We start from the raw sequence: 55448 nt of genomic DNA on the forward strand, positions 1-55448 counted from the left end.
TGCATTCGCGAGCAAGCCCGCTCCCACATTGGTTTTGTGGTGCACATAAAAAATATCCACAGGAGCGTGGAACATGCGTTGGGCGACGTATTTCGCCGTGTTGGCGTCTGTCTTGAGTGTCGGCCTGGCCCTTGGTGTCAGCATGCCGCTGGTGTCATTGCGCCTGGAGGGTTGGGGCTACGGCTCGTTTGCCATCGGTGTGATGGCGGCAATGCCGGCCATCGGCGTCTTGCTGGGGGCGAAGATCTCCAGTCATCTGGCCGCGCGTTTCGGTACGGCGAACCTGATGCGCCTGTGCCTGTGGGCCGGGGCGCTGTCCATCGGCCTGCTGGCGCTGCTGCCGAGCTACCCGATCTGGCTGGTATTGCGGCTGATGATCGGCGTGGTTCTGACCATCGTGTTCATCCTCGGCGAGAGCTGGATCAATCAACTGGTGGTCGAGCACTGGCGCGGGCGACTGGTGGCACTGTATGGCAGCAGTTATGCGTTGAGCCAACTGTCTGGTCCATTACTGCTGGGTGCGCTTGGCACCGATCACGATTACGGTTTCTGGGTGGGTGTCGGTCTGCTGATCGCTTCGCCGTTTCTGCTGTTGGGCCGCAGTGGCGCGCCGAGCAGTGAGGCCAGCAGCGTGACCTTCGGCGATCTGTGGGGCTTCGCTCGCGAGCTGCCGGCCATCGCCTGGGCGGTGTCGCTGTTCGCCGCGTTCGAAGCGATGATCCTGACCCTGTTGCCGGTGTATTGCCTGCAACAGGGGTTCACCGCGGAGATTGCGCTGGCGATGGTCAGCACCGTGGTGGTGGGCGATGCGCTGCTGCAATTGCCCATCGGTGCGCTGGCCGATTATCTGTCACGGCGAACCCTGTTTACCGGTTGCGCCGTGGTATTGATGTTGTCGAGTCTGGCGATTCCGATGCTGCTCGACACCTTGCTGATCTGGCCGCTGTGGGTGCTGTTCGGCGCCAGTGCCGGTGGCCTGTTCACCCTGTCGCTGATTTTGATTGGCGAGCGCTACCGCGACGATGCGCTGGTGCGCGCCAACGCCCATGTCGCGCAGCTGTGGGGCGTCGGTTGTCTGATCGGGCCGTTGATGACGGGGGCGGGCAGTCAGTGGATCAGCGGGCATGCGTTGCCGTGGCTGATGGCGGCCGGGGCGTTCGGTCTGGTGGTTCTGCTGTCCCGGCAAGGGGCGTTCGGCAAGGTGCCGGAGCCCGCTTGATAAGCCGGCCGGAGCGGGCTGCTACAGCATCCGCTCCAGTCCCACGGTGGTGCTGAACCACGCATTGAACCGTCGCCACCAGTTGCCGGGCTCCTTGGTCAGCGTGTGCATCTGGCCGTTGTCTTCGGTAACCCACACCACTTTTCCGTCCTGCAGTTTCGCTTCGTAGCTCAACGCCGGTGCCATGCCCTGCAAGGCCAGCTCCCGAACATGGGCAGCCAGTTCCGGGCTGTCGACCAGCACCCCGACTTCGGTGTTCCACAGCACCGAGCGCGGGTCGAAATTGAACGAGCCGATGAACGATTTCTTCCCGTCGAAGATCATCGCCTTGCTGTGCAGGCTCGAATCCGAGCCGCGATAGGACTTGCTGTAAAACAGGTGCGGGCCGCTGCCGTAATTATCCCCAGGCTGGCGCCGCAGTTCGTAGAGCTTCACGCCATGCTCCAGCAGCGCCTTGCGATACGGCGCATAACCGCCGTGCACCGCCGGCACGTCGGTGGCTTCCAGCGAGTTGGTCAGCAGGCTTACCGACACGCCCGCATCGGCGCGGCCGGTCAGGTAGACCAGCCCCGGCTGTCCCGGCACGAAGTAGGCAGAAATCATCATCAGTTCTTTGTTGACGCCGGTGAGCTCCGGCGCCAGTTGGGTCGTCAGCAGCAGTTGCGGATCGGGTTCGCCCTTGGCCAGCACCTTGCTCGGCGCATCCCACAGTGCCTGGTTCCAGGCCCAGATCAGCTCCTTGCGCCAGATGTCCATGCGCGGGTTGGTGCGGTAGGTCATCAACTGCTGATACAGCGCGTGATTCTGTTTGCGGGTTTCCTCCAGGGATTCTTCCAGGCGCGTGCGGGTGTTCTGCAGGTCTTTGGCCGTGGGTTTGCTGGAGAGGAACTCGTCGATCGGCTTGCTCAGGGCGCTGTTCCAGTACTGGTCGAAACTGTGTCCGAGCTGCTCGGCGACCGGCCCGACACTGAGCATGTCGATATCGGTGAAGTTCAGGTTGGGCTCGGCATCGAAGTACTCATCGCCCAGATTGCGTCCGCCGACGATGGCCGCGCTGTTGTCCGCCAGCCACAACTTGTTGTGCATCCGCCGGTGTTGCAGCGACAGATTGAACAGCCGCCCGGCCGCCCGGGTCACGCCGGTGCTGCGCCCCAGGTGCAGCGGATTGAACAGGCGGATCTGGATCTGCGGATGTGCCGCCAGGGTGGCGATGATCAGATCGAGGCCATCACTGGTGGTGTCGTCCAGCAGGATCCGCACCCGCACGCCACGATCGGCCGCCTTCAGCACTTCTTCCACCAGCATTCGCGTGCTGATGCCGTCATGGACGATGTAGTACTGCAAGTCGAGGCTGCGTTGAGCGTTGCGAATCAGCTCGGCGCGGGCGGTGAAAGCTTCGGTGCTGTTGGACAGCAGGCGAAAGCCGGACTGGCCTTTGTAGGGCGCCGCCTGGGCCTGGATCGAACGGCCGAACGCGGAGTCGGACGCCGGCAGTGCCTGGCTCGGGTCACGCGGAACATCAAGCGAAGCGCACCCGGTGAGCAGCAGGGCGGACAGCAGTGCAGGCGGCAGGAAGTGTCTGGAGCTCAAGTCGGGTCGTTCCGGGTGTGGGCGAGGTCAGGAGTATGGCACGGCGCACGCCGCCCGTTATCGGCTTAACCGTCAGGCCTTCCGATCTCTGACAGAGCGGCTGCCTGGTTCATGGCTGTGGGCTTTCAGGCGCACTGAAACTCGGGCCCTGTAGACATGGCGGTTCAAAGCATCCGGCCACGGCAGCGTAGGACCCCGCCACCAGGCTCAAAGTGCCTATTAAACCAGTCGTGATTTCGCTGTTTAAGCGTTCCCGTTTCCTACAGATTTATCTCTCATAAGCCGCAATCATCAGCCCGCTTACTTACATACCAGGTTTGTAGGGATTGAACTGTCAATCAAATGGAAGATTACGGCTTATGAAAAAGACATACCGTCTTGCAGTACTGGCGGCGGCGCTGCTGCCAACAATGGCAATGGCAGAAAGCGTTGACCTGAATGTCATCGGCACCATTATTCCGACCTCCTGCATTCCGGCCTTTGCCGGTGGCGGCACGGTGGATCTGCGCAAGATTTCGGCGGCGACGTTGAATACGACCACACAGACCCTGTTGGGCGGTCGCGATGTGTCCCTGCACATCAATTGCGACGCACCGGCCCCCGTGGAAGTGTCGGTGCGTGACAACCGCGCCGGCACCAAGTTGCCCGGCATCAGTGATGGCGCCGGTCAGAGTGATCCGGCACTGTTTTTCGGGTTGGGTGAAATCAACGGTACGCCTATTGGTGGTTTCGCCTTGCGCCATGGCATTCCGGAGACCGACGGCAATGCCCAGACGCTGCTGACCCGGACGCTGGCGGCCCCGGCATGGCGTGTGCCGACCAGCACACTGGTCAGCAATGCGCCGCAGTTGTACTCCTGGGGCGCCAGCGCTGCAACCGGTCCGGTTGCGGCTCGTCATCACGGTTTCCCGATGCAGCTGCTGCCGATCATCGGCCCAAGCAACGCCCTGCCGATTGCCAACGAAATCCCGCTGGACGGCTCCGTGACGTTCGACATGTTCTACCTCTGATGACAGCGTCCCGGTGTCTCTCAGGCACCGGGACCGGCTGGCATACGCGAGCGCGGTCCGGCATTTGTCGGGCCGCATCCAGGATTTCACGGATTATCCCGATGCTCATTTCTTTCGAGTCTGCTCTGAAGACTGCCGCGCTGTGCCTGTTCGCATGGCTTTCAGTGCCGCTGGCCCACGCCGCGGGAATGGTTCCGCAGACGCCGATACTGTTGGTGGAGGAGGGTATGGGTGAAGCGGTCATGAATGTGCGCAATACCGATACGCGCCCCGCATTGCTGCACACCACCGTCGAGAATATCGAGGACAGCGACGATGTACTGCTGGTCTTTACCCCGCCCATCGCCCGTGTCGAACCGGACGGCATTCAGCAAGTGCGATTCATTCTGCAAAGTCAGCAACCGTTGAAGACTGAACGCCTGAAGCGGGTGATCTTCGAGGGGATCCAGCCGACCAGTGACGCCGCCGGAGCGCGGGTCACCCTCGGTGTCCGTCAGAACCTGCCGGTGATTCTGCGCCCCGCCGGATTGCCGGTGGAGCGCGAGCCCTGGAAACGGCTGACCTGGTCAATAGATGCCGCTGGTGTGCAGGTCGTCAATCCGAGCCCCTATGTGGTTCGGCTGGCGAAAACCATTTTGCCTCTGCCGGGCACCCGCTCGGTTAACCTGCCGAAGACCTACATCTTGCCCGGCGAGCGACTGCACGCCGATTTCCCCTTGCACGCCTCGGCTCAGACGATGGCAGTGAGGATTTTTCCGGCCACCACCTACGGCTTTGCGGTCGACCATTACGATGCACCGGTTACCCGCTGATGAAGGTCTGCGTACGTTGGGGCGTGTTGCTGCTGGCGGTCAACGGCACCGTGCTGGCGGCCGACTCACTGGAGTTCGACGCTCAAGTGTTGAGGGATCGCGGCATCGACCCAGCGCTGGCGGTGTACTTTCGTGAGGCGCCGCGCTTCGCCCAAGGCGAGCATTCCGTGGCGCTTGAGGTCAACGGACAGGCCAGAGGCCGTGTGCGGGTGTCGTTCAACGAGCGCGGAGAACTGTGCCTGCAACCCCAATGGCTGAGTGCTGCCGGAGTACACCCGCCACCCTCGATGGCCAGGTTGCGACCGGAGCAGTGCACGACGTTGGTGGAGGGATTTCCCGAAGCGGTCGCGCATCTGGATCCGGGACGCGAACGGATTGATCTGCTGGTACCGACCGACCGTCTGATGCTGCCGGAACGTGCGCCCAACAACTTCGCTCATGGCGGAATGGCCGGCGTTTTCAACTACGACGCGTTGATGGTCGGCAGTCAGCATGAAGGCCAACACGACAGGTTTCAAAGCCTGGGCTCAGAGGTCGGCGTGAACGCCGGGGATTGGGTATTGCGCAGTCGGCAGTCTTACACGTCGACCTCCGGCAACTCGCGGTTCGAGCACCTGTATGCCTACGGTGCGCGAACCCTGGAAGACGCCGAAGTCAGTCTGCAGGTCGGGCAATTGAATCTCGCGTCGACCTTGTTTGCCGGTGAACCATTCAACGGTGTGCAGATCCTGCCGGAAGCGGCATTCGCCCAGTTGCGAACGGCGCAGGACGGTGCGCGGGGGCAGGTGGAGGGTGTCGCGTATTCGCCGGCCCGCATCGAAGTCCGGCAGAACGGCGTGATGATCTACACCACCATGGTGCCGAGTGGACCGTTCACGCTGCGAGCGCTGCCATTGCTGAGCAACCAGATTGATCTGGACGTGACCGTCCACGAACAGGATGGCCAGGCGCGCCGCTTGCGCGTGCCGGCGGCCAGTCTCCACGAAGCGCAATGGGCCGGGCCGAGCGGGTTCAACTTCGCGCTGGGCACGGTGCGACGGCTGGGCTCGGACGACCGACAAACGCCTTCTTTCACGGCGTTCAGCAAGGATTGGGATTGGGGGCAGGCCACCCGACTGACCGCCGGTGTGCTCGCGGCAACCGACTACCTGTCGACAGGCTGGGGCCTGCAACGACAATGGGCCGGCGGCTACGCACTGGGCGTGAAGCAGGTGCTGTCCGATGACCGCTCCAGTGGCGCGGGAGGCAGCCAGACGCAGCTGACGCTGAGTGCGCCGCTGTCCGGGCAGATGTCGACGAGTCTGGTTGCGGTGCGCCAGAGTCGGAATTTTCGCACGCTGTCAGACACCGGCTGGAATCAGGCGCTTCACCGGGCTGAGTCTCCCGGTCGCGATCACCTGGTGTTTTCTCTCACCGGTTCGGTGGATCAATGGGGCGCGTTTGGAGCGACCTGGTCGCGATATTCGACTCAGGGTGAGCCGTCGCAGTCGCGTCTAGGCCTGTCCTGGTCGCGTACGTTGCCTGAGCGCATCAGCCTGTCGTTGAACCTGGAACGTGCCATCGGCGACACGGCATCTGATCGCCTGGGCAACTCCGCTTACCTGACGCTGGGAATGGCGCTGGGTGGCCAGCAAAGGCTGCGCGGCTATTTGCGCCATGATGATCGATCCGGCCTGCGTCGGGGCGTGGCCGTCAGCGATGTGCTGGGGGAAAACCTGGCCTACAGCGCCAACGCTGAATACCGCGATGAAGCGGCAGCGAGCTATGGCGTGCGCTTCAATGCGCTGCCGCGCTACACCAGCCTGGACGTTGGTGTCGGCCAGCGATCCGGGGCGACCGATTACGACGTGGGGCTGCGCGGTGGTGTGGCATTGCATCGCGATGGCGCAACGTTGTCGCCCTATCCCCTGCGCGACACTTTCGGCGTACTCAAGGCCGGTGATCGATCGGGCGTGAAACTGAACACGCCTCAAGGGCCGGTCTGGACCGATGGCTCGGGCCACGCAGTCGCGGCGAGCCTGCCGGCCTGGTCGACGGCACGGTTGGAAGTCGACCCGCTCAGCCTGTCGCGCAACGTTGAAGTGCTCGACGGAGTGAGGGAAGTGCAGCCCGCCCGTGGTTCGGTGCAGCATCTGGACTTCTCGCTCGTCACTGTCCGGCGATTGTTGCTGAATGCGATGACCGTCGACCGGCAATGGCTGGCCAAGGGACTGAGCGTTCACGATGAACAGGGGCGCTACCTGACGACGGTCCAGGACGCCGGAACGATTTTTCTGCCCGACGCCAAAGCGGGTCAGCGCCTGCATGTGCAGCTCCCTGACAACACACGGTGCGTATTGCGTTTCCCGCTTCCCGAATCCCCTGAAGACAGCGCGCTCATCGAGCGGGTCGATGCCATCTGCGCTCCGGCCGAGCTGTCCTGAACGAGTGCATCTGATGAAATTTCTGCCGGTTTGGATCGTGTTGCTGTGTCTGTTATTTCAACAGGCGTTCAGCGCCGAGACGTGTCAGTCGAGTCTGTCGCCCGCGAGCGTGAACCTGGGTAGCGCGACGCGCGCCGACCTGCTGCAACGCACGGCGCTCGACGGCCGGGGCCCGGGCTTTGGTTTGCGCAGCGTGCACTTGCGGGTGCACTGTCCCGACGTGCGCTTGATGCGCTGGGCATTTGTCGCGCCCCCCGCCGATCCGCAACGTTTCCGTTGGGCGGCGGGCACGTTGCAACTGCGTATCGTGGCTGCTCGTGTCGACGGTGCGGCGGTGCACTGGCGCCTGGACAGCGGCCAACCGGTCGAAGGTGATTTTCTGCGACCGGGCATCCACGTTGTTCCATGGCGGGCGGACGCCGGTATCCAGGGCAGTCTGCTGGAAGTGGAGCTGGAGCTGGATGCGCGGGTCGATGACGCCTTAAGCCGCCCCGTCGATCCGGTGCGGTTTGAAGGTCAGGGCGCCTTTATGGTGGATTAATCGGCCTCGGCCAACAGCTTGATCGCCGCCGCGCCGACCTTGCGCACGGCATCTTCGATCAGTGCTGTGGGTTTGGCCGCGTAGTTCATGCGCAGGCAATTGCGGTATTTGCCCGAGGCGGAAAAGATGCTGCCGACGGCAATCTGTACGCCCTGATCGTGCAGCGCACGATTCAGTTTTAGCGTATCGAAACCTTCCGGCAGTTCGACCCAGAGCATGAAGCTGCCCTGCGGGCGGCTGGCGCGGGTGCCGGCCGGGAAGTAGCGCGTCACCCAATCGATCATCACGTCGCGATTGCGCTGATATTGCGTGCGCATCCGCCGCAAATGCGGCTCGAAGTGCCCGGCCTTGAGAAATTCGGCGATGGCGATCTGCGGTTGCGGTGCCGTGGAGCCAGTGCTGATGTATTTCATGTGCAGCACCCGCTCGAGATAGCGGCCGGGCGCGACCCAGCCAATGCGCAGGCCCGGCGCCAGGGTCTTGGAGAACGAACTGCACAGCAGCACACGGCCGTCTTCGTCGAAGGATTTGATCGTGCGCGGACGTGGGTAGGTGTAGGCCAGTTCGCCATACACATCGTCCTCGATGATCGCCACGTCGAAGCGCTGGGCCAGGTTGAGCAGGGCGCGCTTGCGTGACTCCGGCATGATGTAGCCAAGCGGGTTGTTGCAGTTGGGGGTGAGCTGGATGACCTTGATCGGCCATTGCTCCAGCGCCAGTTCCAGCGCTTCAAGGCTGATCCCGGTGAGCGGATCGGTGGGGATTTCCAGGGCTTTCATGCCCAGCCCTTTGAGGGTCTGCATGGCGCCGTGAAAGCTCGGCGAGTCCACCGCGACGATGTCGCCGGGTTCACAGATCGCGTGAATGCTGGTGGACAGCGCTTCGTGGCAACCGGTGGTGACCACCAGATCGCTGGCACTCAACTGGCAGCCGGAATCAAGCATCAGCCGGGCAATCTGTTCACGCAATTCGAGGGTGCCGTGGATATTGTCGTAATACAGACCGGGCATGTCCTGACGGCGGCTGATACGGGCCAGCCCACGCAGCAGCGGTTTCATCGTGGGTGACGAGATGTCCGGCATGCCGCGACCGAGCTGCACCACGTCCTTGCGCGGCACGGAGCGAATCAGTTCCAGCACCTGATCCCACTGGGAAATTTCCACCGGCCGCTGCGCCGGACGCCCCACCGCCGGCAGTTCCGGCAACTCGCGACCGACCGGCACGAAGTACCCGGACTTGGGTTTCGGCGTGGCCAGGCCGCTGTCTTCCAGCATCCGATAGGCCTGCTGCACCGTGCTCAGGCTGACTCCGTGTTCGACGCTCAGGGCACGCACTGACGGCAGTCGGTCGCCGGGGCGGTAGAAGCCTTGTTCGATGCGGGTGCCGAGCAGTTCGGCGAGATTCACATAGAGCGTCATGACACTGCCTCGATGCAGATGATTCGTTAAACCAGTACAGATGCGGCGTAAATCGACAATTCAGTCGCAGAGACAGCAAATCTGTATGGAAATAATACAGATGTGTTGAATCTGTAATGCTTTTGCTCGCCCGCGCATCATGGAATCTCTGGCTACCCAAGTAAACAGGAGCAGCGAAAATGAACGGCTTGAGCGATGTGCGGCTGACATTACACAGTCAGGAACTGGAGGCAGGGCAACAGGACAATGCGCGCAACGAGAGCATGTGCAGCGCACCGTCCGGCCTGAGTCGCTGGAACCTGTTCTGGCATCGTCTGCATACGCGCAAGGCGTTGCTGCGACTGACGCCGGAACAGCTCAAGGACATCGGGCTAACCCGCGAGCAGGCGCTGGAGGAGGGGGTGAAGCCGTTCTGGCGGATTTAGAGGGATCGTTCCCACGCTCTGCGTGGGAACGCCGCCCCGGACGCTCTGCGTCCGCTGTGACGCAGAGCGTCACTGGATGCATTCCCACGCAGAGCGTGGGAACGATCTCAGACCAACTCTTTAAGGCGATGCCACAACATCCCCAACGCCAACAGCGGCGAGCGCAGATGCTTGCCGCCGGGGAAGGTGATGTGTGGCACTTTGGCGAACAGGTCGAAACCGCCGCTGTGCTGGCCGCTGATGGCTTCTGCCAACAGCTTGCCTGCCAGGTGCGTGGCATTCACGCCGTGGCCGGAATAGGCCTGGGCGTAATACACATTCGGCTGATCGGCGAGCCGGCCAATCTGTGGCAGACGGTTGGCACCGATGCCGATCATCCCGCCCCACTGATAATCGATCTTCGCTGACGCGAGCTGCGGGAACACTTCAAGCATCTTCGGCCGCATGTACGCGCCGATGTCCTTCGGATCGCGCCCCGAGTAATGGCAGGCGCCGCCGAACAGCAGGCGACGGTCGGCCGAGAGCCGGTAGTAATCGAGCGCCACCCGCTGATCGCAGACCGCCATGTTCTGTGGCAGCAGGGCGTGGGCCTGTTCTTCGCTCAGCGGTTCGGTGGCGATGATGTAGCTGCCGGCCGGCAGTACCTTGCCGCTGAGTTGCGGATTCAGATTGTTGAGATAGGCATTGCAGCCCAGCACCAGGGTCTTCGCCCGCACCGAACCTTGCGCTGTATGCACCCGGACTTCCGGGCCGTAGTCGATGCGAGTGACCGCCGATTGCTCGAACAGCTTCACACCCAGTTGCTGCGCCGCTGCGGCTTCGCCGAGTGCCAGGTTCAGCGGGTGCAAATGACCAGATCCCATATCGATCAAGCCGCCGACGTAGCGGTTAGAGCCAACCACTGTGTGCATTTCGTTCGCTTGCAGCAGGCGGGTTTCGTAGCGGTAACCGAGGCTGCGCAGCTCTTCGGCGTCTTCGGCAAAACCTTCAAGGTCGGAAGGTTTGTTGGCGAGGTCGCAGTAACCCCAGGTCAGGTCGCAGGGGATCTGAAATTTCTCGACGCGCTGGCGGACGATTTCCACGGCTTCCAGGCCCATGAGTTTCATCTGACGCACGCCGTCGGCGCCGATCACGTTGGCGAACTGATCGAGGCCGTGACCGACCCCGCGAATCAGTTGCCCGCCGTTGCGGCCGCTGGCGCCCCAGCCGATCCGGTGCGCTTCCAGCAACACCACGCTCAAACCCCGTTCAACCAATTCCAGCGCGGTGTTCAGCCCGGAGAAACCTCCACCGACCACGCACACGTCGGCGATCAGTTCACCTTTCAGCACCGGATGGTTGGGCTGCGGCAAGCTGCTGGCGGCGTAATAAGAGGCAACGTGGGGTTGGCTCGCGGAGGCGTGGGCGCGGGCATTCATGGGCGTCATCCTGAGCGGGTGTCGAGAAAATTTGACGGAGCATAAGCCGCAGGCCCGAGGACGGGCAACATTGGTCGGCCCGTGGTGTCTGGATCACGGCTTTTGCGGCACAATTGCCGCCTATTCCGCTCCGGTTACCGCTGCAATGAGCTGCAACAGTCAGAAAATCCGCACCCTGCGTCAGCAGATTCCCACGTTCGAATGCGTGCCGGGCTGCCATGACTGCTGCGGGCCGGTGACCACCTCACCCGAAGAAATGTCCCGCCTGCCGCGCAAGACCCGCGCCGAGCAGGACGCGGCCATGGAAGAACTCAACTGTGTGCATCTGGGGCCAAATGGCTGCACGGTGTATGACGAGCGGCCGCTGATCTGCCGGTTGTTCGGCACCACCCAGACCTTGCCGTGCCCCAACGGCCGGCGCCCGGTGGAGCTGATTCATCCACGGGTCGAGAAGCAGGTGTTCGAGTACATGGCCGAAAACCGGCAGGTGCTGGTCTGAGCTCAGTCCGGAATCGGCAGGCTCAGGCTCTCTTTCACTTCTTCCATCACGATGTAGCTCTTGGATTCGCGCACGTGCGGCAGCTTGAGCAGGATGTCGCCCAGCAGCTTGCGGTACGAGGCCATCTCGGAAATCCGCGCCTTCACCAGATAGTCGAAATCCCCTGAAACCAGATGGCATTCCAGCACGTGGGGCAATTTCAGCACCGCGCGTCGGAACTCTTCGAAAGTATCGCCGGATTTGTAGTCGAGGCTGATCTCGACGAACACCAGCAGACTACCCTTCAAATGTTGGGGATTGAGGCGGGCGTTGTAGCCCATGATGATCCCCTCGCGCTCCAGGCGCCGCACCCGCTCTGTGCATGGCGTGGTGGAGAGCCCGACCTTTTCGCCCAGTTCGGTGAATGAAATTCGTCCGTCCGCCTGCAGGATCCGCAAGATGTTGCGGTCGATCTTGTCCAGCTCACGTTTGGTCTGAGTGTTGGTACGCATAGGGGATGCGCCTCCGTGAAAAGGGTTTTTGCCGAGAATTGTCGCCAAATATAGGCGCTTATACAGTGAAAAGCACTGGCAAATCTTTTTTACACTGCGCGCATCATTGCTCTGACAACACACATGCGCGGCACGCCGCGATGAGGATACAAAAATGCGCGTTATGGTCTTGGGTAGCGGCGTCATCGGTACCGCCAGTGCTTACTATCTGGCCCGTGCCGGGTTTGAAGTGGTGGTGGTCGACCGGCAGCCCGCCGCAGCCATGGAGACCAGTTTCGCCAACGCCGGCCAGGTCTCGCCGGGCTACGCCTCGCCGTGGGCTGCGCCGGGCGTACCCCTCAAAGCCATCAAGTGGCTGCTGCAACGCCACGCGCCGCTGGCAATCAAGGCCACCGCCGACATCGACCAATACCTGTGGATGGCGCAGATGCTGCGCAACTGCACTGCCAACCGTTACGCGGTGAACAAGGAGCGCATGGTGCGTCTGTCCGAGTACAGCCGCGACTGCCTCGACGAATTGCGCGCCGAGACCGGCATCGCCTACGAGGGCCGCAGCCTTGGCACCACGCAGTTGTTCCGCACCCAGGCACAACTGGATAACGCCGCCAAGGACATCGCCGTACTGAAAGAATCCGGCGTGCCGTTCGAAGTGCTCGACCGCGCCGGCATTGCCCGCGTCGAACCGGCGCTGGCCGGTGTCACCGACATCCTCGCCGGTGCCCTGCGCCTGCCGAACGACCAGACCGGCGACTGCCAGATCTTCACCACCCGCCTCGCCGAAATGGCCACCAAACTGGGTGTGGAATTCCGTTTCGGCCATGACATCCAGCGCCTCGACTTCGCCGGTGACCGCATCAACGGCGTGTGGATCGACGGCAAGCTGGAAACCGCTGACCGCTACGTGCTGGCCCTCGGCAGCTACTCCCCGCAGCTGCTCAAGCCGCTGGGCATCAAGGCCCCGGTGTATCCGTTGAAGGGCTACTCGCTGACCGTGCCGATCACCAACCCGGCGATGGCTCCGACTTCGACCATTCTCGACGAGACCTACAAGGTTGCGATCACCCGTTTCGACAACCGCATCCGCGTTGGCGGCATGGCGGAGATCGCCGGTTTTGACCTGTCGCTGAACCCGCGTCGGCGCGAAACCCTGGAGATGATCGTCAACGACCTTTATCCTCAGGGCGGCAATCTGGCCGAAGCGAGTTTCTGGACCGGCCTGCGTCCAACGACCCCGGATGGCACGCCGATCGTCGGCGCCACCCCGTTCAAGAACCTGTTCCTGAACACCGGTCACGGCACCCTCGGCTGGACCATGGCGTGCGGCTCCGGTCGCTTGCTGGCTGACCTGATGGCGAAGAAAAAGCCGCAGATCAGCGCCGAAGGCCTCGATATTTCCCGTTATGGCAACACCACCCAGGAGTCCGCAAAGCATGGCAATCCAGCGCCAGCTCACCAATGAGCGCATGAGTCAGATCGTCAGCCACAACGGTACGGTGTACCTGTCCGGGCAGGTCGGCGATGACTTCAACGCCGGTGTCGAACAGCAGACCCGCGACGTCCTCGCCAACATCGAGCGTTTGCTTGATCTGGCCGGTACCGACAAACAGCACCTGCTGTCGGCGACGATCTACCTGAACGACATCGAGGCGCACTTTGCCGGCATGAATTCGGTGTGGGATCAGTGGCTGCCCAAAGGCGCCGCCCCCGCCCGCGCCACCGTCGAAGCGAAGATGGCCAAGCCGAGCATTCTGGTCGAGATCTCCATCGTCGCCGCGTTGCCGTAACCCGTTGTAAAGATCCCTCTCCCGGTGCTGTTGGCGGTTCACGCCGTCAGCCAGCGCCGGTTTTTATTCCCATGACCGCCAAGAAGTCTGCTGCCATGCGTCCTGCCCGTGCCCTGATCGACCTTCAAGCCCTGCGTCACAACTACCGTATCGCCCGTGAAGTCACCAGTGCCAAGGCGCTGGCGGTGATCAAGGCCGATGCCTATGGCCATGGCGCAGTGCGTTGCGCCCAGGCGCTGGAGGCTGAAGCGGACGGCTTCGCGGTGGCATGCATCGAAGAAGCCCTGGAGCTGCGTGCCGCCGGGATTCGCGCGCCAGTGCTGCTGCTTGAAGGTTTTTTCGAGGCCGATGAGCTGGCGCTGATCGTCGAGCACGACTTCTGGTGCGTGGTGCATTCGCTGTGGCAGCTCGAAGCGATCGAGCAGGCGACGTTGAGCAAACCGATCACCGTGTGGCTGAAGCTCGATTCGGGCATGCACCGGGTGGGCCTGCATCCCAAGGATTACCCGGCGGCTTACCAGCGTTTGCTGGCCAGCGGCAAAGTGGCGAAAGTCGTGCTGATGAGTCACTTCGCCCGGGCCGATGAGTTGCACGAGCAGAGCAGCGCCGATCAGGTTGCCGTATTCGAAGCTGCGCGTCAGGGCCTGGCGGCCGAAGTCAGCCTGCGCAACTCGCCGGCGGTGCTGGGCTGGCCGCAGATTCAAAGCGACTGGGTGCGTCCAGGCATCATGCTCTACGGCGCCACCCCGTTCGAAGAAGCCAACGCTGTGGCCGAGCGCCTGCAACCGGTGATGACCCTGGAGTCGAAAGTCATCAGCGTGCGCGAACTGCCGGCCGGCGAACCGGTGGGTTACGGTGCGAAATTCATCACCGACAAACCGATGCGCATCGGCGTGGTTGCCATGGGTTATGCCGACGGTTACCCGCGTCAGGCACCGACCGGCACCCCGGTGCTGGTGGCCGGCCAGCGCAGCCGCATTCTTGGCCGGGTGTCGATGGACATGCTGTGCATCGACCTGACTGACGTGCCGCAAGCCGGCCTCGGTTCGACCGTCGAGTTGTGGGGCAAGAATATCCTCGCCAGCGACGTGGCGAAGTGGGCGGACACCATTCCGTACCAGATCTTCTGCAACCTGCGGCGGGTGCCAAGGCTCTATTCCGAGGGTTGAAGCGCAAGCGGGGCCCAAGTGTTGTAAATACTGAACGCTGTCGCCATGATAACGCTCAATATTTCTACAACATCAGGAGGCTCCAGCCTTGGACGTCGGTGAACGACTGCAATCGATCCGCAAGCTCAAAGGGCTTTCCCAGCGTGAACTCGCCAAGCGCGCGGGCGTCACCAACAGCACCATTTCGATGATCGAAAAGAACAGCGTCAGTCCTTCGATCAGTTCGCTGAGGAAGGTTCTGGGCGGGATTCCCATGTCCATGGTCGAGTTCTTTTCCGAAGAGATCCTGCAGGAAAAACCGACCCAGATCGTCTACAAGGCCAACGAGCTGATCGACATTTCCGACGGCGCCGTGACCATGAAACTGGTCGGCCGCGCGCACCCGAGCCGGGCCATCGCGTTTCTCAATGAAATCTACCCGCCGGGCGCGGATACCGGCGAGGAAATGCTCACCCACGAAGGCGAGGAAACCGGGATTCTGGTGGAAGGGCGCCTGGAGCTGGTGGTGGGCCTTGAAACTTTTATCCTCGAAGCCGGCGACAGCTACTACTTTGAAAGTACCAAGCCGCATCGTTTCCGTAATCCGTTCGATGCACCGGCGCGACTAATCAGCGCAGCCACGCCGGCGAATTTTTAAACAAAGAGGCGCCAGGCCATACCGGCGAAGGCACCCGAAACGTTTTTCCACAGCGCGATATAACCCCTTCGACTTTGGGGTTGTTTCAGTGAAGCGGGCTAACCGCTATACTTGCGCCCGCCTGCGAACCGTGGCCGCAGGCGTGAATAGCCACCATTGAGGGTGAACGCGTGAACCTAATTATGAAAATGCTGGCTGCACCAGCAACCGTACTGGCCCTCTGGGCTGTCAGCGCGCAAGCTGCGACGAATGACGACATTGCCAAACGCCTTGAGCCGGTCGGCCAGGTGTGTGTTCAAGGGCAAGAGTGCAAGGGGATGGAAGTCGCTGCTTCGGCAGGCGGCGGTGGCGGCGCCAAGACGCCGGACGAAGTGATTGCCAAACATTGCAACGCTTGCCACGGCTCCGGCCTGTTGGGCGCGCCGAAAATCGGTGACACCGCGGCCTGGAAAGAGCGCGCCGATCACCAGGGCGGCCTCGACGGCATCCTGGCCAAGGCCATCACCGGCATCAACTCCATGCCGCCGAAAGGCACCTGCGCCGACTGCTCCGATGACGAGCTGAAGGGCGCCATCCAGAAGATGTCCGGCCTGAAATAAGCCGCGCTTCTGACGAAAAAAACCGTCTCCGGACGGTTTTTTTGTGCCCGCGGTTCAGGTCTGAGGCTGTTCATTGCAGCAAACAACCGGCAATCTCGGTCGTACCTCTATTCACGGAACGGGCAGGAGGCTTCAGATGGTGCAGTTGTGTTCGATCGAACAGGCTGTGGACGACGTGCTGGCGCGGTTACCGGCGCACATCCACATGGGTCTGCCGCTGGGACTGGGCAAACCCAATCCCTTCGTCAACGCGCTGTACCGGCGGGTCGCCGGATTGCCCGAACGGCAACTGACGATCTACACCGCCCTGTGCCTCGGCCGCCCGACGCTGGGCGACGGTTTGCAGAAGCGCTTCATCGAGCCCTTCGTCGAGCGGGTGTTCGGTAATTACCCGGAGCTGGAATTCCTTGCCGACCTGCACCGCGACAGCCTGCCGTCCAACATCCGCATCGAGCAATTCTTCATGCAGCCGGGCAGCCTGCTCAACAGCGCGCCGGCCCAGCAGGATTACGTCAGCAGCAACTACAGCCACGCCGCCCGCGACATCAACGCCGCCGGCCTGAATCTGGTGGCGCAGTTGCTTGCCAGCAGCAGCGAACACCCGGATCGTCTGAGCCTCAGTTGCAACCCTGACATCACCCTCGACCTGTTCCCGATGATCGCCAAACGCCGGGCGGCGGGGGAGACCATTCTGCTGGTCGGCCAGGTGCACACCGAGTTGCCGTACATGCCGGGCGACGCCGAAGTCGAGATCGATACCTTCGACCTGCTGATCGACGAGAAGGACAGCAGCACACTGTTTTCCACGCCGAACATGCCTGTCGGGTTTCAGGATCACTTCATCGGATTGCACGCCAGTACGTTGGTACGCGATGGCGGCACCTTGCAGATCGGCATCGGTTCGATGGGCGACGCGCTGACCGCCGCATTGCTGGCGCGGCAGGCCGACAACGCCGGTTACCAGGCCTTGCTGGCCGATGTGAACCTCAGCCAGTGGGCGCAGTTGATCGAACGCGAGGGCGGCATCGAGCCCTTCGCCAAAGGCCTGTACGGTTGCAGCGAAATGTTCGTCAACGGTCTGCTGGTGCTGGCCGAGGCCGGGATCATCCGGCGCAAGGTTTACCCGGATGTACAGACTCAGGAGCAGGCCAACGCCGGAATCCTCGACGAGGCGTCGCAAACCGACGGCATTTCAGTGCATGGCGGCTTCTTTCTCGGGCCGCGCAGTTTCTATGAGCGCTTGCGTGAGTTGCCGCTGAGCAAACGCCTCGAATTCAACATGACCCGCATCAGCTATATCAACGAGCTGTACGGCCAGGAAGAGCTCAAACGCCTGCAGCGTCTGGATGCGCGGTTCATCAACACTGTGTTCACCATGACCCTGCTGGGCGCCGGGGTGGCGGATCAACTGGAAGACGGGCGGGTGCTCAGCGGCGTCGGCGGGCAATACAACTTCGTTGCCCAGGGCCATGCGCTGCACGGTGCGCGGTCGATCCTGCTGCTGCGCAGCTGGCGCGAGTCCGGTGGCGATGTCAGTTCGAACATTGTCTGGGAGTACGGCCACTGCACGATTCCACGTCACCTGCGCGATATCGTGGTCACCGAGTACGGCATGGCCGATCTGCGCGGCAAGTCGGATGCGGTGGTGATCGAGGCGTTGCTCAATATCAGCGACTCGCGCTTCCAGCAGGGCCTGATCGAACAGGCGCAGAAGGTCGGCAAGCTGCCGAAGGATTTCCGTCTCGATCCACGCTTTACCGACAACACCCCGCAACGCTTGCAGGCGATTGCCGCACGGCATCCGAACCTGTTTCCGGAGTATCCGCTGGGCTGCGACTTCACTGAGGTCGAGAAGGATCTGTTGCGGGCGCTGAACTGGCTCAAGAGCAAGTTCAAGCTGACGGAGATTCTGGAGTTGGGCAAGGCAGCGCTGGATGCGCCTGAGGCTTCGCTGTATCCCGAGCATCTGGCGCGCATGCAGCTCACTGATCCGGAAGGTCTGAAGGAAGACCTGTTTCAGCGGTTGCTCCTCACCGGCCTGAAGGCCACCGGGCAATAACAAACAACAAAAAAACCTGTGGGAGCGGGCTTGCCCGCGATGGCGGTGTATCACTCAACTAGGATGTTGAAGGATATGGCCCCATCGCTGGCAAGCCAGCTCCCACAGGTATTGCAGTGTGTTTGCGCCTATCAGCGATTACTCGATGAACGTAACCACGCCATCCTTCAGCGACTTCACGCGAGCCAGCGACTCGACGCGGTAACCCTGCGAATCCAGTTCCGCACGGCCGCCCTGGAACGACTTCTCGATCACGATGCCCAGGCCCGCGACGGTGGCGCCGGCCTGTTTGATGATCGAGATCAGCGCCTGGGACGCCTTACCGTTGGCCAGGAAGTCGTCGATGATCAGCACGCGGTCGCTGCTGGTCAGGTGGCGCGGAGAGATGGCCACGGTGCTTTCGGTCTTCTTGGTGAACGAGTAGACGGTCGCCGACAGCAGGTTTTCAGTCAGGGTCAGGGACTGTTGCTTGCGGGCGAAGATCACCGGCACGCCGAGGTTCAGGCCGGTCATGATCGCCGGGGCAATGCCCGACGCTTCGATGGTGACGATCTTGGTGATGCCCGAATCCTTGAACAGCGTGGCGAATTCGTCGCCGATCAGCTTCATCAGGGCCGGGTCGATCTGGTGGTTCAGGAAGGCGTCGACCTTCAGGACCTGGTCGGAAAGCACAATGCCTTGTTCGCGGATTTTCTGGTGCAGGGCTTCCATGAAGCTGTCCTCTGTTGGCGCCTTGTGCGCCCTAAGGTTTTAAAAAAGTGGTCAATTCTAGCGCTTTAACATCGCGCGTATATCAGCCAGTGCGCTGTTGCCCCGCACGGCTTTGACTTCGGTCGGTGTGTCGTCGTTGCCTTCCCAGGCCAGGTCGTCCGGCGGCAGCTCATCGAGGAAGCGGCTTGGCGCGCAGTCGATGATCTCGCCGTACTGTTTGCGCTTGGCGGCGAAGGTGAATGCCAGGGTCTGGCGCGCGCGGGTAATGCCCACGTAGGCCAGGCGGCGTTCTTCTTCGATGGTGTCGGCTTCGATGCTGGAGCGGTGCGGGAGGATTTCCTCTTCCATGCCCATGATGAACACGTAAGGGAATTCCAGGCCCTTGGACGCATGCAGGGTCATCATCTGCACGCCTTCGGCGCCTTCTTCCTCTTCCTGCTGACGTTCCAGCATGTCACGCAGAACCAGTTTGCCGATGGCGTCCTCGACGGTCATTTCGCCGTCTTCGTCTTTTTCCAGGGTGTTCTTCAAGGCTTCGATCAGGAACCAGACGTTGCTCATCCGGTAGTCCGCAGCCTTGTCGCTGGAACTGTTGGTGCGCAGCCAGTTCTCGTAGTCGATGTCCATGACCATGCTGCGCAGGGCGGAGATCGGGTCTTCGCCGGCGCACTGCTCACGCACCTTGTCCATGAAGCGCTTGAAGCGCGACAGGCGATCGGTGAAACGGCTGTCCAGATGTTCGCCCAGGCCGAGTTCGTCGGTGGCGGCGTACATCGAGATCTTGCGTTCGGTGGCGTAGTTGCCGAGTTTTTCCAGGGTCGTCGAGCCGATTTCCCGGCGCGGCACGTTGATCACCCGCAGGAAGGCGTTATCGTCGTCCGGGTTCACGATCAGGCGGAAGTAGGCCATCAGGTCTTTCACTTCCTGACGGCCGAAGAAGCTGTTGCCGCCGCTCAGACGGTACGGCACCTGATGGTGCTGCAGTTTCAGCTCGATCAGCTTGGCCTGGTAGTTGCCGCGATAGAGGATCGCGAAATCGCTGTACGGGCGGTCGGTGCGCAAGTGCAGGCTGAGGATTTCCATGGCCACGCGCTCGGCTTCGGCGTCCTCGTTGCGGCAGCGGATCACGCGGATTTCGTCGCCGTGGCCCATCTCACTCCACAGCTGTTTTTCGAATTCGTGCGGGTTGTTCGAGATCAGCACGTTGGCGCAGCGCAGGATGCGGCTGGTGGAGCGGTAATTCTGCTCGAGCATCACCACTTTCAGGGACGGATAGTCGTCCTTGAGCAGCATCAGGTTTTCCGGCCGTGCGCCGCGCCAGGCGTAGATCGACTGGTCGTCGTCGCCCACCACGGTGAACTGGTTGCGCTTGCCAATGAGCATTTTCACCAGCAGGTACTGGCTGGCGTTGGTGTCCTGGTATTCGTCGACCAGCAGGTAACGCACCTTGTTCTGCCACTTTTCGAGGATGTCGGCGTGCTCTTCGAAGAGTTTCACCGGCAGCAGGATCAGGTCGTCGAAGTCCACCGCGTTGAACGCCTTGAGCGTGCGCTGGTAGTGGGTGTAGACGATGGCGGCGGTCTGTTCCTTGGGGTTGCGGGCGTTTTCCAGGGCCTGGGCCGGCAGAATCAGGTCGTTTTTCCAGGCGCCGATCATGTTCTTGATCTCGTCGACGCCGTCGTCGCCTGCGTATTCCTTCTGCATGATGTCGGTCATCAGCGACTTGACGTCGGTTTCGTCGAAGATCGAGAAACCGGGTTTGTAGCCCAGTCGTTCATGTTCCTTGCGGATGATGTTCAGGCCAAGGTTGTGGAAGGTGCAGACCGTCAGCCCGCGTCCTTCACCTGGACGCAGCAGGGTGCCGACCCGCTCTTTCATTTCGCGCGCGGCCTTGTTGGTGAAGGTCATGGCGACGATGTACTGGGCACGGATGCCGCAGTTCTGGATCAAGTGCGCGATCTTGCGCGTGATCACACTGGTCTTGCCGGAGCCAGCACCGGCGAGCACCAATAGAGGGCCGCCGACGTAGTTCACGGCTTCTTGCTGCCGGGGATTGAGTCGGGACATACGAAAATTCGGGAGTCGTTGACGAAATGGGCCGGCATTTTAACAGGCTCAGCGATTTGTGCTGCTCTCTCCGACTTGTGACGCAGCACGCGATTCAAATTTGCCGGTTTTGTTACTTTCACGCAGGATGCGCGGTGATTTTGCGGCTAATGTTCTCATTCGTGACACAAAATAACGTTTTGCTTTCCGTTGTCGTTTGGTCATTGGTTGCCGCAACGGCATAATGCCCGCCGCCCACATCATTGCAGAGTCTAGGGAGTCAGCTTGACTACGCCTGTCGAACCCTTGCGTTTGCTGCTACTGGCCGAAGAGCCAGCGTGGACAGCGTTATTGCGCGAGTGTCTGGCTCCGTTGGGGAGTGCGGCGGTGCTGATCAGCGCGCCGAGCTGGGAGTCGGTCAGCAGTCTGTTCGAAGACAACCGCCACGCGGTGTTGTTGACCGTTCCCGCGTTGCAGCCGGCCCCCGGCCGTTGCAGCCTGCCGACGGTATTGCTGCTGGAACACGAGCCGGCGACTGCGCCCGACGGCGTCAGTGACTGGCTGGTACTTGATGCCCTCGATACCGACATGCTCCGGCGTTGCCTGCGGCATGTGCGCGAACGCGGCGTGCTGGAAAACACTTTGCAACGCCTGGCCGAACAGGACCCGCTGACCGGCATCGCCAACCGTCAAGGCTTCCAGACCCTGCTCACGGCCCGTCTGGCGGAAAACGACGGTCGCGGCCTGGCCCTCGGGCACCTCGATCTCGACAACTTCCGCCACGCCAACGACGCCCTCGGCCATCAGGCCGGTGATCGCCTGATCCTGCAAGTGGTGGCGCGGCTGAAAAGTCAGCTGGAAGTCGGCGATCAACTGGCGCGCCTGGGCAGTGACGAATTCGCCCTGCTGATCGATACCCGCCGCGCCCCGCAACGGGCCGAATGGATGGCCGAGCGCATCACCGAAGCGCTGGCTGAACCTTACTGGGTCGATGGCGAAAGCCTGTTGATTGGCTCCAGCCTCGGCATCGCCCATGCCCGGGCCCAGGGCGGCGCCGATCCGTTGATGTGGCACGCGCACATCGCCATGCAGCAAGCCAAGAGCACTCAAGGCTGCACCTTTCATATCTTCAACGAGCGAATCAACCGCAACGCGCGGAGCATGGCCGACCTCGAAAGCGAGCTGCGCCGGGCCTTGCGCCGTGACGAGCTGGAGCTGCATTACCAGCCGCGCCTGAACCTGCAGGACGGTCAGATCGTCGGTCTCGAAGCGCTGGTGCGCTGGCGCCACAGTGAGCGCGGCCTGCTGCCACCGAGCGAATTCGTGCCGCTGGCCGAGCAGAGCGGGCTGATCGTGCCGCTGGGTTACTGGGTGATTTCCCGGGCCCTGCGCGATATGCAGGCGTTGCGCGAACGCGGATTGCCGGCGCTGCATATGGCGATCAACCTGTCGTTCCGCCAGTTTCAGGACAGCCAGTTGCTGCCGACGCTCAGCCGTCTGATCGCCGAGCGCGGGGTCGAGGCGCAGTGGCTGGAATTCGAACTCACCGAAACCGCCGTGATGCGCCGCAGCGATCTGGTCAAGCAGACCATGGACGCTCTCGGTCGCCTCGGCGTGCGTTTCTCGCTGGATGATTTCGGCACCGGGTTCTCGTCGTTCGTGCACCTCAACAGCCTGCCGATCACCTTGCTGAAGATCGACAAGAGTTTCGTCGGTGGCATGGAGCAGCGCGAAGAGAACCGCAAACTGGTGCACGCGATGATCAATCTCGCGCACAACCTGCACCTGGAAGTGGTGGCCGAAGGGGTGGAAACCCGCGAGCAGCTGGATCTGCTTCGCGGGTTCGGCTGCGATCAGGTGCAGGGTTACCTGATCAGCAAGCCGTTGCCGTTGGCGGAGCTGGTTGATTACTTGTTGGCTGATGCCAGTCAGCCTCCGCTGGGCATTGTGGTTTAGCCTCAAATTACTGTGGGAGCGAGCTTGCTCGCGATGGCGGAGTATCAGTCGGATTATTAGTCACTGACACACCCTCATCGCGAGCAAGCTCGCTCCCACAGTGAAACTCATTCTGGCTGAGGGATCTTGAAGCCTTGAGATTGTGGTTCCAGCCGAATCATCCGCTTCATCTTCCATTCGAACGCCAGCGTCAGGCTCACCGCCGCGCACGCCAGCCCCAGCGCCAGACCCCACCAGACGCCGGTCGGCCCCCAGTGCAGATGGAACGCCATCAGCCACGCGGCCGGCGCGCCGATCAGCCAGTAGCAACCGAGCCCGACCAGAAACGTGGTTTTGGCATCCTTGAGCCCGCGAATACAGCCCATGGCAATCGTCTGGGTGCCGTCGAACAGCTCGAACCACGCCGCCACAGCCAGCAGGCTGACGGCCAGACGAATCACCTCGGCAAACGCCGGGTCGTTATGGTCGAGGAACAAACCGACCAGCTGATTCGGCAGTAACCAGAACACCATCGCAAACCCGAGCATCACCACTGCACCGAAGACGATGCCGACTCGCCCGGACATCCGCGCATCACTCAATTGCCCGGCGCCGTAATGCTGGCCGACGCGCATGGTGATCGCATAAGACATCCCCGCCGGAACCATGAACGCCACCGAGACGATTTGCAGAGCAATCTGGTGCGCCGCCAGTTGGGTGCTGCCCATGGTGCCCATGCACAGCGCCGCGAAAGCGAACAGCCCGACTTCCACTGCGTAGGTGCCGCCGATCGGCAGGCCCAGGCGCCAGAGCTCTTTCAGGTACTGCCGGTTCGGCCGCGACAGGCCTTCGCGCAACGGGTAGGCGTCATAGGCCGGATGCCGGCGAATATGCCAGGCCAGTGCCAGTGCCATGCAGCTGGCGACAATCGCCGTGACCAGGCCGATACCGGTCAGCCCGAGTTTTGGCAGGCCGAACATGCCGGTGATCAGCGCGTAGTTGAGCAGGAAGTTGGCCACCGTGCCGGCGAGGCTGATAACCATCACGGGTGTTGCCCGGCCGATGGCGCTGGTGAAACCGCGCAAGGCCATGAAGCTCAGGTAGCCGGGCAGGGCGAATGGCAGGGCGATCAGAAACTGCCCGGCGGCGTTGACGTTGGTCTCGGTCTGGCCGAACAGCAACAGCACCGGTTTCAGATTCCACAACAGCAACCCGGCACCGAGCGCCATCAGCCACGCCAGCCACAGCCCGGCCTGAGTCAGGCGGGCGGCGCCGATGATGTCGCCGGCGCCCTGACGAATCGCCACCAGGGTGCCGACCGCCGCGATCACGCCGATGCAGAAAATAGACACGAATGAATAAGTGGCCGCGCCCAGGCCACCGCCGGCCAGCGCTTCGGGACTGAGGCGCGCCATCATCAGGGTATCGGTCAGCACCATCAGCATGTGCGCCAACTGCGAGGCGATCAACGGCCCCGCCAGCCGCAGGATGGCCCAGAGTTCGGTACGCACAGGACGCTGCATGTTTTCACATCCTTTTAAAAGAGGGGGCAAGAGACCGTCGATTCTCAGGGTTTGGCGCAGGTTGCACAAAGGGATAAAAAGGATGGGTGGCATGATTAAAACTCATCCTGCCGCGATTCTGCTAAGTTGACGCAATCCCGCCATTGGAGCGCTGTGCATGTCCCGTCGTCTTCCACCCTTGTATGCCCTGCGCGCATTCGAAGCGGCGGCGCGCCACAGTTCGTTCACCCGGGCGGCTGAAGAATTGTCGATTACCCAGAGTGCGGTGAGCCGGCACATCCGTACGCTCGAAAAGCACTTCGCCTGCCGCTTGTTCCATCGCAGCGGGCGCAACCTGCAACTGACCGAGTCGGCACGCCTGCTGCTGCCGGGCATCCGCGAAGGCTTCGCCGCGCTGGAGCGAGCCTGCAATACCTTGCGTGCGGAAGATGACATCCTGCGCATGAAGGCCCCGTCGACCCTGACCATGCGCTGGTTGCTGGCGCGGCTCAGTCGATTCCGCCATTTGCAGCCCGGCAATGAGGTGCAACTGACCAGTGCGTGGATGGATGTGGATTCGGTGGACTTCAACAACGAGCCCTTCGATTGCGCAGTATTACTGAGCGACGGGCATTTTCCGCTGGACTGGGAAGCCAGTCTGCTGTTTCCCGAAGAGCTGATTCCGGTCGGCGCGCCGAACCTGCTCAACGATCAGCCCTGGGATGTGGCGCGACTGGCCAGCGCCGAGTTGTTGCACCCGACGCCGGATCGCCGGGACTGGCGTAGCTGGCTGGAGCACATGGGGCTGTCAGATCAGGTGTCGCTCAAGGGCGGGCAGGTTTTCGATACCCTGGAACTGGGCATGATCGCGGCGGCCCGGGGCTATGGGGTGTCCATGGGCGATCTGCTGATGGTGGCCGAGGATGTCGCGCAAGGGCGCCTGAGTCTGCCGTGGCCGACGGCGGTCGCCAGCGGACTGAATTATTACCTGGTGTGGCCAAAGACCCGTCCGGGAGGTGAACGTTTGCGCCGCCTCAGCGACTTCCTGCAAAACGAAGTGCGCGGCATGGCGCTGCCGGCGGTCACGCGCTTGAGCTGAATCGTTCGAGCCTGCACAATGCCGGCCTTTCGCCATAACCCTGTTTTTCGCTCAAGTATTCGGTTTTACCGCCGAATACGTGCATGTGGAACCGTCGTGCCGGTCTCCACGATTCACCCCCCATTAGAAAATTATCCGAGCTGCGATCAAGGAGGATCGGAAGTTCGGCCAGGAGCTGTCCATGTCTCAACCTCGCGCTCGGATCGCCTCGCAGCTGGGCCTCGCGCTCGCCGTGATACTGGCGATAGTCATCAGCGGCAGTACCGTCTTTGCTTTGCGTTCGCTGGATACCGCCAACCTCGCCACCCGTGAAGAACACCTGGCCAGCGAGGCACGCCTGCTCGCCGACCAATTGAGCACCTTCCACGGCACGCTGCGTGAAAGCACCCAGCGCCTGAGCGGGCTGTTCGAGAAGCGCTTCAGTGCAGGTCTGAGCATTCATCCGAGCGAGCCGGTGACCGTGGCCGGCACCCAGACGCCGGGCCTGCACCTGGGCAGCGAAGTGTTGAACAACAACTTCAAGGAAGTCGACGAGTTCAAACAGATGACGGCGGGTGTCGCCACGCTGTTCGTGCGCAGCGGCGAAGACTTCATCCGCGTCAGCACCTCGCTGACCAAACAGGATGGCACCCGCGCCATCGGCACCGTGCTCGATCACGCTCACCCGGCCTATGCGAAATTGATGGCAGGGCAGGGCTACGTCGGTCGCGCTCTGCTGTTCGATCGCTCCTACATGACCCAATACACCCCGGTGCGAGACAGCAGCGGCAAGGTGATTGCGGTGTTGTTCGTCGGCTTCGATTACACCGACGCGCAAAACGCCCAGTTTGAAAACCTCAAGCGCTTCCGCATCGGCCAGACCGGTTCGCTGGCGCTGCTGGACGAGAAGAATCAATGGCTGGTCGCGCCGGCGGGCGTGCAGGCGCTCGATCAAGCGATTCCTGTGGTCAACGATTTGGCGAAGGCGCCGGGTAAAGGCCGGTTCTGGAGCGACAAGTCCGAAGACTTCTACAGCATCGCCGTGCCGTTCGAGGGTGGACCGTGGTCGGTGGTGGCAAGCATGCCGAAGACCGAGATCCGCGCGGTGACCTGGAGCGTCGGCACCCAACTGGCCATCGGCAGCCTGCTGGCGATGTTGCTGGCGGTCGGCTCCGTGGTCTGGTTGCTGCGCAGCAAGCTGGCGCCGCTGGGCGATCTGGTGCGTCAGGCCGAAGCCCTGGGCGCCGGTGATCTGAGCGTGCGCCTGAGCGTGTCGAGCAACGACGAGATCGGTCAGCTGGCTCGCGCGTTCAACCAGATGAGTCAGGCACTGTCGACCATGGTCGAGCACATCCGCCGCGCTTCGGAAGAGGTCAACCGCCGGGCTCAAGCGCTGTCCGGTCTGTCCGGTGGCGCGTACGAAGGCATGGAGCAGCAGTCCGGCGAGATCACCAGCATGGCCGGCGCGGTAGAGGAGTTCTCCGCCACCTCGCTGAACATTGCCGACAACATGGGTAACACCCAGCGTCTGGCCCAGGAAAACGCCCAGCAGACTCAGATCGGTCGTACGTCGATGGAAGAGGCGTCTTCCTCGCTGGAGCAGATTGCCGGCGCACTGAACACCACCGCGACCGTGATCAATACGCTCGGTCAGCGCTCCCAGGAAATCGGCGGCATCGTCAGCGTTATCACCTCGATTGCCGAACAGACCAACCTGCTGGCACTCAACGCGGCCATCGAAGCGGCCCGTGCCGGTGAGCAAGGTCGCGGCTTTGCCGTGGTGGCCGACGAGGTGCGCAGCCTGGCCTCGCGTACCCGTCAGGCGACGGATGAAATTTCCAGCATGATTCACAGCATTCAGCAGGAAACCGGTAACGCCATCAGCAACATGGAGCAGGGCAACCTGCTGATGCAGGAAGGCCTGTCGCGTAACGCTAACGTCGCCTCGGCACTTGCGCGCATTGACGAGCAAAGTCGCTCGGCGGGTGAGCAGTTTGCCGCGATCACCACCGCGACTCAGGAGCAGAGCAGCACCGCGACTTTGCTCAGCAGCAACTTGCAGAGCATCGCGATGGCCAACAGCGAGCAGCGCGAAGTGGTGTCGAACCTGGCCATCACCGCCAAGGAGCTGGAAGGCTTGGCAGCCGACCTGCGCCAGGAAGTCGACCGCTTCCGTTGAGGCGTCTCTGAAATAGCGATCGCGAGCAGGCTCGCTCCCACAGGATCTATGTTGGACTTGTGGGAGCGAGCCTGCTTGCGTTTGGGACCACCACAATCTCGGCACTTACTGAGTCGCCGGCCGATACTGCAACGCTTCGGCCAGATGTTCGCGACTGATATCCGCACGCTTCTCCAGATCCGCCAGTGTCCGCGCGACCTTGAGCAGCCGATGCGCCGAGCGCAGCGACAAGGTCAGTCTTTCGCACGCCGTCTCCAGCCAGGTTTCATCGGCTGTGGATAACTTGCAGTGCTTCTTCAGCCCCGGCAAATCGAGAAACGCATTGGCACAGCCCTGGCGTCTTTGCTGACGCTCGCGGGCCTCGGCGACCAATGTGGCTGCGCTGGCGCTGTCCTCTCCCGGTTTCACCGCCGGGTTCAACGCTGTCGCTTCCCTCGCCACCGTCAGGTGCAAATCGATCCGATCAAGCAACGGCCCCGATAACTTGTTGCGATAGCGCTGCACCATGTCCGGCGTGCACGAGCACTTGCCGCTGGGCTCGCCAAGATATCCACAAGGGCAGGGATTCATCGCTGCCACCAGCTGGAATCGGGCGGGAAACCGCACCCGTTCCTTGGCCCGTGCGATGACGATGCAGCCGGATTCCAGCGGTTCGCGCAGGACCTCCAGCACCTTGCGGTCAAACTCGGGCAGTTCATCAAGAAACAATACGCCGTGGTGGGCGAGGGTGATTTCGCCGGGTTGCGGTTTTGAGCTGCCTCCGACCAGTGCCGGCCCGGAGGCCGAGTGATGCGGTTGGCGGAACGGGCGCTGCGGCCAGTGAGTCAGCGGCGCCCCGCTGGCGACGGATTGAATCGCCGCCACTTCCAGCGCTTCACTCTCGGCCAGCGGTGGCAGCAAGCCCGGCAAACGACTGGCCAGCAACGTCTTGCCCGTCCCCGGTGGCCCGCTGAACAGCAGATTGTGCGCACCGGCGGCGGCAATCAGCAGTGCCCGCTTGGCGGCCAGTTGGCCTTGTACCTCATTCAAGTCGGGATAGGGTTTGGCGGCATGGATCAGCCCATCAGAGACGTAAGGCTCGACCGGTGTATGCCCGTTGAAATGCGCCACGGCCTCCAGCAGATGATCCACCGCAATCACCCTCAGTCCCGACGCCAGACAAGCCTCCTCGGCATTCGCCCGCGGCACCACCAGCGTCCGCCCGGCCTTGCGCGCCGCCAGCGCCGCCGGCAACACCCCGCGCACCGCCCGCACGGCGCCGGATAACGCCAGCTCACCCAGACACTCCACGTCATCGAGCGTCAACGTCGGCACCTGCACACTCGCCGACAGTATCCCCAGCGCAATCGCCAGATCGAACCGCCCGCCATCCTTGGGCAGATCCGCCGGTGCCAGATTCAAGGTGATCCGCCGCGCCGGAAACTGCAGCCCGGAATTGATGATCGCACTGCGCACCCGGTCCTTGCTCTCCTTCACCGCCGCTTCGGGCAGGCCGACCATGGTCAGCGAGGGCAAGCCATTGGCGAGGTGAACTTCAACGGTGACAGCGGGGGCATCCACGCCAATCTGGGCGCGGCTATGGACGATGGCGAGGGACATGGTCGTTCCTTGAGTTGAATCGGGGGCCGCTTCCTGCGGTTTTTTAAGGGTAGTCGGGGAGGAGAGTGTTGGAGGGACGGCTGCCTGGGCAAACCTTCACTGGATGTTGCTGGAGTCGAAATGATTAATCGTCAGGCGTAAAAAAAACCGCCAACCAGGCGGTCTTTTAATTCGGGATTCAGGTTCCGCCACCGGCGAGCCAGCCATCTGGCTCCAATTCTTTGCCATAGGTCGCGGCGACCTTCAAAAAATTCCGCTGACTGGCAGAAATCGTATCGGCCAAACTGGGCCCTTCTACACGAAGCCTGGATGCAAGTAACGGCTGTTTTTTCCGCTTCTTCTGTTTCATAGACACCTCTCGTGTCTGGAGGAATGAATCGATCTTATTGGTCGTCCAGTGGAAAGACAAGGCGGTCGGTTGTGTCGAAATGAAAGCCAAGTTTTTGGTAGTAAGGGATGGCGCCAGAGTCAGGTTCCTGGACCTCGAATTCAGTACATCCCAGTCTCCGTGCGTAGAATTCAGTTGTCAGTAGCGCCATGGGTGCGATCCAGCCTCGCAAGGTGTGGGTTCTGCCAGTTCGTCCCTGCAAAAGGATGATTTTTATGCAGATCGTGCTTTTGCGCGGAGTTGCGTAACACAAGCCGCACAGTTCTCCTTCGTACCAAAAAGCCAGGTCCAGACCCTTTGCGTCTTTGGTTTTCCACTTCAGCACGTCATCCCATGGATAGCTCACGGGCCCGCTCCACTGGTGGTATGCATTGATTGCTACAGGAGTAATTGGCTCAATTCCGAGTGATGTTGCATCCACCCCGGCCGCTAATGCTTCCGGATCCATAGATACGGTTCGGTGTGCAAGTTTGCGGGCTTCAGATTTGAGTGTCTGATTACGGAGCTCGGTACCTTTTCCTTTTCTTCGCATTGTCTGTGTTCTGTTTGGATCAGGCCGCAGAAGGTAGCGAAGGCAGGGATACTCACGTAATCAGGCATGGGGGACAGTCCTTGTAGGACGGTACTTACGTAAGTGAAGGACGTTGGTTTGGACGGATTCAGGATTTTCTGCCCGCCAACAAGCCGCTTGGCTCAAGCTCAGGTCCGCACGTAAGGGCGACTTCAATAAACCTCCGTTGATTGGCTGACATATTTCCAGCCAGTCGGAGTGCTTCAAGGTGTAGTTCAACAATCAGAAGTAGCTTTGTCTTCCTCTCTTTATCCTTCACAGAGACCTCCATCCTGATGGGTGCATTTTCGTTTGCCAATGTAATGACAGGTGTAAGGACTGCATAACCAGGCGTAGACGCCGATTTTTGTAGGGGCATGCCCTAATAGTTGTAGGACGCCAGCGAAAGCGACTCGACGGTCTTGTATCGCAAAGTCGGATGCTCCAGTTTGGCCGCTCAGTGCAGCCTCTGGAGGCGAAAAATGGACCGCAATGGTATGCGCCCGATTTATCCGGGTGAGGTGCTGAATAAGGAATTCATGGAGCCGTTGGGCATGACAGTCATGGACTTGGTCATGCCCACAAACTGGCCTGAAACCGAGATCGAGAAGCTTGTGAAATGCCAGCTCAGGATCTGCGCCGATCTGGCAATCAGGCTGGCCATTCACCTCAAGACCACGCCTGAGTTCTGGATGAATCTTCAGTCGACTTACGATTTGCGCAGGGCTCAGCTCCGGCATGCGGGCCTATAGCGATTGCAGCATCCGCGAAGCCCTCTTCCACCAAGTGCCCGGTTCTGGGCGCTTTAGCTTTTCCCGTTCTACCACCATCAATGGCACATCCTGCAACCGAATCCACGGCTGGTTATTCCAGTGCAGCAAACTCAACGACATCTCGGGCCAATTCAGCAGGCTTAGCTGTGGGCGTTCGTTTGTGGTGGGGTGCTGGGCGTCGCGCAGGGTGGGGATAACCTGATGGGTGAGCCATTCGCGTAGCGCTCGGTATTCGGGGCAGTAGTGATAGACGAGGAGGGCGTAGATGCCGGATTCGCTGATCAGGAGGGTGTTTTCGATCTGGTTGTGGATCAGGGTTTTGCGGGTTTGGTATTGGTCGGGGTCGAGTTTTCGCAGCATGCGTTCGTTGAGGTAAATGTGCAGCAGGCGGCCCAGGTCGCGGGCAGAGAACCAGGGTTGGTTCTGGATGAGCAGGGCGTGGAGGGGGAGTTTGTGGCGGATGAAAACCTGAGGAGTGAGATACGTATCTTCGTTATTCATTGAACAGCTCCTTTTGCTTTAGGGCTGCCCTCAATTGTCGCCAAACAATTGGGTGGCAGTCGTACGCGGGTTGGCGAACCGGAGCAAAAGGAACCCGGCAGACCCGAAGGTCTCCCACGCACAACCGCCATGACTCGATGTGGCGGTAAACATAGCCGCCATCATGGTTTTCGTGCGCCTTAAGCTTTCGGGTCGCCAAACCCAGTGCTGAACATTCAGCATTGGGTGAGCTTAGGAATCAGGGCTTCACGGCGCAATCGGACGGCGGGGTTGCAATCTGTAGGATTCTGCCGGAAGTCGATAGCGAATCCTGAATCGCGGGAAGGTCGTTCCGACCTTCATTCGCGGGCAAGCCCGCTCCCACAAGGGACCGCATTCACAAAGACACGAGGTGTTACTCAGCCGGCGGCGTCAGCTTCGCTTCCATCTCCGCCACCTTCGCCTCAAGGCTCTCGAGCCGGGCGCGAGTGCGCGCCAGCACTACCATCTGACTGTCAAACTCTTCGCGGCTCACCAGGTCCAGTTTGCTGAAGGCGCTTTGCAGCAGCATCTTGAACTGGCTTTCGATTTCGGCTTTTGGCAAGGGCGTGTCGCCGCTGAACAGGCGGGAGGCGGTGCCGCTCAGGGCGTCGAGGAAGTCTTTGGGCGCGAGCATGGGATATGTCCTGGAAACTATGGCCGGCAGTGTATCACGCAGTGTCTATAGTCATTGGTGCAGGCACGGATGCACGCTTTTCGCGCAACTGGATGCACGGCCACGCACCGTTGTTGTGCGTATCCCGAGTGCCATTTGGGTGATGGCATCTGCGGCAGCGGCCAAGGGATTGAAATCAGTGGTTTTTGGCGAGATGGCAAGCTTTCTGCTTAGTCACCTTCGACCCATGCACTGATGCAGTCGCTGTGACGAATGCAGTGCGGCAGACGGAGCGGGGAGTTTCGTCTGGAGCGGTTAGCTGGCGTCGACAACGAAGCGTTACAAAGCCAGGCACTGCGCTTAGACTTGAGTCGGGTTTGTTTTCCTGGGGCAAGTCCACCAATTCGGGAGAGAGTTTCATGAAGCTAGTCACTGCCATCATCAAGCCGTTCAAGTTGGACGACGTGCGCGAGTCGCTGTCCGAGATCGGCGTGCAGGGCATTACCGTTACTGAAGTCAAAGGCTTCGGTCGGCAGAAGGGTCACACCGAGCTGTATCGCGGCGCGGAGTATGTGGTCGATTTTCTGCCCAAGGTGAAAATCGACGTTGCCATCGACGACAAGGATCTGGATCGGGTTATCGAGGCGATAACCAAGGCTGCCAACACCGGCAAGATCGGTGACGGCAAGATCTTCGTGGTCAATCTGGAACAGGCGATCCGCATCCGTACCGGCGAAACCGATACCGACGCGATCTAAACGCCGCCACAAACCCAACGCCCCAGGAGAAAACAATATGACTCTGCGTAAATTCGCAGGGCTAGGAGCCCTGTTGTCTATCGTAATGCCCGGCCTGGCCATGGCGGCAGACGAAGTGGCAGCTCCAGTCCTGAACTCCGGCGACACCGCCTGGATGCTCACCTCCACAGCCCTCGTGCTATTCATGACCATTCCCGGCCTCGCGCTGTTCTACGGCGGCATGGTTCGGTCGAAAAACATTCTTTCCGTGATGATGCAGTGCTTCGCCATTACCGGTCTGATCAGCGTCCTGTGGGTCATTTATGGCTACAGCATCGCGTTCGACACCACCGGCATGGAGCAGGGCGTCGTCAACTTCAACTCGTTCGTGGGTGGTTTCGGCAAGGCGTTCCTCGCCGGTGTCACGCCAGCGAGCCTGACCGGCCCGGCGGCGCTGTTCCCCGAGGCGGTCTTCATCACCTTCCAGATGACCTTCGCGATCATCACCCCGGCGCTGATCGTCGGTGCGTTCGCCGAGCGGATGAAGTTCTCCGCGATGCTGATCTTCATGGGCATCTGGTTCACCCTGGTTTATGCACCGATCGCGCACATGGTCTGGTCCGGCAACGGCGGCCTGATGTGGGACTGGGGCGTACTCGACTTCGCCGGCGGCACCGTGGTGCACATCAACGCCGGTGTGGCCGGTCTGATTGCCTGCCTGGTACTGGGCAAGCGCAAAGGCTTCCCGACCACTCCGATGGCGCCACACAATCTGGGTTACACCCTGATGGGCGCGGCGATGCTGTGGGTTGGCTGGTTCGGCTTCAACGCCGGTTCCGCTGCGGCCGCCAACGGCACCGCGGGCATGGCGATGCTGGTGACCCAGATCGCGACCGCCGCTGCTGCACTGGGCTGGATGTTCGCCGAGTGGATCACCCACGGCAAACCAAGCGCACTGGGTATCGCATCCGGCGTCGTTGCAGGTCTGGTGGCGATCACTCCGGCCGCGGGCACCGTGGGCCCGATGGGCGCCCTGGTCATCGGTCTGGCGGCAGGCGTGGTGTGCTTCTTCTGCGCCACCACCCTGAAACGCAAACTCGGTTATGACGACTCCCTGGATGCCTTCGGCGTGCACGGTATCGGCGGTATCCTTGGCGCGATCCTGACCGGTGTGTTCGCTGCACCGTCGCTGGGTGGCTTCGGCACCGTCACCGACATCGCCGCACAAGTCTGGATTCAGTGCAAAGGCGTCGGCTTCACCGTGATCTACACCGCGATCGTCACCTTCATCATCCTCAAGGTACTGGATGCCGTGATGGGTCTGCGCGTGACCGAGGAAGAAGAATCGGTCGGCCTGGATCTGGCACAACACAACGAGCGCGGCTACAACCTGTAAGCACGCGCCGCAAAAAACTTGCCCGGTTCGCCGGGCATTTTTTTGTCTGGAATTTGTCTCCCCTGATACAGCTGAAAGGATTTTTCGTACTGCTTTGGTCGTGTTTACGACGAGTGTTTTTCTGCGGCCAAAGGCTTACATCATTGAAGGAATATTAGGGCCTTTGTTTTTTTCCAGAGCGCGCTAGAATGCGCCCCGAACGTGCGGAGAACTGTATGTGGCAACAGACTCTGATAACCCTGCGGGCACGGCCCCGGGGCTTTCATCTGGTGACCGACGAGTTGCTCGCCGGCCTGCCTGAACTCAAGGCATGCCGGGTCGGTCTGTTGCATTTGTGGCTGCAGCATACCTCGGCGTCGTTGACCATCAACGAGAACGCCGATCCGGCGGTACGTCGCGACTTCGAACGATTTTTCAATCGTCTGATCCCACAAGGAGCAGACGGCTATGAGCATAACGACGAAGGCCTGGACGACCTCCCGGCGCACTTCAAGGCCAGCGTGCTGGGCTGTCAGATCAGTTTGCCGGTAACGGCGGGCCGACTGGCACTGGGTACCTGGCAAGGCGTTTATCTGGGCGAGCACCGTGATCATGGCGGTGCCCGTAAAGTCCTCGCCACCTTGCACGGTGAAGGGGCATAAACCGTTGGTCACCAATGGTTACCGATTTTTTTCCGGCGACTTTCGACAGTCGCCAAAGCTGGTCTATAACTAATCTGCTTTTCGCAAGTCATGAGGTAGAACATGAGCGACGATGATCTGGAAAACGACGACCTCGAAGTAGGCGACGAAGACGAGGCCGAAGACGGTCTGGAAGCAGCAGCGGAAGACGTTGCTGAAGACGATGGCGGTGACGATACGCCGGCCCCGGCTGCCAAAGGCAAGGCCAAGGCTGCGGTGTCGGTCGACGAGTTGCCGAGCATCGAAGCCAAGAACAAGGAACGCGATGCCCTGGCCAAGGCCATGGAAGAGTTCCTTGCACGCGGCGGCAAGGTGCAGGAAGTGGAGGCCAACGTGGTCGCCGATCCGCCCAAGAAACCGGACAACAAGTACGGCAGCCGCCCTATCTGAGGCGTGTCGCTCGCTTGCTGAAAAAGCCCGCCGTCGCTGCGGGCTTTTTCATGGGCGAAAGAAAGTTAGCCGCGGCTGTTCCAGCGTGCGAGCACCGCGGGCAGATCGTTCAGGCTACGAATCTCGGCATCCGGCAGGCGCTCCGCTTCCCAGACCTTGCCGGCCGGGTTGAACCAGATCGCACGCAATCCCGCTTGCTGCGCCCCGGCGATGTCGTCCCCCGGGTGGTCACCGATATGCACCGCCGCCTCGGCGCTCACGCCACCGCGCTGCAACGCTTCATGGAACAGTCGGACATCCGGCTTGGCGATGCCGATGTCTTCGGCGCACAGCGCAAACTTGAAGTAATCCGCCAGCCCCAACCGACGCACATCGGCGTTGCCGTTGGTGACCACACCGAGTGCGTAGTGTTTGGCGAGGGTTTCCAGGATCGGCTCGACTTCCGGAAACACTTCGATCTGATGCCGCGCATGCAGAAACACTTCAAAACTCTTGTCTGCCAGATCCGAAGCTTCGCCATGGGCGTACCCGGCTTCCTCCAGCGCATGGAACAGCACTCGTCGGCGCAGTGCGCTGATGCGGTGCTTCAATCCCGGCTCGCTGGCCAGCACCCGCTCGCGGATCGACCACAGATGCTCCACCGGCACCGCGCCCAGATTCGGCGCATGTTCGCTCAGCCATTCGCGCAAAACCGCTTCGGCGCTGACGATCACCGGGGCGGTGTCCCACAGGGTGTCGTCGAGGTCGAAAGTGATCAACTGGATGCTCATGAATCATCGCCTTTCATGCGTTTGGCCCGTGGATGGGCGCTGTCGTAGACCGCCGCCAGGTGCTGGAAGTCCAGGTGGGTATAGATCTGGGTGGTCTTGATGTCCGAGTGGCCGAGCAATTCCTGCACCGCACGCAGGTCCTGGGAGGACTCGAGCAAATGGCTGGCGAAGGAGTGCCGCAGCATGTGCGGGTGCAGGTTCTGCCCCAGTTCGCGCTCGCCGGCGAGTTTGACCCGAACCTGAATCGCGCGCGGGCCGAGGCGTCGGCCTTGCTGGCTGACGAATACCGCGTCGTCTGCCGGGTTGGTTAGCGCCCGCAGTGGTAGCCAGTGCTCCAGTGCTTCACGGGCCTTTTTGCCGACCGGCAACAGGCGTGTCTTGCTGCCTTTGCCGAGCACTTGAACCATGCCGTCCGCCAGATCGAGCTGATCGAGATTGAGCCCGGTCAGCTCTGACAGCCGCAGGCCGGAGGAATAGAACAATTCCAGAATCGCCTGATCGCGCCGGGCCAGAAAGTCGTCCTCGACTGCGCCTTCGAGCAGTTGCAGCGCTCGGTCGGTATCGAGGGTTTTCGGCAAGCGGCGCTCGCCTTTGGGCGGTGCCAGGCCGGTGGCCGGATCGTGATCGCAGAGACCTTCACGATTCAGATAGTGATAGAGCCCGCGCACCGCTGAAAGCAGGCGCGCCAGACTGCGTGAGGACTGGCCCTGGGCATGCAGGCGGGCGATCAGGCTGCGCAGGCGCTGGATGTCCAGCGCCTGCCAGCTACCGATGTTCTGTTTGTTGCACCAGCCGAGGACTTTATCGAGATCGCGGCGGTAGGCCGACAGCGTATGCGGCGACACCTGCCGCTCACTGCGCAGGTGTTCGCAGTAAGCGTCCAGTTGTCGTTCCATGGTCAGCGTACCGAGCGCAGGGAGCTATTGACCCGTGGCAGCACGCGACCCATGACTTCGGCGATGTAGCTGAGGAACAGCGTGCCGACCGAACTCTTGTAGTGCTGCGGATCACGGCTGGCGATGGCCAGGATTCCGTGGATGCCCTGATGGCTGACGGCGACCACGGCGGTGGAGCCGATCTGCTTGCGTTGCTCTTCACCGAACAGGAAGTCCAGTTCATGTTCGCGCAGGCTGCCGCTGACGCTCTTGCCTTCAGTGAGCAATCCGCCGATGGCGGTCTGCGCGTCGGCGTGGGTCACCCAGCGGCCAACCGGGGCCGGGTTGTCGCCGAGCAGGATCAGGCTGACGAAGGGCACCTGGAAATCCTGGCGCAGGCTGTCTTCGACGCTGATCACCACGTCTTCCAGGGTGGCAGCGTCCATCAGTGCAAGTATCAAGCGACGGGTCTTGTCGAACAGGCGATCGTTGTCCCGGGCGACGTCCATCAAGTGCGAGAGGCGATGACGCATCTCGATGTTGCGGTCGCGCAGGATGGCCATCTGGCGCTCGACCAGCGAGACGGTATCGCCGCGCTGATGGGGGATGCGCAGGGACGGCAGCAGTTCTTCATGCTCGACGAAGAAGTCCGGATGAGCCTCCAGGTACGCGGCAACTGCTGCCGCCTCCAGGCTCTCGGACGCTGATTCACCGGACTGTCGGGCGGGTACCTGAGGCTTATCGGTCATGGCTTCTGCTCACTCAAAGACGCACTTGTCCTTCGTATACGCGCACTGCCGGGCCGGTCATCAACACCGGTTGGCCGGGGCCTGCCCACTCTATGGACAGACGCCCGCCCGGCAGGTCGATCAACAGTGGCGAATCCATCCACCCCTGACTGATCGCCGCTACAGCAGCAGCGCAGGCACCGGTGCCGCAGGCCTGGGTTTCCCCGGCGCCGCGTTCCCACACGCGCAGTTGCGCGCGATGGCGGTCGATGACCTGGAGAAAACCGACGTTGACCCGCGCCGGAAAGCGCGGATGGTGTTCGATTTTCGGCCCCAGTTCATGCACCGGTGCAGTGTTGATATCGCTGACCCGCAGCACCGCATGGGGGTTGCCCATGGACACCGCCGCCAGATCGATCGGCGTACCGTCGACATCGACCTGATAACTCAGGGCCTGCTCCGGCGCCTGGAACGGGATGTCCGCCGGCACCAGGCGCGGGGCGCCCATGTTAACGCCGATCTGGCCGTCGTTACGCACGTCCAGTTCGATGATGCCGCCCTTGGTCTCGACGCGGATCTGCCGTTTGGCGGTCAGGCGTTTGTCGAGCACGAAGCGGGCGAAGCAGCGCGCACCGTTGCCGCACTGCTCCACTTCGGAACCGTCGGAGTTGAAGATCCGGTAACGGAAATCCACATCCGGGTTGCTCGGCGCTTCGACGATCAGCAACTGGTCGAAACCGATGCCGGTGTGCCGGTCGCCCCACATTTTCGCGTGCTTGGGCTGAATATGCGCGTGCTGACTGACCAGGTCGAGAACCATGAAGTCGTTGCCCAGGCCATGCATCTTGGTAAAACGCAGCAGCATGGGGTCACTCCGGCAGCAGGCTTTCGCCGGCAAACAGCTCGGCCACGGTTTCGCGGCGACGCACTTCAAAGGCCTGATCGCCATCCACCAGCACCTCAGCAGCACGGCCGCGGGTGTTGTAGTTGGAGCTCATCACGAAACCATAGGCACCGGCTGAATGCACGGCCAGCAGATCGCCTTCTTCCAGCGCCAGTACGCGTTCCTTGGCGAGGAAGTCGCCGGTTTCGCAGATCGGGCCGACCACGTCGTACGTGCGTGCAGCGGTCTCGCGTGGCTTGACCGGGGTCACGTCCATCCAGGCCTGGTACAGCGCCGGGCGGATCAGGTCGTTCATGGCCGCGTCGACGATGGCGAAGTCTTTGTGTTCGGTGTGCTTGAGGTACTCGACCTGAGTCAGCAGCACGCCGGCGTTGGCGACGATGAAGCGGCCCGGCTCGAACACCAGCGCCAGATCACGACCGACCAGGCGCTCGCGCACAGCCTTGATGTAATCGGCGGCCAATGGCGGCTCTTCATCGCGATAACGCACACCCAGGCCGCCACCGAGATCGATGTGGCGCAGGTGGATGCCGCAATCGCCGAGGCGATCGACCAGATCCAGCAGGCGGTCGAGGGCATCGAGGAACGGCGGCAGAGTGGTCAGTTGCGAACCGATGTGGCAATCGACGCCGACCACTTCCAGGTTCGGCAGGTGCGCGGCACGCACGTACACGTCTTCAGCGTCGGCAATGGCGATGCCGAACTTGTTCTCTTTGAGACCGGTGGAGATGTACGGGTGGGTGCCGGCATCGACGTCCGGGTTCACGCGCAGCGAGATCGGCGCGCGAACGCCCAACTCGGCGGCGACCACTTGCAGGCGCTCGAGCTCGTCGGTGGATTCGACGTTGAAGCAATGCACGCCGACTTCCAGCGCACGGCGCATGTCGTCACGGGTCTTGCCGACGCCGGAGAACACGATCTTGTCCGGGCTGCCGCCGGCGGCCAGCACGCGTTCCAGCTCGCCACGGGAGACGATGTCGAAACCGGCGCCGATACGCGCCAGGACATTCAGGACGCCGAGGTTGGAGTTGGCCTTGACCGCGAAGCACACCAGGTGCGGCATGCCGGCCAGCGCATCGGCGTAGGCCAGGTACTGGGCCTCGATGTGTGCGCGGGAGTAGACGTAGGTGGGAGTGCCGAAGTGATCGGCGATGGCGGACAGCGCCACACCTTCCGCGAACAGCTCCCCGCCACGGTAGTTAAAAGCGTCCATGGCGATCCCTTAGTAGACGTCGTGCTTGTGTGCCTTGGAGGCAGGCTGCTTTTGCGAAGACTGGGCTTGCTCGGCCGGGTCCTGATCTTCATCGGGCAGGTACAGCGGGCCTTTCTGACCGCAGGCCGAAACGAGACAGGCAACCGCGACGAGCGCAGCAAGGGAAGAGATCAGGCGCTTCATGGCGAAATCCTTGAAAATGCGTTAATTGCGCCGGAGTATACCGGCCACCCGGCAGCTTGCCTATGCGACGGAACTCCCGTCCGGCGGGGCTCGGGCTGCGGCGCGGAAACTATTCCCGCGTGGCGGGTGGATATTTCGTCGCCGGGCAGGGCGCTTGGTCGTTATCCTTTGCAATCGGCTGGCAGCGTCCGTATCTTGCGGCGCTTGAGCCTGATCAGACATTTTTTGAGGTTGCCGCAATGAGTTTGTCCGAAGCCCGTTTCCACGATCTGGTCGATGAAACCCAGGAAAAACTGGAAGACATCTTCGACGACAGCGACCTGGACATCGACATGGAGAACTCGGCCGGTGTGCTGACCGTCAAGTTCGAGAACGGCACCCAGCTGATCTTCAGTCGTCAGGAACCGTTGCGTCAGCTGTGGCTGGCCGCTGTGTCCGGTGGTTTCCACTTCGACTACGACGAAGAAAGCGAGCGCTGGATGTGCGACAAGAGCGAAGAGCAGCTGGGCGAAATGCTCGAGCGCATCGTCAAGCAGCAGGCCGGCACCGAATTCGATTTCGAAGGCCTGTGATTTCGTGACTGATACTGCGCCCGTCCGTCCGCCGAAGCCGCTCTACAGCAACGTCAGCCCGGCCGTGCCTTCGCCGTGCACTGGCGTGTGCCGGCTGGATGAGCAGAAGGTCTGCCTCGGTTGCATGCGCCATGTCGAAGACATCCGCGAGTGGCGCTCGGCCGATGACGAGCGCCGCCGGGTGATTTGCGCGCGAGCGGCTCAGCGCCGGCAGCTCGCCGGGGCGTAGCTTGTATATTTTTTGAGCTGTGTTAGTGTCCGGAAACGCCTCAACCCATCGAGGCCTGGTGAAAACCCCGTCTTTTTTGGCGGGGTTTTGCTTTTTTTGTGTGCAGAAGAAAGGAGTCTGCCCGGATCATGACCGCACCTTCCATCACCCTTACCCGTCTGGACGTGCAACGTCTGGAGCGCCTGATCGACAGCCTGGATGACACGCTGCCGGGCGTGATCGCGCTGCAAACCGAACTGGACCGCGCCGATACCCTGGTCGGTCACGATGAAGTACCTGCCGATGTCGTGACGATGAATTCCCGCGTGCACTGTCGTGAAGAAAGCAGTGGCAAGGACTACCACCTGACCCTGGTCTATCCGAAGCACGCCAACGCCGACGAAGGCAAAATCTCGATCCTGGCTCCGGTCGGCAGTGCGCTGCTGGGCCTGAAGGTTGGTCAGCACATCGACTGGCCGGCCCCGGGCGGCAAGACCCTGAAGCTGACCTTGCTCGAAGTCGAATCGCAGCCGGCCAACGGCGGTGATTTTCCGGAGTAGCCCGCCTCAGACCTGCTCGAGCGCCTCGTTCAGAGAGCGTTCCAGGTCGGCCTTGTAACGCAGATACAGATTGCTCGAACTCTGCCCGTCACCGATCACGCCCGACAGGTCCAGGTCGGTGATGTAGCAGCGGTAGCGCTCGCTTTCCCGGCGCTGTCCGACGATCTCCCGGGCGACCACGCTGAACAGCTGGTCGCCATGTTCCAGCTCGCTGAATTCCCGTTGATTGCAGTACAGCGTGACCTGCACTTCGCCGGGCGCGGCCTTGCCGATGATCGCCTGTACGTCATAGAACGGTTTGTTGACCGGCGTCTGCGGTGCGGGGCGCATTTCGACCCGTCGCGCGCGTCCCGGTCCTGATGGCAATAACTGGTAATACAAGATTTCAAGGCTGGCGGCGTGGCCCGAGTCCATCGGCAGCAGCGCTTCGCGGCGGAACTGGATCGATTGCAGGAACCGCTGCAACGGCACCAACAGGCTTTGCTCGTCGTGATAGGGCAAATGCTGTTGCCACAGCGCATTGAATTCGTCGAGAACGTACAGCTCGGCGGTTTGTTCGGTGATCCGGTAGAACACCTGAATGCATTCGGGCTGGCCCATTGGCAGGATCAACGCCAGATCGTGGTCTTCCAGTGCCATCGGATCCAGGTGCAGCGGGCTGTAGCGCGGCTGTTCCTCGCCCAGGTATTCGAGCAGCGCCGGCAGGGTGGCGAGGGCCACATGGCTGACCTGGCCCGGCACCAGTTCCAGCACGTGGTAATGCTGCTGCACCTGGATCAGGTAGCGGTGATTCAGGTCGCTGAGCAACAGGGTCTGCGCGGTGTCGACGATTTCTTCCACCCGGCGCGCAATGAATTGCGCGCGGTTGTGACAGAAACAGCGCACTCGCAGCGATGGTTGTTGCGACCCGCGCGGCAGGTTGTTGAGGTAATCGCGCAGGCAGTCCATCAGGGCATGCGGGCCGTCGAAGCGGTTGACCAGCACTTCGTTCCAGCTGTTGAGCGTGACCTGATCCAGGGTCAGCACCAGATTCTCGCGCACGCCGGCGTAACTCAGCGAATCCGTGCGTTCGGTGGTCATCAGGATGTTCAGGTCGCGGTGATGCTTGAGCGGATCGACCCCGACATTCACCAGCATCAGCACTTCGCTCGGCACGGCGGCGCGCAGCAGCGGTTCTTCGGCGACGGTGGACAAGGGCAGGGCAATGCTCTGTTGCAGGCTGCCGAGCAGGTTGAACAGCTCGAACTCGCTCATATCGCTGGTGCCGGGGTGCAGCGCCAGTCGGGTGCTGCTGTCGATCACGCCGTTGCGGTGGCACCAGGTCAGCAGTTCCAGCAACTCGCGGCTGCGCTTGATCGGCGCGAAGTGTTCCCACTCCAGCGCCGTCAGGCTGCCGTTGTACAGGCCCCACTGGGTTTGGCCCGGTTCCTTTTTGTTCGGCGATTGCACCAGGGTCAGGGTGTCTTCGGCCAGATCCGGGGCGATGCCGGGGTTGATGAACTCGACCTTGTCGGCCTTGCGTTCGAACGCTGCGTACAGGCGCCGGCCGAGAACGTTGAGGTCGCGCTTGTTGATCAGGCTGACGGTCTGCTCGCTGCGGGCGAACTGGGTCAGGAAGCGGTAGCTGTAGTTCAGCTCGTTTACCAGCGCCCGGCGCTCGGCGCTGACCTGGCGGACTTTCCACTGGCTGCGGCTGTCGAGCAGCGCCAGTTGCCGCTGATCCCAATGCCATTCGCTGGCCAGTCTTTCCAGCAGTGAGCGCTGCCAGCTTTGGGTGCGGGTGTTGCCGGTGAGCTTGCGGTTGACCTTGAGGTACAGCGCCCGGCGTACCAGCTCCAGGCGTTCCGGCTCGTTGCGCGCAGTGAGGTATTCCTCGATCCGGCGGTAGACCACCATGTACGGGTCGAGCTCGTCGAGATCCAGCCGGTTGGCAAATACGGCCTGCTTGAAGCGCAGGCTCAGGCACTGCACGTGGGGATGTTCGCTGGCGTAGACCTCGGTCAGCAGCAGCTTGAGCACCGATTTGTAAGGCGATTCGATGCCCTTGAACAGTTGCCACAGCCCGGCGCCGACGAACTCGCCCGGCGGAATGTGCGCCATCGGCCCCAGGTCGAGGGTTTCATCGTTGCGGATGAAACGCTTGGAAATCAGGGTGTGGGTGTACGCATCGTAGGCGCGTTCTTCGTAGACCGGCACCAGCCACCAGATCGGCGTGCGCCCGGCGAGCCAGATCGCGGTGCGGTAGAACTCGTCCAGCAGCAGGTAATGCTGGGTGGTGCCGCAATCTTCGGAGCTGAGCTGGGTGTCGCGCTCGCCTTTGACGAAACGCACCGGGTCGATCAGGAAAAAGTGCGCCTCGGCCCCCTGGCTGGCCGCCCAGGTTTCGAGCACCTGGCATTTCTTGCGCAGCTCGGCCAGTTCACTGTCGCTCAGGTCGGGGGCGTGGCAGACCCACACATCCATGTCGCTCTGGTCGGCCTGGGCCAGCGTGCCGAGGCTGCCCATCAGGAACAGCCCGTGAATCGGCCGTGGCGGGTTGCTGCCGTGACGCGGCTTATAGGAGAACGAGCGCGTCAGGCGCTGAGCTTCGGCCAGCACATCGGCGTCGGGTTCGTAATTCGACAGCCCGGCCGGCGTACTGCCCGAGACATAGCCGGGCAGCAGCGGATGATTGACGTGGAAAAACAGTGGCAGCAGCGTGAGCACGCTTTGCTGGCGAGTCGACAGACCTTCCAGCGCCCGGTTCAGGCGGCCTTCATTGAGTTTCAGAAAACGTGCACGTAGCTGGCTGAGTACCTTGCGGTCGATGCCTTCGTCCAGGTCGGGGCGGATTTCATGGGTGCGGGTCATGTCGGCTCAAACCGGCGCGCAGGGCTCGGAGGCAAGGGGTCTCGGGTGTCCGGGAGTTTAGCGCCTGAGCGGCAGGAGTTTTAAGCTGAATTTGTTTTTTGACGTCAGATTTCTATCGCGCGGCGATGGGAGACGTTTTCATGGCTGGCCCGCGGAAATCCCGTGGCAGGGGTTTCCGTGGGCAAAGTCGGGAGGATCAGGCGGTTTGCTGCTCTTTGAGAATCGTCAGTACGGTTTGCACGTTCTGTGCGGCATCGCGACCGAGGCTGGTCAGGTAACCGCCATCAGGCTGATCTGTCAGTTCTTTTTCGAACAGGCGTTGTGCGGCGGCAATGTGCTTCGGGGCAGCGGTCTGATGAATTTTCAGACCTTCCTGGGAACTGTCCAGGTTGAAGAGTGCGAGGACTTCCAGTTCGGCAACCAACTCAGGGGTAAGCGACATAAGGACTCCAGACTTTCTAGGAATTGGACGACAGCGCCCCTAAGGTGAACCTGCCGGCGCGGCCTGTCCAGTGCGCGTGTCAGGGTTTTTGTCCCGGGGTGGATTCCAGTGTAGTCAGGGGGCGGCAGAAGGCCGCGAAGATGGGTGACAAATTGTGTGGGAGCAGGCCTGCTCCCACAGGGCGGGGCTGTTTACTGCTTTTCCGGTGGCAGCTCGGGCAGTGCGCGCAGCGCGGTTTCGTACCACTCGGTATCGAACGCGCGGTCTTCGTCGAGCATCGCGTCGATTTCGTAGGCCAGCACGTGGGCCATCAGATTCAGGATGTCGTCACGCTCGTAGCCGACCAGCGTCAGCTTGTTGAAGGTTGCCTTGGCCGCTGGCGGGTTGTCGCTTTCGATCTGGTTCTCGATCGCTTCGATCAGCGTCGATTCGGTGAACTCTTCTTCATCATTGTCGATGTCAGTCGGCTCGCTCATGGCAGGCTCCTCAAGGAAAGGCGCCAGTTTACCCGCATTCAGCAGCGTGATGCTGCTGGCAGGATTCCCTGGAGCGACCTATAAACAGGCACTGCCCACCCCGCACGGCCTGGAGGCTATGTGATGTTCAAGCTCTATGGATTCTCCGTCAGCAATTACTACAACATGGTCAAGCTGGCGCTGCTGGAAAAAGGCCTGCCGTTCGAAGAGGTCACGTTCTACCCGACGCCAACGCCGGAGTCCCTGGCCATCAGCCCGCGCGGCAAGGTGCCGGTGTTGGGGGCCGAAGGCGGCTATATCAATGAAACGATGGTGATGCTCGAATACCTCGAGAGTGTAGGTAAAGGCGTGCCGCTGCTGCCGACCGAGCCGTTTGCCCGCGCTCAGGTGCTGGCGGTGGCCAAGGAAATCGAGCTGTACATCGAGCTGCCGGCCCGTGCCTGCTATGGCGAGGCGTTTTTCGGCACGGCGCTGCCGGAGGCGATCAAGGAGAAAGCCAAGGCTGAATTACTGCTGGGCTTTGCGGCGCTGGGCCGTCACGGCAAGTTCGCCCCGTATGTGGCGGGCGACAGCCTGACTATTGCGGATTTGTACTTCCTCTACAGCGTGCCGTTGGCAGTTGCGGTGGGGCACAAGCTGTTCGGTCTGGATTTGCTGGCGCAGATGCCGAAGGCCAAGGCACTGCTGGAGCGACTTGAGCAGAATCCGCACGTGCAAAAGATTGCGGCGGACAAGGATGCGGCGATGCCGGCGTTTTTGGCGATGATCGCAGCCAAAAAGTAGAATTTTGTAGCGCTTTGAAACCAGTCATCGCGGGCAAGCCCGCTCCCACAGGGTTTTCGGTTGAAACACAATTGCATGTTCGACACTGAACCCGTGGGAGCTGGCGTGCCAGCGATGTTTTTGGCTTTTAGCGGCTGGCGATCAGCGCCTGACCGCGAACCACGGCAGCCTTGACCTGCGCCGGCGCAGTGCCGCCGATGTGGTCACGGGCATTCACCGAGCCTTCCAGGGTCAGCACGGCAAACACGTCCTGCTCGATCTGGTCGCTGAACTGGCGCAGTTCTTCCAGGCTCATTTCCGCCAGATCCTTGCCGGTGTCGACGCCGTACTTCACGGCGTGGCCGACGATTTCGTGGCAGTCACGGAACGGCAGGCCACGGCGAACCAGGTAGTCGGCCAGATCGGTAGCGGTGGAGAAACCGCGCAGCGCCGCTTCGCGCATGATCGCGTGTTTCGGTTTGATCGCCGGGATCATGTCGGCAAAGGCACGCAGCGAGTCGCGCAAGGTGTCGGCGGCGTCGAACAGCGGTTCCTTGTCTTCCTGGTTGTCCTTGTTGTAGGCCAGGGGCTGGCCTTTCATCAGGGTCAGCAGGCCCATCAGGGCGCCGAATACTCGACCGGTCTTGCCACGTACCAGCTCCGGCACGTCGGGGTTTTTCTTCTGCGGCATGATCGAGCTGCCGGTGCAGAAACGGTCCGGCAGATCGATGAACTGGAACTGCGCGCTGGTCCACAGCACCAGCTCTTCGGAGAAGCGCGACAGGTGCATCATCGCGATGCTCGCGGCCGAGCAGAATTCGATGGCGAAGTCACGATCGGAGACGTTGTCCAGCGAGTTGCCGCCGACGGCGTCGAAGCCCAGCAGTTGCGCGGTGTAATCGCGGTCGATCGGGTAAGTGGTGCCGGCCAGTGCGGCGCTGCCCAGCGGCATGCGGTTGGTGCGCTTGCGGCAGTCGACCAGGCGCTCGTAGTCGCGGCTGAGCATTTCGAACCAGGCCAGCATGTGGTGCCCGAAGGTCACCGGCTGAGCGGTCTGCAGGTGGGTGAAGCCCGGCATGATACTGGCGGCTTCGCGCTCGGCCTGCTCCAGCAGGCCTTTTTGCAGGCGGGTGATTTCGCTCAGGATCAAGTCGATCTCGTCACGCAGCCACAGGCGGATGTCGGTGGCGACCTGGTCGTTGCGGCTGCGGCCGGTGTGCAGCTTCTTGCCGGTGACGCCGATGCGGTCGGTCAGGCGTGCTTCGATGTTCATGTGCACGTCTTCGAGGTCGACGCGCCAGTCGAACTGGCCGGCCTCGATTTCGCCCTGGATGGTCTTCAGGCCATCGATGATGCTGTCGCGCTCGGCATCCGTCAGCACGCCGACCTTGGCCAGCATGGTGGCGTGGGCGATCGAGCCCATGATGTCGTGGCGATACAGGCGCTGGTCGAAAGTGACGGAGGCGGTGAAGCGGGCGACGAAGGCGTCGACGGGTTCACTGAAGCGGCCGCCCCAGGACTGATTGGTCTTGTCAGTGCTCATGAATTCGCTCGTATCGGCTTGAAGAAAGAAGGCGTGAAACGCTGGCGCGGATAATAACAGGGTTGCCAATCCTGTCGCTGACACTGGTCGATACGTTTTTTTCTCATTCGCTCCGTCATAGTCGTCGGCGTCTTCGGGGGATTTGCGCAAGGATATTTTCCGATTGAGCAATATCGGCCCGACGAGCGTCTACAGTAGGACATAGGGGTCGGATGGCCACGGATCGGGCAAAGATCCGGCCGCCGACTATAAGAAGAGAGAGGGGTGGGTGTATTGGCCATTGGCATACCCTTCGTAAAACGCAGTCGGCGACGGGCGTCGGGCTGTACGTTGCAGGTGTCGGCTAATATTGCCGGCCGACGTACGGCACTTTTTGACGCTCGCGCTAGTCTTAGCGTGGATCGCGGTGACGGACGTCACTCCACTTGTCTACGCTATCCTTGTGCGAGACTCACGCAGGAATCCAGCGCAATATGAATGTCCTGATCGTTGATGACGAACCACTGGCCCGCGAGCGACTCAGCCGAATGGTGAGCGAGCTCGAGGGTTACACAGTCCTGGAGCCGAGCGCCACCAATGGCGAAGAGGCGTTGGCACTGATCGACAGCCACAAGCCGGATATCGTACTGCTCGATATCCGCATGCCGGGCCTCGATGGCCTGCAGGTGGCTGCCCGTCTGTGCGAACGCGAAACCCCGCCGGCCGTGGTGTTTTGCGCAGGTCCCGATGAATTTGCCGTGGAAGCCCTGCAGGCCAGCGCCGTGGGCTATGTGGTGAAACCCGTGCGAACCGAACATCTGCAAGACGCCCTGAAGCGGGCCGAACGTCCCAACCGGGCCCAGCTCTCGGCCCTGACCCGTCCTGCCGCCGAAAGCGGTAACGGCCCGCGCAGCCACATCAGCGCCCGTACCCGCAAAGGCATCGAGCTGATCCCGCTGGATCAGGTGGTGTACTTCATCGCCGACCACAAATACGTGACCTTGCGTCATGAGGCTGGCGAAGTCCTGCTGGATGAACCGCTCAAGGCGCTGGAAGACGAATTCGGCGAGCGCTTCGTGCGGATTCACCGCAACGCGCTGGTCGCCCGCGACCGCATCGAGCGATTGCAACGGACACCGCTGGGCCACTTCCAGTTGTTCCTCAAGGGCCTCAACGGTGACGCGCTGATTGTCAGCCGCCGACATGTGGCGGGCGTGCGAAAAATGATGCAGGGGCTTTAATCCGCAGGCTCCGGGCGGTTCTTCGTTCCTTTCACCAGGCATCGCAGGCCAGGGAGGCCACGCCGTATCTGATTCAGGTCAAAGCGGATTTGGCTGAGCTGTTATTATCCGCCGTATCTATTCAGTACGGATTGATCCATGTCCTCTCGCGAAATCCGCATCGCCACCCGCAAAAGTGCTCTGGCCCTCTGGCAGGCCGAATACGTCAAAGCCCGTCTGGAAGCCGCCCACCCGGGCCTGCTGGTGACGCTGGTGCCCATGGTCAGTCGCGGCGACAAGCTGCTTGATTCGCCCCTGTCGAAAATCGGCGGCAAGGGCCTGTTCGTCAAGGAGTTGGAAACCGCGCTGCTGGAAAACGAAGCCGACATCGCCGTGCATTCGATGAAAGACGTGCCGATGGATTTCCCCGAAGGCCTCGGTCTGTTCTGCATCTGCGAGCGCGAAGATCCGCGTGACGCGTTTGTCTCCAATACGTATTCCAGCCTCGATGCATTGCCCGCCGGCAGCATCGTCGGCACTTCCAGCCTGCGGCGTCAGGCGCAGTTGCTGACGCGCCGTCCTGATCTCGAAATCCGCTTCCTGCGTGGCAACGTCAATACTCGGCTGGCCAAGCTCGACGCCGGCGAGTACGACGCGATCATCCTCGCGGCAGCGGGCCTGATCCGCCTCGGTTTCGAAGATCGCATCACCTCGGCCATCAGCGTCGACGACAGTCTGCCGGCCGGTGGCCAGGGCGCCGTCGGTATCGAATGCCGCAGCGCGGACACTGAAATCCACGCCTTGCTCGCACCCCTGCATCACGCCGACACCGCTGACCGTGTCACCGCCGAACGGGCGCTCAACAAGCACCTGAATGGCGGCTGCCAGGTGCCGATCGCCTGTTACGCCGTGCTCGAAGGCGATCAGTTGTGGCTGCGCGGTCTGGTGGGCGAACCGAGCGGCGGCAAACTGCTCAGCGCACAAGCCCGTGCACCGCGTACGGCAGCCGAGACGCTCGGTGTACAGGTTGCCGAAGACCTGCTCGGCCAGGGCGCTGACGATATTCTCAAGGCAGTCTACGGCGAGGCAGGTCACGAGTGACTGCCTGGCGCCTGCTGCTGACGCGCCCGGCGGAGGACTGCTCGGCGCTCGCTGCCGTGCTGACCGAACAAGGGATTTTCAGCAGCTGTCTGCCGCTTTTGGAAATCACGCCACTGCCGGTCTCTGACACAATGCGCGACACGATTGCGCAACTGCCGCGTTACAGCGCGGTGATCGTGGTCAGCAAGCCGGCGGCACGGATCGCGGTGGATCTGCTCGACGCTCTGGGGCTGGCGACGCCGACGATGCCGTGGTTCAGCGTGGGGGCGGCGACCGCCGCCATCCTTCGCGATCGCGGGCTGGATGTGAGCTTCCCGGACGTGGGCGACGACAGCGAAGCCTTGCTGCAAATGCCGCGTCTGTTGGCGGCGGTGGCCGTGCCCGGTTCGCAGGTATTGATCCTGCGCGGGGAGGGCGGACGCGAACTGCTGGCCGAGCGCCTGCGCGCGCTTGGTGCTAGTGTCGAATATCTGGAGTTGTACCGTCGCGACCTGCCGGACTATCCGCCGCAGGAGCTGACCCGCAGGATTGCAGCGGAACGCCTGAACGGGCTGGTGGTCAGCAGTGGACAGGGTTTCGAGCACCTGCGCCAACTGGCCGGCGACAGCTGGCCTGCACTTGCGCAGTTGCCTTTGTTTGTTCCAAGCCCAAGGGTCGCCCAGCAGGCACATGCCGCCGGGACCCGAACAGTTGTGGATTGTCGCGGCGCCAGTGCTGCGGCCTTGCTGACGGCGTTACGGGAGCATCCCGTGCCCGTTCTCTAATGCAAAGGATGGATACGTGAGCGAAACAGCCTTGCCTAAAGATGACGTTCAACCTGTGATCGATGCACCGGTTGATGCACCGCCACCGGCCGCGGAACCGCGCCGAGGCAACGGATTGGCCATTCTCGCGCTGCTGCTCGGCGCCGCCGGTGTTGCGGTGGGTGGCTGGGGTGTCTGGCAGGTGCGACACCTGCAGACCAGCACTCAGAATCAGTTGAGTCAGGTTCAGGCGTTGAACGATCAGGCCCAGACCCTGAAGCTCAACGAGCAGCGACTGACCGAGCGTCTCGGGCAATTGCCCGGCGCCGATGAACTTGCTGATCGCCAGCGTCTGGTGTCGCAACTTCAGAGCGATCAGCAGCGCCTCAATCAACGTCTGGAAACCGTCCTCGGCGCCAGCCGCAAGGACTGGCGCCTGGCCGAGGCCGAGCACTTGCTGCGTCTGGCCAGCCTGCGTCTTTCCGCCCTGCAGGACATCAGCAGTGCTCAGGCGCTGGTCCAGGGTGCCGATGAAATCCTGCGCGAGCAGAATGATCCCGGCTCGTTCGCCGCCCGCGAGCAAGTGGCGAAAACCCTTGTAGCGCTGCGCAGTACCGAGCAGCCAGATCGCACCGGGCTGTTCCTGCGCCTGGGCGCCTTGCGTGATCAGGTCGTCGGCCTCACCGAACTGGCGCCGGAGTATAAGGATCGCGGCGATTCGCTGCTGGGCCTGACCTCCGATGGCGACGGCGCCAGTCGCTGGGCGCAGTGGTGGGATCAGATCTCGCGCTACATCCGGATCGATTTCAATGCCGACAAAAGCGTCCGGCCGCTGCTCGCCGGCCAGAGCCTGAGCCAGGTGCGCCTGGCCCTGAGCCTTTCGCTCGAACAGGCGCAATGGGCCGCGCTCAACGGTCAGGCGCCGGTGTACACCCAGGCACTGTCCGAAGCGCGTGACGTCCTCACCGGCAACTTCAACCCGGACAACCCGCAGAGCAAAATCATGCTCGAGCAGGTCGCGGAATTGAGCAAGCAACCGGTTACCGTCAACACGCCGGATCTCGCCGGAACCTTGAGCGCGGTGCAGGCGTACCTGGAGCGCCGTAACGTCAACGCCGAAGAGTCGGTGAAACCCTTCGCCAAGCCGGCCGCCAGCACCGCGCAGGAGGCGACACCATGAAGCGCCTGTATGTGATCGTGTTTCTGGTGATCGCGGCAACGGCGGCGCTGGGCCTGGCGATTGCCGAGCATTCCGGATACGTGCTGGTCGCCTACAAAAGCTTTCGTTATGAATCGAGCCTGTGGGCGACGCTCGCGTTGGTGGCGGTGCTGTGGCTGCTGGTCTGGGGTATCAAGGCGCTGGTCGAGCTGGTGCTGACCTCCGGCGGCGTGGTCAATCCATGGTCGCGACGCAACCGCAGCCGCCGCGTGCAGGTGGCGATCGAGCACGGTCAGCTTGACCTGGCAGAGGGTCGCTGGGCCAGTGCCCAACGTCATCTTTACCGGGCCGCCGAGGCCGAGCGTCAACCGTTGCTGTATTACCTGGGTGCAGCCCGCGCCGCCAACGAACAAGGCAACTACGAGGAAAGCGATCGCCTGCTGGAGCGCGCCCTCGAGCGTCAGCCGCAGGCCGAACTGGCGATCGCCCTCAGCCATGCGCAGTTGCAGACCGATCGTGGCGATACCGATGGGGCGCTGGTCACCTTGCAGGCGATGCATGAACGCCATCCGCACAATGCCCAGACCCTGCGCCAGTTGCAGCGCCTGCATCAGCAGCGCGGTGACTGGTCGTCCGTGATCCGCCTGTTGCCGGAGTTGCGCAAGGACAAAGTCCTTCCGCCGGCCGAGCTGACCGAACTCGAGCGTCGCGCCTGGGGGGAGAACCTGTCACTGGCGGCCCAGCGTGAAGAAGATGGTGCGGTCGGTTTGCAGTCGCTGAATCGGGCCTGGCAGCAACTGACGTCTGCCCAGCGTCAGGAACCTGCGCTGGTGCTGGCCTACGCCGAGCAGCTGCGCCAGCTGGGTGCACAGGTCGAAGCGGAAGAAGTGCTGCGCACGGCGCTCAAGCGCAAGTACGACAGCCATCTGGCGCGCCTTTATGGTCTGGTGCGAGGCAGCGATCCGGCGCGTCAGTTGCAGACGGCTGAAGGCTGGCTCAAGGATCATCCGGGCGATGCCAGCCTGCTGCTGACGCTGGGACGCCTGTGCCTGCAAGCCAGTCTGTGGGGCAAGGCGCGGGACTATCTGGAAAGCAGCCTGCGAGTGCAGCGCAATCCGGAAGCGTGCGCCGAGTTGGCACGTCTGCTGGCTCGACTGGGTGATACCGAGCGCAGCAACCTGCTGTTCCAGGAAGGTCTCGGTATGCTGGATGAACGCCTGCTGGCTGCGCCATTGCCTGTGGCCGTTCGAGCGTGATCAGAAAGGAGGAGCGTGCTCCTCCTTTTTTACCCGGTGACTGAATAGTTACCGGTAAATCTCCTCCTGAGCAAAGTCCTACATCGGACTACACCGAATCCTTCTGCGTCTGTCGGGATTTCCCTACACTTCTGGTGAAGTGTCGTCACTGACCTGCCTTGAAAGCCCAAGGCCCTTTCCTCTACCGTAACTGCCTGTCTTTATTGTTACGGATAAGCCATGTCGTTGGCCTGCTCACGTTCCCTGTTCTTTATGGCTTTCACTGCGGGGATTCTGGCCCTGGGAGCTTCCTATTACCTCGAATACGCAATCGGTCTGGTGCCCTGTAGTCTGTGCCTGGTCCAGCGTCTGTTCATGAGCGCACTCACCGTATTTTGTGGAGTGGCGGCGATCCATGGACCTCAGCGTTTCGGTCTGTCCATGTATTGGATAACGGTGTTGCTGAGCAGTCTCGGCGGTATGACGGCGGCTTGGCGGCAAGTGTTGTTGCAAGGTGATTCGCTGCAGAGGCTGGCGCATTGCACGCCCGATCCCCAGGAATTGTTCAGCAGCCTGCCGTGGTTATGCGCACTGATGCGTATGTTCAATGACACGGCCGATTGCACGGAATTGTCCTGGACGCTGTTCGATCTGAGCATTCCGGAGTGGAGCCTGCTGTTCTTCGTGGGGATGTCGATCCTTGCCGCTTACCAGTTGCTGCGACAGGTCTGGATGGCTTTGCAGCGACCACTCAGCGGCCAACCGTCGCACCCGGCGCTGGTCAGGGATTAAACACTTGTATGAACTTTCTCTCCTGCGTACCTTGAAGCCATAGGCGTGCGGGCATAATCTGGCCCGCACGTGTCATTGGAATTGTGTTGCTCGATGACGCTCTGCCCGGCCGCCTCTCAAAGCAATAGTCACAAGAAGGGGCGCGGGTGTAGGGCAGCATGACCCACAAGGGAAGAGAGATCGCCATGCTCGAAAGTTGTCAGAATGCTCAGGAACGTTGGGGTGGAGTTCATCTGCTGATCGACCGCTGGCTGCAGGAGCGTGAGGAATTGATCGCTGCCTATGACAGGCTGGGCGCCAAGCCTCAAGCGCTGTCCGAGGATCGAAAGCCCTTGCAGGAATTCTGCGGCGTGCTGGTTGATTACGTCTCGGCCGGCCACTTCGAAATCTACGAACAGCTCACTGGCGAGGCCAAGGCGTTCAACGACAAGCGCGGCCTGGAACTGGCCGAGACGATCTATCCACGGATCGATGTCATTACTGAAAAGCTGCTCGCGTTCAACGACCTTTGCGATGAAGGCAAATGCGTTGCCGAGAAGTTCAAGGAGCTGGGCGGTCTGCTCCACGAACGCTTCGAACTGGAAGACTGCCTGATCGAAGTGCTGCATACCGCACACAAGGAAGAGGATTCGGTTCAGGCCTGAATCGAACCTCGCAAGACATAGAAACGGTGCGCCCCAGGCGCACCGTTTTTTATTGGGCGATCAACTGGTCGCGCCGCGCAATTCCACTTCGAACACCAACGGTGTGAACGGCGCGATCAAGTCACCGGCACCGTCGGCGCCATAAGCCTGATCCGATGGGATCACCAGACGCCACTTCGCACCGACCGGCATGTTCTGCAGCGCGGTGCGCCAGCCGGCGATCACACTGTCGAGATTGAACCACTGCGGCTGGCTGTTCTGATCGAACACGGTGCCGTCGGGCAGTCGACCGATGTACAGCACCTGCACTTTTCCATCCGGGCCGGCCTTCGTGCCATTCCCCGGCGTCAGCTCGGTCAACAGGATGCCGTCGGCCAGCTCCTTCACACCCGGCTTGGCTTTTTCGGCGGTGAGAAAACGTCGCTCGTTTTCCATCGCCGCTTCAGTCGAAGGCATGGCTGCCTGCTCGGCTGTCTGCGATTCGTGATCGGCCAGGATCTGCTCGATGCGTGCCTCGCTCAGCGCCAGCGGCTTGCCTTGATAGGCTTGTTGCAGACCTTCGATCAGCGCCTGGATCTGGAGCTGCGGCACTTCCTGACGCAGTCGTTCACCGAGGCTGGCACCGAGGCTGTAAGCCAGATCGTGGGCATCATTTGCAGTGGTTTTTTCGTCGGCCTGAACCACGGAAAAAATCATGCAGAGGGATAAAAAAAGGTAGCGCGACATGGGCACTCTCCATCCAGAATTGCGGTGGATTATGCCAGCGCGAACGTCTGCAACGGTGAACTGCTTTTGCCAATGCGCAGAAGTTTTTCGCAAGCCTGCAACCGAGTGCTTTCGATACTGTCAACATGCCCTAGCGGCGGTAGCAGCAGAGGTCTAGTATGAGCCGCACTCACGTCAGCCAGGAGGTAAACCATGTCGGCCACCAAGAAGCCTGTAAACACTCCGTTGCATTTACTCCAACAACTCTCGGGCAGCCTGCTCGAGCATCTGGAAAACGCTTGCTCCCAAGCCTTGGCTGATGCTGAAAAACTGCTCGCCAAACTGGAAAAGCAACGCGGCAAGGCGCAAGAAAAACTGCACAAATCCCGCACCAAATTGCAGGACGCAGCAGCGGCCGGTAAAGCCAAGGCGCAGACCAAGGCCAAGGCTGCCGTGAAGGAACTCGAAGATCTGCTCGATGCGCTGAAGGAGCGTCAGTCCGATACTCGCAGCTACATTCTGCAACTCAAGCGCGATGCCCAGGAAAGCCTGAAACTTGCCCAGGGTGTCGGTCGTGTTCAAGAGGCTGTT

General features: G+C 61.6%; 56 protein-coding genes (1 of these 56 running past the window's edge). 33 read left to right on the forward strand and 23 right to left on the reverse strand.

What is annotated here, in order from left to right:
• Positions 1-73: 73 nt before the first annotated feature.
• Positions 74-1219, forward strand: coding sequence for an MFS transporter (locus ACTJK7_RS09960; RefSeq protein WP_440779425.1), 1146 nt, complete (start codon positions 74-76; stop codon positions 1217-1219).
• A 21-nt stretch (positions 1220-1240) separates the two neighbouring features.
• Here the strand turns inward: ACTJK7_RS09960 and ACTJK7_RS09965 are convergent, their stop codons facing one another.
• A complete protein-coding gene (locus ACTJK7_RS09965; RefSeq protein WP_323150509.1) occupies positions 1241-2809 on the reverse strand; it encodes a phospholipase D family protein in 1569 nt (522 codons plus the stop codon).
• A gap of 359 nt (positions 2810-3168) precedes the next feature.
• Here ACTJK7_RS09965 and ACTJK7_RS09970 point away from each other — a divergent pair, with 359 nt between their 5' ends.
• The 4 genes from ACTJK7_RS09970 (at position 3169) to ACTJK7_RS09985 (ending at position 7595) form a co-directional block, all read left to right on the forward strand.
• Positions 3169-3819, forward strand: coding sequence for a DUF1120 domain-containing protein (locus ACTJK7_RS09970; protein WP_064379354.1), 651 nt, complete (start codon positions 3169-3171; stop codon positions 3817-3819).
• Positions 3820-3920: 101 nt separating this feature from the next.
• Positions 3921-4631, forward strand: a complete 711-nt coding sequence (locus tag ACTJK7_RS09975; protein WP_323150510.1) for a fimbria/pilus chaperone family protein — start codon at positions 3921-3923, stop codon at positions 4629-4631.
• On the forward strand, positions 4631-7054 hold the full coding sequence (locus ACTJK7_RS09980; protein ID WP_440779426.1) for a fimbria/pilus outer membrane usher protein: 2424 nt from the start codon (positions 4631-4633) through the stop codon (positions 7052-7054). Before ACTJK7_RS09975 ends, ACTJK7_RS09980 begins: the two co-directional genes overlap by 1 nt.
• Positions 7055-7067: 13 nt before the next feature.
• Complete coding sequence (locus tag ACTJK7_RS09985) at positions 7068-7595, forward strand: hypothetical protein (protein ID WP_323150512.1); 528 nt, start codon at positions 7068-7070, stop codon at positions 7593-7595.
• On the opposite strand, the gene ACTJK7_RS09990 is transcribed toward ACTJK7_RS09985, so the two are convergent.
• Positions 7592-9013 (reverse strand): aminotransferase-like domain-containing protein, encoded by a 1422-nt coding sequence (locus ACTJK7_RS09990; protein WP_108563554.1) that lies wholly within the window; start codon positions 9011-9013, stop codon positions 7592-7594. The genes ACTJK7_RS09985 and ACTJK7_RS09990 overlap by 4 nt on opposite strands.
• Before the next feature lie 179 nt (positions 9014-9192).
• On the opposite strand from ACTJK7_RS09990, the gene ACTJK7_RS09995 reads away from it, so the two are divergent.
• Positions 9193-9438, forward strand: a complete 246-nt coding sequence (locus ACTJK7_RS09995; protein ID WP_323150514.1) for a DUF1127 domain-containing protein — start codon at positions 9193-9195, stop codon at positions 9436-9438.
• A 107-nt stretch (positions 9439-9545) separates the two neighbouring features.
• Here ACTJK7_RS09995 and ACTJK7_RS10000 read toward each other — a convergent pair whose 3' ends face one another.
• Entirely contained in the window at positions 9546-10856 is a 1311-nt protein-coding gene (locus tag ACTJK7_RS10000) for an NAD(P)/FAD-dependent oxidoreductase (protein WP_108563552.1), read from the reverse strand.
• A gap of 145 nt (positions 10857-11001) precedes the next feature.
• On the opposite strand from ACTJK7_RS10000, the gene ACTJK7_RS10005 reads away from it, so the two are divergent.
• On the forward strand, positions 11002-11355 hold the full coding sequence (locus ACTJK7_RS10005; protein ID WP_007954485.1) for a YkgJ family cysteine cluster protein: 354 nt from the start codon (positions 11002-11004) through the stop codon (positions 11353-11355).
• A gap of 2 nt (positions 11356-11357) precedes the next feature.
• Here the strand turns inward: ACTJK7_RS10005 and ACTJK7_RS10010 are convergent, their stop codons facing one another.
• The gene (locus ACTJK7_RS10010) at positions 11358-11846 is read right to left on the reverse strand and encodes an Lrp/AsnC ligand binding domain-containing protein (RefSeq protein WP_003177284.1); all 489 of its coding nucleotides are present in this window, start codon (positions 11844-11846) and stop codon (positions 11358-11360) included.
• Between the two features lie 154 nt (positions 11847-12000).
• Between ACTJK7_RS10010 and dadA the strand changes: the two genes are divergently transcribed.
• The 6 genes from dadA (at position 12001) to ACTJK7_RS10040 (ending at position 18094) form a co-directional block, all read left to right on the forward strand.
• Entirely contained in the window at positions 12001-13305 is a 1305-nt protein-coding gene (gene dadA, locus ACTJK7_RS10015; RefSeq protein WP_440779430.1) for a D-amino acid dehydrogenase, read from the forward strand.
• Positions 13277-13630, forward strand: a complete 354-nt coding sequence (locus ACTJK7_RS10020; protein WP_039765240.1) for a RidA family protein — start codon at positions 13277-13279, stop codon at positions 13628-13630. The genes dadA and ACTJK7_RS10020 overlap by 29 nt, the downstream gene beginning before the upstream one ends.
• Positions 13631-13725: 95 nt before the next feature.
• A complete protein-coding gene (gene alr, locus ACTJK7_RS10025; RefSeq protein WP_108563551.1) occupies positions 13726-14799 on the forward strand; it encodes an alanine racemase in 1074 nt (357 codons plus the stop codon).
• Positions 14800-14887: 88 nt separating this feature from the next.
• A complete protein-coding gene (locus ACTJK7_RS10030) occupies positions 14888-15436 on the forward strand; it encodes a cupin domain-containing protein (RefSeq protein ID WP_003229444.1) in 549 nt (182 codons plus the stop codon).
• Between the two features lie 182 nt (positions 15437-15618).
• On the forward strand, positions 15619-16035 hold the full coding sequence (locus ACTJK7_RS10035) for a c-type cytochrome (RefSeq protein ID WP_011336541.1): 417 nt from the start codon (positions 15619-15621) through the stop codon (positions 16033-16035).
• Positions 16036-16171: 136 nt separating this feature from the next.
• On the forward strand, positions 16172-18094 hold the full coding sequence (locus ACTJK7_RS10040; RefSeq protein ID WP_323150517.1) for an acetyl-CoA hydrolase/transferase C-terminal domain-containing protein: 1923 nt from the start codon (positions 16172-16174) through the stop codon (positions 18092-18094).
• Between the two features lie 138 nt (positions 18095-18232).
• On the opposite strand, the gene ACTJK7_RS10045 is transcribed toward ACTJK7_RS10040, so the two are convergent.
• Positions 18233-18805, reverse strand: coding sequence for a xanthine phosphoribosyltransferase (locus ACTJK7_RS10045; protein ID WP_003229440.1), 573 nt, complete (start codon positions 18803-18805; stop codon positions 18233-18235).
• A gap of 57 nt (positions 18806-18862) precedes the next feature.
• The gene (gene rep / locus ACTJK7_RS10050; RefSeq protein ID WP_011336539.1) at positions 18863-20872 is read right to left on the reverse strand and encodes a DNA helicase Rep; all 2010 of its coding nucleotides are present in this window, start codon (positions 20870-20872) and stop codon (positions 18863-18865) included.
• A gap of 264 nt (positions 20873-21136) precedes the next feature.
• Between rep and ACTJK7_RS10055 the strand changes: the two genes are divergently transcribed.
• Positions 21137-22807, forward strand: a complete 1671-nt coding sequence (locus ACTJK7_RS10055) for a putative bifunctional diguanylate cyclase/phosphodiesterase (RefSeq protein WP_108563549.1) — start codon at positions 21137-21139, stop codon at positions 22805-22807.
• Positions 22808-22914: 107 nt separating this feature from the next.
• On the opposite strand, the gene ACTJK7_RS10060 is transcribed toward ACTJK7_RS10055, so the two are convergent.
• The gene (locus tag ACTJK7_RS10060; protein WP_108563548.1) at positions 22915-24309 is read right to left on the reverse strand and encodes a NorM family multidrug efflux MATE transporter; all 1395 of its coding nucleotides are present in this window, start codon (positions 24307-24309) and stop codon (positions 22915-22917) included.
• Positions 24310-24466: 157 nt separating this feature from the next.
• Here ACTJK7_RS10060 and ACTJK7_RS10065 point away from each other — a divergent pair, with 157 nt between their 5' ends.
• The gene (locus tag ACTJK7_RS10065; protein WP_108563547.1) at positions 24467-25387 is read left to right on the forward strand and encodes a LysR substrate-binding domain-containing protein; all 921 of its coding nucleotides are present in this window, start codon (positions 24467-24469) and stop codon (positions 25385-25387) included.
• 181 nt (positions 25388-25568) lie between these two features.
• Positions 25569-27545, forward strand: a complete 1977-nt coding sequence (locus ACTJK7_RS10070; protein WP_108563545.1) for a methyl-accepting chemotaxis protein — start codon at positions 25569-25571, stop codon at positions 27543-27545.
• A gap of 105 nt (positions 27546-27650) precedes the next feature.
• Here ACTJK7_RS10070 and ACTJK7_RS10075 read toward each other — a convergent pair whose 3' ends face one another.
• The 3 genes from ACTJK7_RS10075 to ACTJK7_RS10085 all read right to left on the reverse strand — a co-directional run bounded on the left by ACTJK7_RS10075 (position 27651) and on the right by ACTJK7_RS10085 (position 29980).
• Complete coding sequence (locus ACTJK7_RS10075; RefSeq protein WP_064379868.1) at positions 27651-29144, reverse strand: YifB family Mg chelatase-like AAA ATPase; 1494 nt, start codon at positions 29142-29144, stop codon at positions 27651-27653.
• Positions 29145-29322: 178 nt separating this feature from the next.
• On the reverse strand, positions 29323-29493 hold the full coding sequence (locus ACTJK7_RS10080; protein ID WP_170928908.1) for a hypothetical protein: 171 nt from the start codon (positions 29491-29493) through the stop codon (positions 29323-29325).
• Between the two features lie 34 nt (positions 29494-29527).
• Entirely contained in the window at positions 29528-29980 is a 453-nt protein-coding gene (locus ACTJK7_RS10085; protein WP_419791500.1) for an N-acetyltransferase, read from the reverse strand.
• Between the two features lie 584 nt (positions 29981-30564).
• On the opposite strand from ACTJK7_RS10085, the gene ACTJK7_RS10090 reads away from it, so the two are divergent.
• On the forward strand, positions 30565-30834 hold the full coding sequence (locus tag ACTJK7_RS10090) for a HigA family addiction module antitoxin (RefSeq protein WP_108563543.1): 270 nt from the start codon (positions 30565-30567) through the stop codon (positions 30832-30834).
• On the opposite strand, the gene ACTJK7_RS10095 is transcribed toward ACTJK7_RS10090, so the two are convergent.
• Positions 30829-31356, reverse strand: a complete 528-nt coding sequence (locus ACTJK7_RS10095; protein ID WP_085746784.1) for a BRO-N domain-containing protein — start codon at positions 31354-31356, stop codon at positions 30829-30831. The genes ACTJK7_RS10090 and ACTJK7_RS10095 overlap by 6 nt on opposite strands.
• Before the next feature lie 394 nt (positions 31357-31750).
• Positions 31751-32011 carry an accessory factor UbiK family protein gene (locus tag ACTJK7_RS10100; protein WP_007920416.1) on the reverse strand — a complete coding sequence of 87 codons (261 nt, stop codon included), beginning with the start codon at positions 32009-32011 and terminating at the stop codon, positions 31751-31753.
• 398 nt (positions 32012-32409) lie between these two features.
• Here ACTJK7_RS10100 and glnK point away from each other — a divergent pair, with 398 nt between their 5' ends.
• From glnK to sutA, 4 genes are all read left to right on the forward strand, one after another.
• On the forward strand, positions 32410-32748 hold the full coding sequence (glnK, locus tag ACTJK7_RS10105) for a P-II family nitrogen regulator (RefSeq protein WP_002555808.1): 339 nt from the start codon (positions 32410-32412) through the stop codon (positions 32746-32748).
• Between the two features lie 37 nt (positions 32749-32785).
• On the forward strand, positions 32786-34123 hold the full coding sequence (locus tag ACTJK7_RS10110; protein WP_007951904.1) for an ammonium transporter: 1338 nt from the start codon (positions 32786-32788) through the stop codon (positions 34121-34123).
• Between the two features lie 215 nt (positions 34124-34338).
• On the forward strand, positions 34339-34764 hold the full coding sequence (locus ACTJK7_RS10115) for a secondary thiamine-phosphate synthase enzyme YjbQ (RefSeq protein WP_011336526.1): 426 nt from the start codon (positions 34339-34341) through the stop codon (positions 34762-34764).
• 102 nt (positions 34765-34866) lie between these two features.
• Positions 34867-35193, forward strand: coding sequence for a transcriptional regulator SutA (gene sutA, locus ACTJK7_RS10120; protein ID WP_007951900.1), 327 nt, complete (start codon positions 34867-34869; stop codon positions 35191-35193).
• Between the two features lie 65 nt (positions 35194-35258).
• On the opposite strand, the gene ACTJK7_RS10125 is transcribed toward sutA, so the two are convergent.
• From ACTJK7_RS10125 to lptM, 6 genes are read right to left on the reverse strand one after another with little or no spacing between them, the layout of a single operon-like run.
• Positions 35259-35963, reverse strand: a complete 705-nt coding sequence (locus tag ACTJK7_RS10125; protein WP_064379876.1) for an HAD family hydrolase — start codon at positions 35961-35963, stop codon at positions 35259-35261.
• Positions 35960-36859, reverse strand: a complete 900-nt coding sequence (xerC, locus tag ACTJK7_RS10130; protein WP_085612059.1) for a tyrosine recombinase XerC — start codon at positions 36857-36859, stop codon at positions 35960-35962. Before xerC ends, ACTJK7_RS10125 begins: the two co-directional genes overlap by 4 nt.
• A 2-nt stretch (positions 36860-36861) precedes the next feature.
• Complete coding sequence (locus ACTJK7_RS10135) at positions 36862-37587, reverse strand: DUF484 family protein (protein ID WP_007951894.1); 726 nt, start codon at positions 37585-37587, stop codon at positions 36862-36864.
• 13 nt (positions 37588-37600) lie between these two features.
• Positions 37601-38431 (reverse strand): diaminopimelate epimerase, encoded by an 831-nt coding sequence (dapF, locus tag ACTJK7_RS10140; RefSeq protein WP_085606073.1) that lies wholly within the window; start codon positions 38429-38431, stop codon positions 37601-37603.
• A gap of 4 nt (positions 38432-38435) precedes the next feature.
• Complete coding sequence (lysA, locus tag ACTJK7_RS10145; protein ID WP_323150893.1) at positions 38436-39683, reverse strand: diaminopimelate decarboxylase; 1248 nt, start codon at positions 39681-39683, stop codon at positions 38436-38438.
• A 9-nt stretch (positions 39684-39692) separates the two neighbouring features.
• Positions 39693-39866, reverse strand: coding sequence for an LPS translocon maturation chaperone LptM (gene lptM / locus ACTJK7_RS10150; protein WP_082934452.1), 174 nt, complete (start codon positions 39864-39866; stop codon positions 39693-39695).
• A 239-nt stretch (positions 39867-40105) separates the two neighbouring features.
• On the opposite strand from lptM, the gene cyaY reads away from it, so the two are divergent.
• From cyaY to rnk, 3 genes are all read left to right on the forward strand, one after another.
• The gene (cyaY, locus tag ACTJK7_RS10155) at positions 40106-40438 is read left to right on the forward strand and encodes an iron donor protein CyaY (RefSeq protein ID WP_007951887.1); all 333 of its coding nucleotides are present in this window, start codon (positions 40106-40108) and stop codon (positions 40436-40438) included.
• 4 nt (positions 40439-40442) lie between these two features.
• Positions 40443-40667 carry a DUF1289 domain-containing protein gene (locus ACTJK7_RS10160; protein WP_084776915.1) on the forward strand — a complete coding sequence of 75 codons (225 nt, stop codon included), beginning with the start codon at positions 40443-40445 and terminating at the stop codon, positions 40665-40667.
• Between the two features lie 128 nt (positions 40668-40795).
• Positions 40796-41206, forward strand: a complete 411-nt coding sequence (gene rnk, locus ACTJK7_RS10165) for a nucleoside diphosphate kinase regulator (RefSeq protein WP_064379882.1) — start codon at positions 40796-40798, stop codon at positions 41204-41206.
• A gap of 6 nt (positions 41207-41212) precedes the next feature.
• Here the strand turns inward: rnk and ACTJK7_RS10170 are convergent, their stop codons facing one another.
• The 3 genes from ACTJK7_RS10170 to ACTJK7_RS10180 all read right to left on the reverse strand — a co-directional run bounded on the left by ACTJK7_RS10170 (position 41213) and on the right by ACTJK7_RS10180 (position 44974).
• Positions 41213-44056 (reverse strand): class I adenylate cyclase, encoded by a 2844-nt coding sequence (locus tag ACTJK7_RS10170; RefSeq protein WP_108563541.1) that lies wholly within the window; start codon positions 44054-44056, stop codon positions 41213-41215.
• A gap of 196 nt (positions 44057-44252) precedes the next feature.
• The gene (locus ACTJK7_RS10175) at positions 44253-44498 is read right to left on the reverse strand and encodes a TIGR02647 family protein (protein WP_007951883.1); all 246 of its coding nucleotides are present in this window, start codon (positions 44496-44498) and stop codon (positions 44253-44255) included.
• A 191-nt stretch (positions 44499-44689) separates the two neighbouring features.
• Positions 44690-44974, reverse strand: coding sequence for a hypothetical protein (locus tag ACTJK7_RS10180; RefSeq protein ID WP_064379885.1), 285 nt, complete (start codon positions 44972-44974; stop codon positions 44690-44692).
• A 123-nt stretch (positions 44975-45097) separates the two neighbouring features.
• Between ACTJK7_RS10180 and ACTJK7_RS10185 the strand changes: the two genes are divergently transcribed.
• On the forward strand, positions 45098-45757 hold the full coding sequence (locus ACTJK7_RS10185; protein WP_108563539.1) for a glutathione S-transferase family protein: 660 nt from the start codon (positions 45098-45100) through the stop codon (positions 45755-45757).
• Between the two features lie 127 nt (positions 45758-45884).
• Here ACTJK7_RS10185 and argH read toward each other — a convergent pair whose 3' ends face one another.
• The gene (gene argH / locus ACTJK7_RS10190) at positions 45885-47279 is read right to left on the reverse strand and encodes an argininosuccinate lyase (protein WP_108563538.1); all 1395 of its coding nucleotides are present in this window, start codon (positions 47277-47279) and stop codon (positions 45885-45887) included.
• 473 nt (positions 47280-47752) lie between these two features.
• On the opposite strand from argH, the gene ACTJK7_RS10195 reads away from it, so the two are divergent.
• From ACTJK7_RS10195 to ACTJK7_RS10225, 7 genes are all read left to right on the forward strand, one after another.
• A complete protein-coding gene (locus ACTJK7_RS10195; protein ID WP_064379890.1) occupies positions 47753-48499 on the forward strand; it encodes a LytR/AlgR family response regulator transcription factor in 747 nt (248 codons plus the stop codon).
• Positions 48500-48637: 138 nt separating this feature from the next.
• A complete protein-coding gene (gene hemC, locus ACTJK7_RS10200) occupies positions 48638-49579 on the forward strand; it encodes a hydroxymethylbilane synthase (protein ID WP_064379892.1) in 942 nt (313 codons plus the stop codon).
• A complete protein-coding gene (locus tag ACTJK7_RS10205) occupies positions 49576-50343 on the forward strand; it encodes a uroporphyrinogen-III synthase (RefSeq protein ID WP_440779437.1) in 768 nt (255 codons plus the stop codon). Before hemC ends, ACTJK7_RS10205 begins: the two co-directional genes overlap by 4 nt.
• A 16-nt stretch (positions 50344-50359) precedes the next feature.
• A complete protein-coding gene (locus ACTJK7_RS10210; protein WP_108563536.1) occupies positions 50360-51502 on the forward strand; it encodes a uroporphyrinogen-III C-methyltransferase in 1143 nt (380 codons plus the stop codon).
• Complete coding sequence (locus ACTJK7_RS10215) at positions 51499-52737, forward strand: heme biosynthesis protein HemY (RefSeq protein ID WP_085653942.1); 1239 nt, start codon at positions 51499-51501, stop codon at positions 52735-52737. The genes ACTJK7_RS10210 and ACTJK7_RS10215 overlap by 4 nt, the downstream gene beginning before the upstream one ends.
• Before the next feature lie 219 nt (positions 52738-52956).
• Positions 52957-53508, forward strand: a complete 552-nt coding sequence (locus tag ACTJK7_RS10220; RefSeq protein ID WP_085653943.1) for a disulfide bond formation protein B — start codon at positions 52957-52959, stop codon at positions 53506-53508.
• A 185-nt stretch (positions 53509-53693) separates the two neighbouring features.
• Positions 53694-54152 (forward strand): Rsd/AlgQ family anti-sigma factor, encoded by a 459-nt coding sequence (locus ACTJK7_RS10225; RefSeq protein WP_041475458.1) that lies wholly within the window; start codon positions 53694-53696, stop codon positions 54150-54152.
• Between the two features lie 60 nt (positions 54153-54212).
• On the opposite strand, the gene ACTJK7_RS10230 is transcribed toward ACTJK7_RS10225, so the two are convergent.
• A complete protein-coding gene (locus ACTJK7_RS10230) occupies positions 54213-54878 on the reverse strand; it encodes an FKBP-type peptidyl-prolyl cis-trans isomerase (protein WP_064379902.1) in 666 nt (221 codons plus the stop codon).
• Between the two features lie 192 nt (positions 54879-55070).
• Between ACTJK7_RS10230 and ACTJK7_RS10235 the strand changes: the two genes are divergently transcribed.
• Positions 55071-55448: the start of an AlgP family protein gene (locus ACTJK7_RS10235; RefSeq protein ID WP_440779440.1), read on the forward strand. 801 nt of this gene lie beyond the right edge of the window; the window shows 378 of its 1179 coding nt (coding positions 1-378); the start codon lies at positions 55071-55073; the stop codon falls past the right edge of the window.

The sequence above is a fragment of the Pseudomonas sp. 22085 genome (assembly GCF_052045815.1).
GTDB classification, from domain to species: domain Bacteria; phylum Pseudomonadota; class Gammaproteobacteria; order Pseudomonadales; family Pseudomonadaceae; genus Aquipseudomonas; species Aquipseudomonas glycinae.

Coding starts and splice junctions, on each gene's coding strand:
- ACTJK7_RS09960 (WP_440779425.1), top strand. CDS start 74: ATGCGTTGGGCGACGTATTTCGCCGTGTTGGCGTCTGTCTTGAGTGTC.
- ACTJK7_RS09970 (WP_064379354.1), top strand. CDS start 3,169: ATGAAAAAGACATACCGTCTTGCAGTACTGGCGGCGGCGCTGCTGCCA.
- ACTJK7_RS09975 (WP_323150510.1), top strand. CDS start 3,921: ATGCTCATTTCTTTCGAGTCTGCTCTGAAGACTGCCGCGCTGTGCCTG.
- ACTJK7_RS09980 (WP_440779426.1), top strand. CDS start 4,631: ATGAAGGTCTGCGTACGTTGGGGCGTGTTGCTGCTGGCGGTCAACGGC.
- ACTJK7_RS09985 (WP_323150512.1), top strand. CDS start 7,068: ATGAAATTTCTGCCGGTTTGGATCGTGTTGCTGTGTCTGTTATTTCAA.
- ACTJK7_RS09990 (WP_108563554.1), bottom strand. CDS start 9,013: ATGACGCTCTATGTGAATCTCGCCGAACTGCTCGGCACCCGCATCGAA.
- ACTJK7_RS09995 (WP_323150514.1), top strand. CDS start 9,193: ATGAACGGCTTGAGCGATGTGCGGCTGACATTACACAGTCAGGAACTG.
- ACTJK7_RS10000 (WP_108563552.1), bottom strand. CDS start 10,856: ATGAATGCCCGCGCCCACGCCTCCGCGAGCCAACCCCACGTTGCCTCT.
- ACTJK7_RS10005 (WP_007954485.1), top strand. CDS start 11,002: ATGAGCTGCAACAGTCAGAAAATCCGCACCCTGCGTCAGCAGATTCCC.
- ACTJK7_RS10010 (WP_003177284.1), bottom strand. CDS start 11,846: ATGCGTACCAACACTCAGACCAAACGTGAGCTGGACAAGATCGACCGC.
- dadA (WP_440779430.1), top strand. CDS start 12,001: ATGCGCGTTATGGTCTTGGGTAGCGGCGTCATCGGTACCGCCAGTGCT.
- ACTJK7_RS10020 (WP_039765240.1), top strand. CDS start 13,277: ATGGCAATCCAGCGCCAGCTCACCAATGAGCGCATGAGTCAGATCGTC.
- alr (WP_108563551.1), top strand. CDS start 13,726: ATGCGTCCTGCCCGTGCCCTGATCGACCTTCAAGCCCTGCGTCACAAC.
- ACTJK7_RS10035 (WP_011336541.1), top strand. CDS start 15,619: ATGAAAATGCTGGCTGCACCAGCAACCGTACTGGCCCTCTGGGCTGTC.
- ACTJK7_RS10040 (WP_323150517.1), top strand. CDS start 16,172: ATGGTGCAGTTGTGTTCGATCGAACAGGCTGTGGACGACGTGCTGGCG.
- ACTJK7_RS10045 (WP_003229440.1), bottom strand. CDS start 18,805: ATGGAAGCCCTGCACCAGAAAATCCGCGAACAAGGCATTGTGCTTTCC.
- rep (WP_011336539.1), bottom strand. CDS start 20,872: ATGTCCCGACTCAATCCCCGGCAGCAAGAAGCCGTGAACTACGTCGGC.
- ACTJK7_RS10060 (WP_108563548.1), bottom strand. CDS start 24,309: ATGCAGCGTCCTGTGCGTACCGAACTCTGGGCCATCCTGCGGCTGGCG.
- ACTJK7_RS10065 (WP_108563547.1), top strand. CDS start 24,467: ATGTCCCGTCGTCTTCCACCCTTGTATGCCCTGCGCGCATTCGAAGCG.
- ACTJK7_RS10070 (WP_108563545.1), top strand. CDS start 25,569: ATGTCTCAACCTCGCGCTCGGATCGCCTCGCAGCTGGGCCTCGCGCTC.
- ACTJK7_RS10075 (WP_064379868.1), bottom strand. CDS start 29,144: ATGTCCCTCGCCATCGTCCATAGCCGCGCCCAGATTGGCGTGGATGCC.
- ACTJK7_RS10080 (WP_170928908.1), bottom strand. CDS start 29,493: ATGAAACAGAAGAAGCGGAAAAAACAGCCGTTACTTGCATCCAGGCTT.
- ACTJK7_RS10085 (WP_419791500.1), bottom strand. CDS start 29,980: ATGGATCCGGAAGCATTAGCGGCCGGGGTGGATGCAACATCACTCGGA.
- ACTJK7_RS10090 (WP_108563543.1), top strand. CDS start 30,565: ATGGACCGCAATGGTATGCGCCCGATTTATCCGGGTGAGGTGCTGAAT.
- ACTJK7_RS10095 (WP_085746784.1), bottom strand. CDS start 31,356: ATGAATAACGAAGATACGTATCTCACTCCTCAGGTTTTCATCCGCCAC.
- ACTJK7_RS10100 (WP_007920416.1), bottom strand. CDS start 32,011: ATGCTCGCGCCCAAAGACTTCCTCGACGCCCTGAGCGGCACCGCCTCC.
- glnK (WP_002555808.1), top strand. CDS start 32,410: ATGAAGCTAGTCACTGCCATCATCAAGCCGTTCAAGTTGGACGACGTG.
- ACTJK7_RS10110 (WP_007951904.1), top strand. CDS start 32,786: ATGACTCTGCGTAAATTCGCAGGGCTAGGAGCCCTGTTGTCTATCGTA.
- ACTJK7_RS10115 (WP_011336526.1), top strand. CDS start 34,339: ATGTGGCAACAGACTCTGATAACCCTGCGGGCACGGCCCCGGGGCTTT.
- sutA (WP_007951900.1), top strand. CDS start 34,867: ATGAGCGACGATGATCTGGAAAACGACGACCTCGAAGTAGGCGACGAA.
- ACTJK7_RS10125 (WP_064379876.1), bottom strand. CDS start 35,963: ATGAGCATCCAGTTGATCACTTTCGACCTCGACGACACCCTGTGGGAC.
- xerC (WP_085612059.1), bottom strand. CDS start 36,859: ATGGAACGACAACTGGACGCTTACTGCGAACACCTGCGCAGTGAGCGG.
- ACTJK7_RS10135 (WP_007951894.1), bottom strand. CDS start 37,587: ATGACCGATAAGCCTCAGGTACCCGCCCGACAGTCCGGTGAATCAGCG.
- dapF (WP_085606073.1), bottom strand. CDS start 38,431: ATGCTGCTGCGTTTTACCAAGATGCATGGCCTGGGCAACGACTTCATG.
- lysA (WP_323150893.1), bottom strand. CDS start 39,683: ATGGACGCTTTTAACTACCGTGGCGGGGAGCTGTTCGCGGAAGGTGTG.
- lptM (WP_082934452.1), bottom strand. CDS start 39,866: ATGAAGCGCCTGATCTCTTCCCTTGCTGCGCTCGTCGCGGTTGCCTGT.
- cyaY (WP_007951887.1), top strand. CDS start 40,106: ATGAGTTTGTCCGAAGCCCGTTTCCACGATCTGGTCGATGAAACCCAG.
- rnk (WP_064379882.1), top strand. CDS start 40,796: ATGACCGCACCTTCCATCACCCTTACCCGTCTGGACGTGCAACGTCTG.
- ACTJK7_RS10170 (WP_108563541.1), bottom strand. CDS start 44,056: ATGACCCGCACCCATGAAATCCGCCCCGACCTGGACGAAGGCATCGAC.
- ACTJK7_RS10175 (WP_007951883.1), bottom strand. CDS start 44,498: ATGTCGCTTACCCCTGAGTTGGTTGCCGAACTGGAAGTCCTCGCACTC.
- ACTJK7_RS10180 (WP_064379885.1), bottom strand. CDS start 44,974: ATGAGCGAGCCGACTGACATCGACAATGATGAAGAAGAGTTCACCGAA.
- ACTJK7_RS10185 (WP_108563539.1), top strand. CDS start 45,098: ATGTTCAAGCTCTATGGATTCTCCGTCAGCAATTACTACAACATGGTC.
- argH (WP_108563538.1), bottom strand. CDS start 47,279: ATGAGCACTGACAAGACCAATCAGTCCTGGGGCGGCCGCTTCAGTGAA.
- ACTJK7_RS10195 (WP_064379890.1), top strand. CDS start 47,753: ATGAATGTCCTGATCGTTGATGACGAACCACTGGCCCGCGAGCGACTC.
- hemC (WP_064379892.1), top strand. CDS start 48,638: ATGTCCTCTCGCGAAATCCGCATCGCCACCCGCAAAAGTGCTCTGGCC.
- ACTJK7_RS10215 (WP_085653942.1), top strand. CDS start 51,499: ATGAAGCGCCTGTATGTGATCGTGTTTCTGGTGATCGCGGCAACGGCG.
- ACTJK7_RS10220 (WP_085653943.1), top strand. CDS start 52,957: ATGTCGTTGGCCTGCTCACGTTCCCTGTTCTTTATGGCTTTCACTGCG.
- ACTJK7_RS10225 (WP_041475458.1), top strand. CDS start 53,694: ATGCTCGAAAGTTGTCAGAATGCTCAGGAACGTTGGGGTGGAGTTCAT.
- ACTJK7_RS10230 (WP_064379902.1), bottom strand. CDS start 54,878: ATGTCGCGCTACCTTTTTTTATCCCTCTGCATGATTTTTTCCGTGGTT.